Origin of the sequence: Clostridium sp. OF09-36 (genome assembly GCF_003481985.1) — a bacterium.
Taxonomy (GTDB): domain Bacteria; phylum Bacillota; class Clostridia; order Lachnospirales; family Lachnospiraceae; genus Brotaphodocola.
The window spans coordinates 57,672-101,994 of sequence record NZ_QUMD01000013.1 but is presented as its reverse complement, the minus strand read 5'-3'; the positions used below and the strand labels follow the sequence as shown (position 1 = coordinate 101,994).

Here is a 44,323-nt window from a genome sequence, read left to right as displayed (position 1 = left end):
TACGGCCCATTCTCACAGCCACTTGCCCCCACGGAAGGTCCTCAAATATCCGGTACCGGATGATTCTCTGCATTCGCATCGGGATTGTATTCATCCACGCTTCCACATCGTGCTTAATCTTCTCCGCATTCCGCAACCGCTCCCGAAGTACCTCTTCCAGTCGCTCCTCCTCGCCCGGATCCTGTACCAACGGATACGCAATTCCCTCGATGCGAAAGGTCTGGGCGGTATAAGGAAACTCATGTGAAGAACCTTTCACTGCATCCTGCTCCCGGCGCTTCTTTGCCTTTCGAAGCTTCAGCAGCTGCTCCTTGGTCTCCTTAACCTGGGCGCAGGCATCTATGTAATCTTTTAATATCTGCTTGTCCAATGGATTCACCTCCTCCAATACGCCTTATCTTTTTAAGAAAAACACCAATGTCCAGCAAAGACAAAACACCCACATCCAAACATATTCATGCAGTTCAACTTTTCCTCGTTTTATCACGCTGAACCCTAGATAAAATGTCATTAAAAATAATGCCAATCCCATCATCATTCCAGGAAAAAAAATTCATCTGCTCTCATTACGTTGCATCACCTCCATCCTGGCACCGGTTTCAGCACATACCGGCTCAGATCCACACCACTACTCAATAACTGTTGCCGCGTCCGTTCCCACTCCTTTGACCACTCATCACATTTGGACCATAGTTTGGCTGCCTTGCTGAGCGGCTCCGTTACAACCACCTCATACGTATACTCGCCATAAAGCTTAATGCCTCTGCTGGCGTAGCAGCGGACGGTCCCAGGCGTACATTTAAGCATATCTGCTGCATCTACCGCAGTGTACTCGCCGATTAATTTACCTCTGCGGTAAACTTTATATCTTTTGGTTACAGTCACCTACCACCGCCTGCCTCTCTCATCAATCACGGTCACTTTGCCCAGGATCCGCACATGGCAGATCACACTCATCAGTTTCAGCGCCCGCCGGAAGTTAATAACCTCCTCCGGCGGCTTGTCTGCCTTTCGGACTGCACGGCCTGCGGTCGGATCCGGATAGCCCTCATTATTTTTGTACATCGGCACTCCTCATCTCCCTTACGCGTTTCATAAATCGCTCCCGCTTTTCCTCGATCTGTTGCCAATCTACGGGCACATCCAGCTCCATCACACACTGATAAACATCCGTATATTCCTCAACCAGATGTTCCTCAGCCTCTTTCAACGTCACTGGTGTAGGGTTATCGCCCCGTAAGATTCTCGCCACCTTCAATGCTGCCTGCGCAAGCTCCGCAGATTCCTCGGCCAGCTGCTTCAGCATAGCTGCGCTACCAATTGCTTCTAACATCATTTTAACATCCTCCAAATTTCAACTCGTCTTGTTTAAAATCTTGTTTTAACTCAACTCGCAGTTGAATTAAAACGAGTTAAATTGAGTTAAATTTCAGTTTAATTTAATTTTTCCGCTCATTAAATCTGGCAGTAACGCATCTCGCAGCTCAAGCAAATATCTATTTTCTTCTTCGTTCAAATACATGATATGCTGCTTCCACATCTGCAATATCGACATGAGAATAGTCGATACATGGTCTTTGCTTCCATTTTCGAATTTCAATTCACCGGCTTTTTTAGACATTGCAATAAAATTTTCTGGAATAATTTTTTCTCCAACAATATCCAGTACCTCTTTCATTGCTCTGTTGTTTTCTTCCGACTCTTTAAACATTTTAAAAATCTCATATAACCCTATTGCCTTTGCAAGACTCTCGTTCATCGTCAGCTTTAAACCGTTTTTCTCTTTGATTACACGGTTTAGGTCTTCTGTAATTTCCTTGCATTCCCTGTGTGGAGCAGGTTCGAAATCAATCGCAAAATACGCAGATGGCAAGAGTTTATATGCCTGTTTACTTATATCAGCTGACGTGACGCAGACGGAAAAATCCTTTTCCGTTGTATGCTCTTCGATTGCTTTTATGGCACGTTCCATCTGCTCATCCGAAAACACCTTCACCGCTTTCTTATATACTCTGTTGGTATGGCTTTCGTTTCCGTACTGTCCTCTCTGCTCACGTTCCACTACTTCATATGTATTTCTCATGTCGATAAGTTCTATTTGTGTCGTGCTCTTATGTTTATCGAAAACGATAATGCAGACTGCAATTCCTGTGCTTTCAAACATGTTATCTGGACACGTTATAACTGCCTCTATCAGATTTTTTTCAACCAAATATTTTCTGATCTCCTTTTCCTGCTTCGCTCCACCTTGCAACACACTGCATGGTAATATAAAAACAGCTCTTGCATCCACCATATCCAGTGCAGTCAATATAAAAGCGAAATTCGCATTGTTTTCTGGCGGGAGTTCGCAGTTACAAAATCGCGGCTGGATCTGTGCAAAAATCGGAATTTTCCATTTCATGTTATACGGTGGGTTTGAAATTAATGCTGTGCTCATCTCCCCATCTCCTTCACTACCCCAAATTTGTCTCCATGTGAAATGATATATGTGTGATAAATCTCATCTTGCAGCACATCAGCATGACATACCTTGCATTCAATATTTCTCACCGCCATATTGAACAATAAAAGCGGAATGACATTTGCGTCAAACTCATACAAACAAAATTTCTGATTCGGTATTATACTCCATTTTTGAATAGTCAACGCTCCGCTTCCTGCACACATATCAATTACCACATCCTGTTCCCCAGCTAAGCGACTAACAAATCTTGCTAGGCTTTTGGGCGTATAGTCCTGCATTTTCTCCTTACGATCCGCCAGATAATATTGGTACACCTTTTGAAGCCAGTCTGTACTCATGTCCGGAAGTTTTTCAGAAAATTTTTCATATTTTGATGTATTATTTTCTTTGACGACTTTCATGAGTGCCTCCGGAATTTCTTTAACATCCTGGATTCCTAATAAATCAAGTAACCATTCTGTCAGTTCTTTTAACTCCATTTTCTCCTCCAATCTTAATTTACTGCCTTGTATGCCTCCGGCAGCGGCATCCATGCATTAACAAATAATCCAGCACTGCAGCATGTGTCTCCATCGTCGCAACCTTGCAGATACCATGCACCATCACCCTCATCATTTACCTCGTACCGGCCAATAGCCGGGAGAGAAAAGTTTTTGAATGATACAAGCACATAATCTGCTGTCTCCGGCAGCTTCTCAGCCACCGGAATCCACTCATTCTTTTTCATGCACTCCGGCTCCATCCCCGTATTCTCATACTCTGCCAGCCGCTGCACCAACTCATCTTTTTTATTCGGAGACCAGTACCCGCTTTTGATTTCATTTGCTCTTTTATGCGTTAATCTTTCCACTATTTCTTTTCCTCCTCCAACAGCTAAACGCTGCCAGCATCATCCTGCCGCAAACCGTTGCGCCTTTATATTTTCTCATGATCTCACCAAAGTCTTTCGTGGCGGCTTCCCAGAATCCAGGCTCTAAAGGCCGTCCATGATACTTCAAGTAAAAATTGTAGGAATCGCACCACACACCTTTTGCAAGCGCCGCCTGCTCCTCGATTCTTGTCATAAAATACAGCCTGCCTTTCTGTAATGAGTCTTGCGCCGCTTGAACTGGTTTTCACAGAACTGGATGGCATCCACATAGTCATAGCACACAGCATCTGTCTTTCCCTCAGCCTTTCTTGCTATCCGGCCGATTGACTGCGTAACCACTGCATAGTCTTTCTGCGGTGATACCAGAAACAACCGATCCAGGCATGGGATGTCCAGCCCTTCTTTCGCCAGACCGAACGAAGCAAATAGGATTTTCTTCTCCCCGGTCCGCATTTCCTCAATGGCTGCCTCGCGCTCTGCCTTGGCCCGCTTGCTTGTCATGCTTCCGTCGATCATGGCAGACACCGCTTTTAATTCTTCCGGCAGCAGGCTTCGGATGTTGCGCAGCTGCTCCAGTCTGCTTGCAGGATAAGGCAGGAATGCCCAGTCTGGTTTACCAGATCCTTCACGATCAACTCATTTCTCTTCTGGTTTTCCCCCAGGTATGCAAGCAGATCGTTATAGTTTAGTGTTCCGTCCGTATCCAGACATCCACGGCTGATCTCTGTCCCGGTATCTCGCCGGCATATCCGCACCTTCATGGTCTTGTCTGCCACAGCTGCGTCCGGCACTTTGTAAATGACCGGCCCCAGCACTGCAAATGTGCTTTTTATCATGCCGTCTGACCGATGCACGGTTGCTGACAGCCCATATTTGTGTCTTGCCGCCAGACTGTTCATGACCTTGTAAAACATAGTTACCTGCGTAGGTGATCCGGCCAGCCGATGGCATTCATCCACTATGATCACATCCCATGTCTTCTGGTACCGCTCCAGATCCAGCTTACAAAGAGTCTGGACCGTTGCAAAGGTCATGTGACTGCCGATCTGAACCTTTCCCGCCGTGATCGCGCCAAGGGTTTCCGGCGGAAAATACTGCTCCGCCCTGGCTCTTGATTGCACCAGGAGATCCTGCGTGTGAGTAACCCACAAAACCTTCCGGCTCAATATTGCCGCCAGTGCAATCCCCATTTGTGTTTTTCCAGACCCGCACGGGCTCTGCAGGATTCCGCAGCTAGCGTGCCGCATAGCCTCCACAGCCGTTTCTTGATAGTCGTACAAGGGAACGTTGCCCTGATAGCTTAAAAGCCCGTTATCGGCCAAATGCACGCTTATCCTGTCGTTTTCTGAAAGGAACTGCCGCACCTGTTTTCCCACTCCCGTAGGAAGAATCAGATCAGAGCCATCAATCCGGTACAACCATAAGTATTTCGGTGTGTTTCCAATCCAGAGCCCGCGGCGTTCCCGCTCCCGGTATTGTGGATTAGGAATGATCATGTTTTCCTGCGCCCAATCATTTAATTCTTTTGATGCATCCCGGATGTGGATTTCAGACCCAATCTCCACGACCATTGTTATCACCTGCCTCGTTACGTTCAATTCGTCCAGCCAGCTCTCCAGTGTTCTGCCGTATGTAGGCATTGCACTTTTGGGAATCCCTTTCCGACCTCGTTTTTCAAATGCGTCAACACCTGGAAGTCTACCAGATAAACCGGGGCTCCCTGGAAGCGTACCGCAAACATCCCGCGGCTGTTTCCTGTCATGTGGAAAAGCAGCATTGCATTGTACTGGTTCTCCTCCACTCTTCTCAGCTCGAACACATCTTTCTGGCAGTCCTTGCAATCAACCAGGTACGCTTCCCCGTTTCTTGCCGCAACCACATCGCACGGCTGACCGTTTTTATTATCCTGGAAGCGGTGCACCCAGAAGCCTTCTGCTGCCAGCCGTTCGGCAAATTCTCTCTCGAATTTCGTACCGGCTGATTTATTGCTCGTTTTCATCGTTTTCATCTCCTCATCGCTGCGGTCTTACCATTTTCCAGAAATGTCTTTCCAGAATCTTACCTAGAAAATGCCCGCAAGCCCTTATTTTACTTAGGGTCTTACTGTCTTACCTAAAAACCCGGATAATAAGTCTATATTTTTATAAGAGAAAAAATAATGACGTTTTCCCCCTCGCGTCACGAGACTATATAACAGGTAAGACTGGTAAGACAGGTAAGACCTTACTAAAAAAGCCAATATTTATGCGGCTTCTAGGGTCTTACCAAGTCTTACCTTTTAAGAAGTAGGTAAGACCTTTTAATCGAAAGGTAATGTTTCCTGCTCATATTTCTCAACCTGCATGAATCCGTCCTTATCCGTTGCATCATCATCCTCCGGCAGATTGAATTTGATATAGCTTGATTTGATTCCATATACCTTCGTCTGATGCACCATTTTCCCTTGCGAATTGCGCACCAGATACCCTTTTTCTGCCCACTTCCGACTCACGGCTGTATAATCGAATCCATTCTGATCTAAGAAGCTTAAAAGCACATCTCGGTTCACAATCAGTTTCCCGTCGTCAATCTTCCCCCAGACCTCGCCTTTATTCAGAGAATTCTCTGCTTTCGGATCTTCAAAACGGACCTGGTACTTTGCCGCCCAGTTTAACACCTGCTGATACGCGCGTTCTGCAATATCTACATCACGCGTACTCTGCAGATATTGCTTCACCTGGACAATCTGCAGCGGCTGCTCCGCCGTAAAAAAGAGCTTTACTGCAATTTCATCTGCCAGCAGCATGCAGGCCATAGCCATTGCCTGTTTATCTGTAGTATCCAGCTGGCAAAGCGTCTCAAAGATTTCCCGGTACCGGTCCATGATCTTGCAGGCTTCTGTCTCCTGTATGTACTCGATGAATTTTTTCCCTGCAAAGCCATAATTCTCCTGTACCATGCTGCTCACATAATGGCCATCCGCCACCAGCGGACCATCAATCGCAATTTCAATGACACGGTTCTTGGAACCGCCACCCGAATTCACCTTTGTGATCGGCTCCTCACCTGTGAAGATAAAACTGTTCTTCCAGGTCTTTGTATCTTCCACACCGCCGTATGCCTTCGCACGGCCACGGTCCACACCCTCTGTGATCTGGTAGATCAGCTGGTCGAAATTTCCCTGCCATTTATCTTTTATGGTCTGCAGCTCGTCACCTGCAAACGGAATGCTGCAGAGAAACGCTGCGTTTCGCATGATGGCATTCTTTGTCATGTTCATGGTCTTGACCAGACCGCCCATCCTTGGATTGCCCCAAATGGACATGGCCACCATCAACGCCACTGTTTTTCCTGTGCCGGTCGTGCCCCACAGATGCAGCACAAACGGAAGCACTTTAAGCGGCTCCAGAAGCACGGAAGCAAAGCTTGCAGCCATCATCATACGCAATGGCAGATTCTTCCGCAGGTCGCTGCAAAGAGCCTTCCAGGACTCGAAATCGCCCTTCTCGGACACATTTTTGAAGATTGCTTCGTAATCCATCCCGCCCTCGTAGCGGATATCCTTTTCATATGGAGTAAACGCTGCACCGACCCATCCAAGGCGGTTGATAGACTTCTTTGGCTCCAGTGCCGCCGGATTATACCCCACGCAGTCACTGATATAACGCACCAGACTCTTTGCGTTGTCCGATGTCACTTCGATGCCGTACTGTGACAGCACGTCCACAATCTTATTGGTATTGGCGCAAACAGACCGGTCAACTGTAATCCGCTGCCAGGACGCAGATTTAAAATAAGCCAGTGTGATACGTTCTTCTGATGTATCCACGTTCTTCAGGATCTCAACCGGCATGATCGGATGGCTGCAGGCAACAACCGGGACCTGCTGCATGTTTTTGTCATACCGGACTGTTTTCACGCCCATATCGTTTGCAGTCCACTCTGCGCAGTTAAGCTCCAGCGGCTGATCGGTAAAAGCCGTCTTCTTCCCGGTCTGGCGCATACGCTGGATATAATCAAGCTGGAACTGTTTTAACAGGTTGTTAAACTCCAAGGCACGTTTTATGGTCTTTGCTGCGTTCCGCAGCGCCTCAATGTATTTCTGGCGCTCCACGTTGTCATCAATCTCAAAAATCCGGTAGAATACTTCATCTGGAAATGGATCCATCTTCTCCAATTTTGATATACCAGTCGCTAACTCTTCGTTCGACTTTTCCAATTTCACTCACCGCCTTCCTGTCTGAGTATAGTTGTTCCGGGCACTGATCCAGACAGTCAATCAGATATTCCACATAGGTAATATTTCCAAGTGCCTCATAGAAATGCTCGCTGCGCTCTCTGATTGCCTCACAGAGCAGTCCGCGATACACAACCAGCCATTTCCTTGCATAATACATAAAATCGCGTAATTCGCGTTTTAAACGGTTTCGTTTATCTGCTTCGCGCTTCTCCCGGTACGTCACCGGTTCCTGGATTGGAATCTGGAACGCTGTTGCAAGCTGCTTAGCCGCCTCATAATTGCCAATGCCAAAATAACCGGCTACAAACTTAATCTGATCACCGCCAGCACCGCAGGAAAAGCAGTAATACCCTTTCCCATTCGGATATATCTTCATGGATGGCCGGGTATCGTGATGGAACGGACAGAGACATTTCCCGTTTAAAACATGCAGGCCGCAGTATTCTACGGCCTGCTGCATACTCACTGCATCTTTTACTTTGCTATAAAGCTCCGGATCACATGAACGGGATTCCTTCATCGCCTGCTCCCTCCGGAATATCTACAAAGCCATCCCCTACAGCAGATGGAGTGCCATGGTTAACCGGAGTTGTCTGGCCTACAGGCGGATCCTGTAAAACTTCATCCTCCGGCACCTCTGCCTCGGCCAGACCTGTCACGCTGCGAACCTGGAACAGTTCCGTTACAAATGGGCGGTTACCGTTGGCTGCCTCGTACTGACGGCGGCGGAAAATACCACCAAACTCCTTTCCGACCATCTGCTTCTCGTTGTCGTTCACGTCCCACTGGAAAGTAAAATTATTGGAACGCTCAATGGATGTGATAATACCCTTAAACCAGGAAAGGCCCTTGCCCTCCATGTTCTGTTTGAAGACTCCGCGCCACTTCGCTCCCATCGGGTTCTGCGCCTTATCACTCTCAAACATCTTTTTGTAGAAGTCCTTGTACTCGCCCTTTGCGATATCGTACAGCAAAACAAACTGCAGATTACCATTCTTGGATTCCTGGGTGGTCACCTGCTTAATCACACACACATATTTTCCCTTCGGCAGCTGCTGGAACTCTCCTGTATAAGCTGCTACCTCATCGTATCCTGCCGGTTTCTTAATCATGACTGCTTGTCCTCCTTGGATTTATATTTCTCCCATCCGTAAAAATCGCGGATGGTATCATCAACCAGTTTCAGGTTGTTTTCAATTTCTGGTGCCTCGAACATATCCTCCGGGGTCTTTGTAATATCGGAACCATCTGTAACCGCACGAAAGAAATGATTTCCATTTTCGCTCATGCACCGGATGCAGATTGTAACCATTCCCTCCAAGCAAACCTTACGATCAAGCTGCTTGCCGATCGTTCTAAGTCTGGAAATGCCAAAATCGTCCGTGTCTTCGTGGAACATGATGTATACAATTTTGTCCGGATCCGTCACATCCGTCTTGATCCGCTTCACAAGTCCATACATTGCATCCGCGATATCGTCATACATTTCAAACGACGCGTTGCCCTTTTTGTTGCGGTGCTGTGACATAAACAAATGCGTCATGATATAACCAGCATCATCAATCACATAAACCTTTTCCGGATTCTTATTGATAGTAGTAATGATCTGGTTGATATCATCACTCGCCCCGGTTTTACGGAAGCGCTTGCGGAAGGGCAATTCCTTCCGCTCTGTATTCAACAGCACAATTTCATTTTCATCGAAAAACTTTAAACTCCGGCTCTTTCCGCTGCCGGATTTTCCATAGATCAGTACCGGTAATCCCATAGTGTCCTCCTTAATATGGCAGTGTTTCTTCTTCGTCGGAATCGTCATCTTTCTTGTCTTTGCTCAGCCAGTCATCCTCGAAGAAATCCAGATCCTTCATGCGGTCAAAGACAGTTTCCCGTGTTTTTCCTTCAACCTGCACGCAACAAACCCAGTACAGCATGGTTTCGCTCTTAAAATAAAGGACACTTCCCAATGGAGAGACGCTTGGTCTGCCCGGCATACGTTCGCCAGCAACTTCCAGCTCTGCAGGAGACAGCATGCCATCGGTCCACTCTCTTACTGCTGTCAGATAATCCTTGTCACTGTTGCGCTGGTAAACAGACAGCTCATGATAATTGTTTGTCAGTACCAGCGGGACGCTGCAGGCGAAGTCCTTTGCCTCTCTCCATTTTTCATACGGATTCAGGCAATCCACACGGAGCTCTGCTTTTAACTGTTTGTCCTCGATATAATACTTATAGCAGCTGTCTTCTTCCGGCATGTCACCAATCAACTCCATGATGGCAGCCTTAAACTTATTGGTCGCATACAGCTTCTCAACGCACACGCCCCAGTAACCGGTATATACCAGATACTGATCATTTACATTTCCGACATACAATCCGCCCGCCGTCTTCAAAGCGGATTTCATCACTTTCTTAAACTCACTGATTTTCAGGAACATTTTCTCTTTCCTCCTCATATTTGCGCTTATATGCATCGATTCCGCACCGGATGTAATCCAGGATAATATCCATCTCGTCAAATGACAGGTGCCATGCACCCGTAGTCATGATCTTGACCGCTTTTGCAGCTACTTCCATGAGCAGCTGCATCCGGTACGGTCCAATTACCGTCCGGTCCATCAGCGAATCCGCAGGCTTTCGCCGCGCGGCTCCAGATGTGCCCAGTCAACCTGCTTTTCATCCAGCAGTTTGCGGATTGCCTCGTTGTTCGGCACTGGCGACTGCGGTACAAGGTACTTGCCTGGGATATCTTCCAGCAGACCATCAATCACCAACGGCTGCAAGCCACCATTTTTCTGGATATTGAAGCTAAACAGGGCCGTCTTGAACTTCGTCTTGCCTATCTCGCGCATATTGGCTTCCAGATTGCTCTTTAATGCCTGCTGACGGTTCTCCAGAGCCTTTCTTCTGGCTACCAGGCGGTTTTCCTCTGCTTTTAATGCCTCAATATCACCCTGCATACCTTTGATGATCTTGGCATAACCGTCTGCCTTCTCCTCAATTTCTCCCCACAGGCCGTCCATCGTGTCCTGCAGAACCTGATCATCTACCTCCGGATCATAAACCAGATCCTGTAACGCTAAAAACTGTTCAGTCAATTCATAAAGTTTCATCTTGTTTTTCCTCCGCGCCTCGCTTATAATGAGGCTGTAAATTCATTTTTTATTTACTTGATTCCTCGGAAGTTGCCGCTTCCGGGGTTTCTTTTAATTCTGCTACCCGGATCTCCGACAATCCGTGCATAATGGCTTCCAGCCATAAATCATCCAGATTCCAGTCAACGCAAGTCGGTGCGTGCTTGTCGATCGCGTCCAGAATAATCTGTGCTTTTTCCAATCTGGTCATGTCCTCACCTCCCTCACGCCAACGCCAGAATAATAAACAACCAGAACATAAAACCGGTCGCACCGCAGAACGCTGCAGCTACAACCATCACATCCACAGCCAGATCTCCCAGCCGGTCCGATAATGTCTTCTCCGGCGCCGGTTCTGCCGGGTCACTCTGCACGACCGCATAGCTGAGCGCCTGCTGGTGCTTTGCCTGGATAAAATTAAGCTTCGTCATCGCAACCTCCTTCCCCCGGTTCATATGCCGGATACTGTTCGATAAATTTCTCCAGGTCAGCACCGCGGATCTTGATTGATCCGAGGCGCAACCCGATAAGCTGCTTTTCATTCAGCAGTCTGTATACCGCAGATGTATTAACTCGCAGTATCTTTGCCGCTTCTTTTACCGTGTATAACGGTTCGTATGCTCTTACCACACTGCTCGCCTCCTCTTTTATTCCAGCAGATTCTTCTCCATTAACGGAAAAATATCATTCTGCTTTAACAAGTCGTAAAGAAACAGCCGTCCCTTCTGCGTCCAGTAAGAATGCTCCTTTGAATGCTGGACCCCTTCGGCATCTGGAAAATTGTGTGTCTTGGTTTTTAAATACCCATTTCCCTGGTACTTCGCATACAGGACCCACACATCTCCCTGTTTGAACTGAATACCAAGTTCGTGAAGAATCGCATTAAATTTCTTTGCTGACATTCCATAGTCCTTGGCAATCACAGTGGTTGCAATCAGGTCTTTGCACTGCAGAATCATGTCATAATAAGAAGCTTTCGGCTGCAGCTCCTCGATTACTTTCTGCTGATCCGCAACCTGTCCACCAAGAAACTGGCAGCGATCCTTTAAGCTATTGATCGTCTGGTCTGCCATGCGTAAGGCTCTGGCAAATACCTGCTCCGGCGTGTTCCATGCCTTTTCCAGATCAATGAGATACTGACGAACAGCTTTGCCTTCCGAAGTTCTCTGAATCATACAGATCTGCTTCGCCATGTCTACGCTGATTTCATAGTCTGTCTGTGGTCTACCGCCGATTTCGGAGGTTTCTCCCATTTTTGGGAAAAACTCATTTCCCTCTGAAAATCCATATTCTTTCATTCTTTCAAACCATGTTGTAAACTTGGTTCCGATTTTCAACTGCTCGTGCAGTTCTCTTGCCGACACTGTCTGAGTGTCGAAATTCACATTGATTAACTCATTCATTGGTATGTACCTCCATTAGCTCAATATTATTGAACATCTACAGTAAAAAAATATTGCTGAATTTCATTCTCTTTAATTTTAAGCAATTTGGATGCACGTGTTATCTCTGGCTGCTTCCAAAACACCCGATTGCTCAATTTTAAAGAACAAGTTCGTTCAGACCACCCCATTGCCACAGCAAAAAGCTGCTGTTTACCGTAAATTTCAACTATTCGCCCTTTTAATTTTCTGTAATCATACGCCAAGTCATATCACCGCCTTTCAGTTCAATTAGTTTGAACATCTTTATGATATCAATGTTTCTCGTCATTGTCAATAGTTTTGTTCAACTTTTTTGAATCTACCTATTGAACTTTTGTTCAAGACATGTTATCATCACTATATCAATATAGAAGGAGATACAGCATGAAAACTACAACATCTGCTCGATTAAAGGAAGTAATGCAACTTTATAATCTCAGACAAATTGACATATTAAAAAAGGCAGAACCTTACTGCAAAAATTTAGGGATAAAAATGGGACGAAATGATTTGTCTCAGTATGTATCTGGAAAAGTTTTACCTGGACAAGAAAAGTTAACTGCTCTTTCTCAGGCATTAAATGTATCTGAAACATGGTTAATGGGTTACGATGTACCGATGACTCAACCATCTCTTCAATTTGATTCAGCTCCAGATGATACTCCCTGGAATAGAGCGTTATCCAAACTGCAGTCTGGCACTACTCTGTCACAAGAGGAAGTTGCTGCATTGAATAAGGGATTGCCAAAAGCAATCAAAGATTGCGAAGAAGCCTTTTCCAATTTTTCAGATAATGTGATTTCGTTCCATTTAAAGAAAAGCTTTTCGCAGCTTTCTGATATCAATAAGAAAAAAGTGGTTGATTACTCCGATAATCTTCTAAAGATACAGCAGATGGAAGAAGAACAGCTGCACCTGATACCTGATGCCGCTCACGATCGCACCGATATTTCCGACTCCGACCGGACAGAAGCTTCCCGCAAAGAGGAAGACGATATAATGGATGATCCAAACTTTTAAGTGAGGTGATTGCGTGAGTTACGATGATTTACTCAAAGAAGCGGATGAAGCTGGTCTTATTGTAAAAGAAAAACCGCTGCCGTTAAGCGATGGTCGAATAAAAGGCCGCAGAATTGCCATCCGGCAGAATATCCCAACGCTCCGGAAGAAAGCCGATGTTCTGGCAGAAGAACTCGGTCACTACTACACCACTGTTGGACGGATTGTCGAACAGGCTTCCGTATCTGATCGGAAGCAGGAACGAATTGCCAGATGGTGGGCTTACGACAAGCGAATCGGACTGGCTGGACTCGTCAAAGGCTACCAGGCACACTGCCGGAATCGCCATGAGCTTGCCGAATGTCTGGAAGTATCGGAAGAATTTTTAAAAGAAGCACTGGAATGTTACCGCGAGAAATACGGATCACATGTGAATTTTGGTGGCTACACCATCATCTTTGATCCAGCCTTGGTTGTTATAGAAAAATTTTAATAAAATCAAAAGAAAAGGAGAATTGATATGCGAAAAATTAAATTATTATCCTTCGTTTTTCTTGTTACCGCATCTATGTCCATCACGGCTTTTGCAGGTGAATGGACCGACGATAATCGCTGTTATTTAAAAGATAATGGTGCTTATGCCAGCAACGAATGGGTCAACATTGATGAAAAATGGTACTGGTTTAATGAAGGTAGCAATAGAAAAGGTTATTTGCCTTCATGGGCTGGGCGCGCAAATGACGGCTCGCCGTATAATGCAAATGGTGAATATATTGATATGAATACAGATGGGATGAAATACGCTACTGAAGATTTGTATAATCAATTGCAAGACGGTATGAGCTACGAGCAAGTTATTTCTATTCTCGGAAAAGAGCACGAAGTAAGTAACGCTGAACGTCGGCAAATCGGCAATCAAACCTATGATTATTTGCAAGTGAAGTGGTATGCTGAGGATCTTGATTCCAATATTCGAATTACATTTAAGAACGGATTACTTCACGCAAGACATGCGACCTGGAAGCATTAACCATTATAAAATGCAAAACCGCCCGGTACGCCAATACCGAACGGCTTTACATAGATTGCTCTTACCAGATTGCTCCAGAAAGATATTTTCAATCCCAACACTTGAATTATATCATTCTCAGAGCACTCTGGCAAGGGGTGCTATTTTTGTACTCATTTTTAGGTGTTGCGACATCGCAACACCCACGCGAAAGGAGAATGATATATGGGACAATTAAGAACAAGGAAACGTGGATCTACATGGCAATACAGCTTTGAAGCTGCGCCGGTGAACGGGAAACGAAAATCTATCTCAAAAGGCGGATTCCGTACCAAGGCTGAGGCTCTGACGGCCGGCACTACAGCAATGAATGAATACAACTCTTCCGGCCAATCATTCACACCATCTGAACTCAGCGTGTCCGACTATCTGGATTACTGGTTTGATAATTATTGCAAAACGAATTTAAAATACAATACGCAGCTTGGTTATCTCTACATTATGGAGAACCGGTTAAAGCCGCACTTCGGACAGTACCGGCTGAAATCACTGACCACCGCTGTCATACAAGAATATGTGAACCAGTTAAAAATCGACGGCCTTGCAAAATCTTCTGTCCTGGGAATCTTGCGAGTATTATCAGCCGCTTACGAGTATGCTATAGAACCGCTGCAGTATGTCAGGGAGAACCCCTGTGCCAGGATAAAACTGCCAAAATTTGAAAAACAGCCAAAACAGCGCTATGTGATCCGCCCGGAAGAGTTCAAAAAGATTCTGGAGCGCTTTCCGGAAGACAGCAATTTCTATCTGCCGCTCATGATTGGCTATTATACCGGCCTGCGTCTTAGCGAAGCCTTTGCACTGTGCTGGGATGATATCAACGTGGAAAGCCGCACCTTATCCGTAAAAAAGACGGTCGTGAAACGGAATTATGGAGTGGATGTCCGAAAAGTGCTGGAACAGAAAGGGAAGAAAGAAGAAAAGTCTGCCTGGTACTTTGGAACACCGAAAACAGTCAATTCCATCCGTACCATCAAATTTGGAGATGCCCTCTATAAGGCATTGAAACATGCGCAGCTGACCCAGAAGAAGAACCGGCTGCTCTATGGTGAATATTATACCGATCATTATCTGAAGCCGGAGAAAGATGAAAAAGGAAATACCATATACCGGATTGTTCCGGTTGAGCGCGGTATCAGCTGCACGCTGCAGCGCGTGGATTTCCTGTGCGTCCGAGAGAACGGGGAATTCATCAGCCCGGACTCCTTTAAGTACTGTGCCAGAGTGATTCATCACGAGCTGAACATGGCCTCGATTATCATTCTCTCCGGCACACGCATGCCACCCTCTTAATAGAAAATGGCGCTGACATCAAGGATGTCCAGACACGCCTAGGACACGCTGATATCAACACCACTTTACAGATCTACACCCACGCCACGGAAAAGATGGCGGAGCGCAGTGTAGAAATCTTTGAAAAAGCAACAAGCCTTTGACAACATCTCAAAAAAGCGTTGTCAAATCGTAGTCAAATGGTCTTTCGTAGTCGTCCAGAAAGCCCACAAATTCTTATTTTACGCGGGTCAGAAGCCCGATTGTTTCACAGTTTGCCGTTGCCGGGAACATGTCCACAGCACAGGCCTTTTCCAGCTTGTAGCCACGCTCCTGCAGCACCACCAGGTCTCTGGTTAAGCTGGTCGGCTTACAGGAAATGTAGACCATGCGGTCCACGCCAAAGTCGATGATCTTGTCTAGTGCCTTCGGGTGGATGCCATCTCTCGGCGGATCCAAAATGATCAGATCCGGCTTATCCTTTAACTCTCCGATCACCTTCAGCACATCCCCGGCGATAAACTCGCAATTGTCCAGCCCGTTTCCGGCGGCGTTCTCTTTCGCTGCCTCTACGGCTTCCTCCACGATTTCTACGCCCACAACCTTCTCTGCCACCGGCGCAATGATCTGTGCGATGGTTCCGGTTCCGCTGTATAAGTCAAAGACAACCTTATCCTTCGTCTCACCCACGTAGCTGCGTGCCGTCTCATAAAGCACCTCTGCTCCCAGGGAATTGGTCTGGAAGAAGGAAAACGGGGTAATGCGGAATTTTAAGCCCAGAAGCTCTTCGTAGAAGAAGTCCTGACCGTAAAGAATGGTTGTCTCATCGCTCTGGACCACATCGGCAAGGCTGTCGTTGCGGATGTGAAGGATCCCGGCAAAGGTTCCCTCAAGCTGCAGCCCCTGCAGGCAGGAAAGCCAGCCCTCAAGAAGCTCCTTTTCGCTTACCGAAGTCGTATGCGCTTCGGTCACGCCAAGGTTTTCGGTCTGTCCGGAGGTAACCAGCGCAACCAGGATCTCACCGGTCTTCACTGCACGGCGCACCAGCAGATGACGCAGATAACCGGTATGCTGCATCTTTTTATGGTAGCTGATATGCTTTTTTGTAAAGTAATGCAAGGTTGCCGTCAGAATCTTGCAGAAATCCTCATGCACGATCTGGCACTCCGGTGTATTTACAATATCATAGAAGCTGCCGCGGCGGTGCATGCCGAGTGCCAGCGGTCCATCCTTATATTCATCTCCAAAGGAAAATTCCATCTTGTTGCGGTATCCGTCAGAAACCGGGCTTGCTTGATTCCCTCAAATTCGTAGGAATCGCAGACTTCATCCAAAAGCGCTTTGATCTGGCCTTCTTTGATTTTCAGCTGTTCTTCATAGGGAAGACTCTGGTACAGACAGCCACCGCAGATGCCAAAATGCGGACAGGTTCCCTCGCTCCGCTCCAGCGGAGATTTTTCCAGGACTTCCAGAAGGCGTGCCTCGCATTTTCCTTTCCGTTTTTTGTTTACGACAAACCGCACCTTCTGTCCCGGAATGGCATTCTTGACAATGACCCGTTCACCGTCTACATGTAAAATTCCCTTGTTCGGGAAATCTATGGTCTCTACGACCGCTTCGAACATATCTCCCTTTTTCACGTTTTTACTCCTGTTTTTCCTAAAAATTATGATGTTGGGGACAAAAGTTTGTTTTCCCCAATGGTTTCGGATTGCTTCCCGCCCTGTTCATGCCGATTTGCCTGACACATGCAAAACGTACATGAAACAGAGAAAAGGCGCATCCCGGTCTGCGAGACACGCCTGATTTTTCTTCTGCTAAATGATTGATCTTTATTATTTCTCTTTGGTGTCGTCCTCATCCTCAAAAAAGTCATCATCGAAGTCGTCGTCGAAATCATCTTCAAAGTCTTCCAGGTAATCCGGGGTGAAGAAACGGTATACGCCATATGCGATCGCTGCAACGGCTGCTACTACTCCGATGATTGCAAGAATCCAGAGAATGCAGGTTTTCTTTTTCTCCTCTTCCTCTTTTCTGTGTAAGAACTCATTTAATTTGGTGGAATTCATGATTTCTTCCACGCGTGCCATTGCGTCTTTGCTCATGTTATCAAAACGGTTCATACTGTCACGTCCTTTCTATCATATTCCAGCCAGCTTTTTTGTAAAACCGGCTGACCCATTACTAGGATTATAGCATTCTTTTTCTCTTTTTACTATCCCATTTTATTCAAATTTATAAATTCTATGCGCTCCCGCGAACCTCACTTCTCCCGCTTTCCTGCCAGGCAAAACGGCTTCCGCCTGTTCCGGTCTTTCTTGCCGGGAGCCCCTGCCTATTCACCCAAGCTTCTGAAGCTTTGCGAAGGAAGCAAACATCTTCTTGACTCCGGCTGTGTCAAAGTTTACGGAGACCTCAAAATCCTTCGCTCCGTCCTTGACACTCAGAACGGTTCCATCGCCGAATTTCACATGATGCACCCGGTCGCCCACTCCATAGTCCAGAAATGCCGGCTTCTGCACGGTAAATGCCTTTCCAAAGCCCGGTCCGCCGGACTTTCCTGCCTGTCCTGCAAACGCCCCGGCGGCTCCTGCCGCGCTTTTTCCAGCCGGTTTCCGGTCGAAGATTCCGCTTAAGTCGCGGCCTGCCATCTGGCCCATACCGCCCTGACGGCCAAAGCCAGCAGACACGCCACCTTGTCCTCTGCCATATGCATCACTGCCAAAGCTTCCCATTCCCGTATACCCACTTCCAGTCCCCGAAACATACGATGCGGTCGGCGATGCATAGGAATTCGATTTCATGCCGAACTTGCTGACTCCAAGACGGCTCTGGTTCTTATTCCACGGAAGATCATCATCGTCAAATTCATCCCGCGCTGCGCTGCGCCCCAGTCTCGGCTCCAGCTTTTCCATCTGGATGAGCTCCTCCGGGATTTCTTCCACAAAACGGCTGACCTTGGAATAATGGGTCTCCCCGTTGATCATGCGCATGCGGGATGCCGTGATCACCAGGCGTTCCTTTGCACGGGTAATGCCGACATAGCAGAGGCGTCGCTCCTCTTCCAGCTCCGTCCGGTCATCTGCTGTGACCGCCATGCGGCTTGGGAAAAGCCCATCCTCAAGACCACTCAAATATACCACCGGAAATTCCAGTCCTTTTGCACTGTGTAAGGTCATAAGCGTTACCCGGTTCTCGGAATCGTCCATCCGGTCGACATCGGCAACCAGCGCTACCTGCTCCAAAAATTCATCTAAAGACGGATGCTCTGCGTCCTCGCTGTAGCTGACTGCCTTATTCATGAGCTCTTCGATGTTCTCCAGACGCGTCTGGGACTCGACCTCTCCCTCTGCTTCCAGCTCTTCCCGGTAACCGGTATCGGAAAGGATCATTCCGATCAGCGCTTTGATGCTGGCCTCGTCCTCAGTCAGAGCCTCCCGGAAGTTCTCGATCTGGCCGGTAAACACAGCGACTTTTCCTGCAGTCTTGCCAAGCCCCGGCACGGCTGCCGCCCGGACGCACGCATCGTAAAAGCTGATGCCCTGCTCCGACGCCCATGCTGTGATCTTCGCGATCGATGCTGCACCAATGCCCCTCTTCGGCACATTGATGATACGCTGAACTGCCAGGTCATCCCGCCCGTTTGCAATCGTCTTTAAGTAAGATAATACATCCTTGATCTCTTTTCTCTGGTAGAAGTTTACGCCTCCCACCAGACGGTACGGCACGTTATGCTCGATACATTTTTCCTCCAGAAGGCGGGACTGCGCATTCGTCCGGTAAAGGACCGCATAGTCCTGAAAATCCCGGCCATCCTTTAAAATGTCGCGCACAATGCCATCGGCCTCTTCGTAGGCCTGCTCGTACTGGTGGAAGATCACCGGCTCGCCCTCACCGTTGGCCGTCCAGAGGGTCTTGTCCTTCCGGCCCTGGTTATTGCGGATCACCGCATTGGCTGCATCCAGGATATGCTGGTGGAACGGTAATTCTGCTCCAGCTTGATGACCTTCGCCCCCGGAAATGCACTCTCAAAGTCCAGGATATTGCTGATATTAGCACCACGGAACTTATAGATGGACTGGTCATCATCGCCCACCACGCAGAGGTTTTTATATTTTCCGGCCAGAAGCTCGATCAGTCGGAACTGCGCTGTGTTGGTGTCCTGGTACTCATCCACCATGATATAACGGAAGCGCTCCTGATAATATTCCAGCACATCGGCATTTGTCTGGAACAGATCCACGGTCTTGAAAATAAGGTCATCGAAATCCAGCGCATTGTTTTTCTTTAATTCGTCCTGATATGTCTGGTAGATTTCCGCGATCTTCTTTGCCCGCCAGTCACCTTCCGCATTCAGCCGGAACTCCTCCGGGCTCATCAGCTCATTTTTTGCGCCGGAAATGGCAGAAAGCATGGCTCTGTCCCGAAACTGCTTCGAGTCTAAGTCCATCTTTTTTAAAATCTGCTTCATCAGCGTTTTCTGGTCATCCGCATCGTAAATGGAAAAGCTTGTGCTGTAGCCCAGGTTCTCGATAAAGCGGCGCAGGATCCGCACACAGGAGGAATGAAACGTCGAAACCCAGATGCTCTCAGAGCCAAAGCCGACCAGCTTGTCCACACGCTCGCGCATCTCCCCCGCTGCTTTGTTGGTAAAGGTGATCGCCATGATATTCCACGGGTTCACATCCTTTTCTTCGATCAGGTACGCGATGCGGTGTGTCAGGACACGGGTTTTTCCGGAGCCTGCTCCTGCGAGGACCAAAAGCGGGCCTTCGGTGCTAAACACTGCCTCCTTCTGTCTGTCATTTAAGGTATCATAAACTGCCATTGCGCTGTTATCCTTTCAAAATCTATTTTGATCACCCCATTCTACCACAAAACAGCAGGTACCGCAAACCTTTGTTCGCAGTACCTGCTGTTTTATTCATCGGGTATTTTCGTTCATACACGCATATCCGTTGACAGACATGACGCTTTGCCTCGCATTCAGGCTCTGTTTTTCCGCCGGATTACTCAGCGTATGCGATTGCCTCGATCTCTACCAGTGCTCCCTTCGGGATCGCTGCAACCTCGAAAGCTGCTCTTGCCGGGCATGCACCCTCAAAGAAGGTAGCATAAACCTCGTTCATAGCGCCGAAGTCAGAAATATTTTTCAGAAGGACCGTGGTCTTTACAACGTTAGCCATGCTCAGTCCGTCGCTCTCGAGAATGTTTTTGATGTTGGTTAAGGACTGCTTGGTCTGTGCTGCGATGTCTGCGCCTGCAAACTCACCGGTAGCCGGGTCGATTGGAAGCTGGCCGGAAACGAATACAAATTTGTCTGCATGGATTGCCTGGGAATATGGTCCGATCGCAGCCGGAGCATTGTTGGTTGCTAATACTTTCTTCATAAGAAATCTCTCCTTTGTTCAATCTTTATAATTTTTATTATAGACATTCCCAGTGGAAAATTCAATCACTTTCAAAAATTTTATAAAACTTTTTGTTTTCATTTAATACTTTTTGTTTTTTCTTTTCCGCTTGCTATCTGGTTTTCAATACTATAATAGATAGGAACTTTTCAGCTCTTTTTTGCTGATATTTCCGTTGTTACAGGGTATTATTTGCCGATTTTTAATGCTGATTTTTGTGTTTCGTTCATTTTTTAGTATCATTTTAGTATCACAGAAAAAAGCACCGTTGCGATGTCGCAACACCTACAGTTCCAAGGCTACCTGCTCCGTTGAACTTGTCCAGGTCTGGTTGAAACGCTCCCAACCGTTCCCGACCAGGACGCTGCTGTAGATCTGTGCATAATCCGGAAGGAACGGACGCAGCAGCTTCCCGTTCTCGCCACTTCTGAGGTTCCTCAGCGCCTTGTCATGCTGTTTCCTTGCCTCTGCTGCAGTTATCCCGCACGCATCCCCGCAGCCCTTTATTGTGAGGTTCTGGCCGTATCGGCTCAGGATCACGTCCGGCTGGATCCCTGGCAGACTGTCCACGCAGCGCCACAGGGTAGCGCAGAGGCTTTCCCGTTCCATCTGGTCCACAACATTCTCCTCCAGGTTGTCACCTGCTGCCACCAGGATGCCCACGGTTGTATCTTCTGTGCCGTCATTCCCTACTACAGGTACGTCCAGGCTTCTCAGGATCACCATACAGGCATTTTCCTGTATCGCCCTGACTATCCCATAAACCAGGCTATTTCGACCGCTGAGGGCTCACGACCATACTTCTTTAAATAATCCGACTAGAATTTCTTCACCTTCCAGATCTATTCTGGAAACTGCACTTGGATATACTTACAAATGCCCTCATTCCGCGGATTGTCTAAATAACTACATAAGCACTTAAAAGACAAAACAATTTTTCATCACATGACTGCTGTAAAATGTAATATCATACAGGTGTCTGTTTATGCTAATATCTCAATCCGTAAAACTTCCAGTATTTATAGCACTAGACGATTTTTAAATATAATTCACATTAAAATAATCAATTAAATATCGTGCTGCAAAACGTATGTCTTTTTCAAATTGGATATCATCCTCTGACATTGTCCTACTTCTTTTTGGACTATTTTTCACCAACTTGCATTCTAACTCGTTAATTTTTTGCTTAAAATACAAATTTTCTGATCCTCCATACTTTTGAGCTGCTTCCATGCATGAAATTGCTTTTTCATATTCGTGTTCTGATTCGTAAACTTTAGCATAAGTTAAATGTATATTGAGTGGCTGAAAAGATGAAAATTTCATTAACGTTTCATCTGATACAAAAGGTTTTGATTTTTCAAAAAAATTTATCGCATATTTTCTAAAAAAGGCTCCTTTCGTTACATAAGCAATAGATTTTGAAAATTCGTCAAGCGGATTATCCGACAACTCTAAGAGTTGGATTATCATTTCAAACAAAACATATCTAGCCTTATACTTCACAATCCAGCTTTCGTTTGCAAGGCCGATCCCTCTTAAATCCATAGGATATTTATTTCGTGTTACCTTCAAAGCATGATAGATGGCTTCCACCTCATGCGTGGAATATCTTTGTGTGCAATACTTGCCATTTTCTACTACACTTTTCCTCGGATCTTGTATAAATGAAGAATCCGCTACATACATTGGTATATTTTTCATTTTTAGTAACTATTCTAAGCCGATTTGGGCTTTTTGATATAATTTTCCGTCCACAAAGTATAACTCTGCATTTGCTCCGCTGTATTCATCGGCGTACCACATATATGCTGTCATGTTTGTATCTATAATTTCGGACTCAGCAAGCGGAGTTCCCGCAGATCCAATTATTTTCTCACATTGCTCATATGTCATTCCAATTTCACACTGATTAAACGCTTCCAACGTAATTTTTTTGTCGTGCATAATGGAAGACATATTATTCATGTAGAAAAAGAATGAACCCAGCAGAATAATGAATGCAGATATCCAGCATAATGCTTTTTTTCTTCCTGGCATGTAATTATATGCTGATCGGCAATCAATTCTTTCATACTGTTCATTCAGTTTCACATCTGGATATCCTATTTGTATGGTATCCAAAAATTCTGATACCTGTTCATTTTTCTTTTTCCGAAACAAAAATGTCTCAACCGAACCGTTTTTTCCGTGGAACCTTAAATATCCAAAACTTCCATGATCCCCATAGCAATACGTTATTTCTTTTATTTTTCTAAAAGAATGTGCTTGTGATGGCATAAAAAACTCAGATAATAAAAAACTCTTATCAGAGTATAAAAGTTCCTGCCGGATTCCCTTTACCGTGGTATTCATTGAAAACCTCATTTTTCAAATATTCATACTTTTAATCACATATTATCACAAGTTTACGCAAAAGAAAAGCATCTGACCCACATGACAGATGCTTTCAAAAAATAAACAACTTTAGATAATGCCGTCATCTTGAATCTATAATACCTTATCCTACACCAGTGATGCTATTGTAGGAAATATCCGTATAAAGGTAACGGTGGTTTTCCATTCTGACCACGCCTGGAACTGCAACCAAAATTTCAAATAACATCACACTGTCACCATCCTTACACCTACACGCTGTTTTTCTTCATTGTTTGCCTTGTACACTGCCTGTCCAAAACGCCGACCGTCCACTTCCATGATAACCGTTATGTCCCGACTACCTCCGCTTTCTGCCAGAGCTTCTTTCAATGCCTGTTTCATCGTGCTTAATGGGGAAACAACCTCTGTCTCGCGCTTGTTATCTCCAAGGATTGCGGCAAACTCTCCGGCACGTGGCGGTACTACAGTTCCAGTAGCAAGGCGTGGCATATTGTACATTGAAGCCGCAGAAGCGTATTTTGCAGATCTTCCACCCCCAGCATTGCTGTAGATAGACTGTGTCTGCCGTTTGCCTGCATTAATCGCAATCGTTGCCGCTCCTATTCCTGCCGCAATAGATGCTCCCATAGCCAACGCACCTGCAGCACCAGAAATCGCACCAAGGCAACTGCAAGAATTCCGGCCGCAGAAGCTGCTGCCAACAGAAAGCTTATCATTCTTTCTGTCGGAGTCATTTTGTCCCAGCTATCGTATAAAATGGCTGCAAGTGTTATTATTGCCCATAATGCCAGTTTAACCGGTGTTATAGAATCCAGGACTTTGCCCATTACACTAATAAAGCCTTTTAATGCGACAAACAGCTTTCCAATATCAGATACCAACTTTATTATTGTCCAAGCCGCAAAAAAGCCAAGTATTGCATATGTTATAGTTCTTACAAGTTCTTTATTTTCACTAATCCAGTCAGAGAACTTTTTCAAAACATCTGTAAGCAATTTCAGGGCGTTAATTATAATTTCCCCTGTCCATTCCCCAATAGGCTGCAAAAAGCTATTCCATAACCATTCTCCAACCGGTTCCAAAGCTTCTATTACTGCGCAAAGGGTATCAAGTGCCGCTGCTATAAGTTCAAACACACCGGTCAGAGCCTGTTCTAAACCCCATTTTGTGATAGGCAGCAAAACATTATTTAAAAGCCATAGCAGCAAATTTCCAATAGCCCTTACAACTGGATTTACGGATGTAAGCACCTTATCAAAGGATTTCAGCAGCGGAGAAAAGTCCAAGTTTGCAGCCCAATTCTTGATACTTTCTGATGCTGAGCGAAAAAATCCTGATAACGTAACCAAAATATCCCCCAGATGGCATAATATCTTTGTCCCGGTATCGCCTGAGACCCAAGCTTTATCAAACTGCGTTATAAGATTCGCAACAGTTTGCGCCAGATTGGCAAATGTTATAAGCAGATTGTCCGTTATGGTCTTTCCGTACCCTTCAACATTCCAAACCTGCATGAATGATGCGCCTACGTCCTGTGCAAGCTGTTTTGCGGATGTAAACAGGTTTGTGAGAGACTGCATCACTTCCGGGCCATTATCAAGCCAGGATTCTTTCAGCGGAGCAAACAGGCCGGAGAATATCTTTTTCACTGCATCAGCACGGGCCTTTATGTCGTTTGATACCTCTTCCGTGGTAAACATCTGATCTGGTGTAGGTCCTACATACCCGGTCTTGTCCTGATCTGATTTGTTCCCGGCCTGGATAAGCTCATCAAACGAATACGTCAGCTTTTTATTCGCCTTTTCCTGTGCCTTTATCTGCTTGTTACTCTCTTTTAAGGCAGCGCCGTAGTCTTCCTCTACCTTCGTTGCTTTGGTATATGTATCTTTTCCGGTAAGAGCCGCAAAAAACTGAGAAGTCCACGTAACTGCTTCTGAAAGCAATGAGATGAACTCTACCAATGCAGGAGAAGCATATTCTGCAATAGGAGAAAATGAAGTAGCAAATGAATTTTTCAGCTGCGTAAGAGACGAAAGGACATTTGATATAACCTTATTCGTCTCAGGCGAATACTGAGCAATATTCTCCATTCCCTCGCGTACCGAACGAAAAGCTGCGAATATAGCAGTACGAAGAATCCGAAAAAGAATAAGCCTTTTCAAGAGTCCGGTCATATTGGATCCAAATTTCTTAGCGGATTTTCCGCCCTGATCCATGCTTGTCTTCATCTGCTTTGTGGATTTGCTTGCCTTTTTCGTATCTGACGCATAGGCATTAATCTGAGCACGCAAATTGCGGATTTTCGCCGCATTGCGGTCATATTCTTTGTATCCTACACCAACTCCAGCCTTTTGCAGATCCTTTTGTCGGTTTTCAAGAGCTTCCAGTTCCTGCCGGAGCTTGACGATATGAGCATTTGACACCTTGGCATTTTCGCCAATCTCCCTAAGCCTTTCGGATTCAGCGGCAGCGGCGGCTTCTTTTTCTTTTGCTTCTTGCAGCTTTTGGTTAAGCTTTTCCTGGGCTTCCTGCTGCTTCCTGACTGATTTCGCTTCTTTTTGACGCTGTTCATCAGTCTTGAAAAGCTCTGATTTGTATGCTGCAAGGGCTTCCTGGGCACGCTTAAGAGCTACCGCGGTTGCATCATATTCAGAATCTCCAAAGCCTTTTCCTTTATCCTCCAGATGCAAAAGCTCTTTTGAGAGCTGACCTATCTTTCCAGACATTGTGGATACATCAACAACCTTTGGAGTTGCCGCAGGACTGACAAGTTCTTTTTTATAATCTTTTAATGCCTGAGTAACCTTCTGAAGCTTAATGTATGTATTGTCATAATCTTCATCACCAAAATACATACCATCTTGCTCCATATCCTTTAAGGCCTTTGACAGGCTTTCAATTTCCCGCTTATAATCATTTGTCTGATCCTGTAATGACGAATCTAGTTTATTCAATACTTGTCCGGCTTGTTTTCCATACAGTTCTATCGCATCTACATAATTTTTAATATTTTGGGCAGCAGTCTTTCCAAACACCTTCTCCATAGCTTGAGGATCATAAGTGAAAGCACCAGCTTTAGCAAAAGCCTTTTTTACCTTATCCGCTGCTTTCTCCGCATTATCTATTACCCGGCCCAGTTCCTTTTGTAGTTTTCTCCCACCTACACCAGCGCCATCCGTATTGATCTGGGTATCAATAATAATTGATCCATCACTCTGCTGCATCATAAATCACCGCCTTATATAATACAAAAAGCCGATGATTCTCATTTCTGAAAGTCACCGGCACCATTTTGCCATTAACAGATACCATTCTATCTGCCTGAGCTGTATGCAATTTTTCTTATTACTTCAAGTACTACTATATCCTCCTTCCTCTTTTTAACCTCTGCTGTATTGCCTCGCCCCTGAATTTCTTCAATAACACGTAATATTTCTGTATCGATAGTTCGTCTCCAGTCTACTTTTTATATTTATCTGTGTATTTTCCAATACGGCTTTGAGTCGCTGCGCCAACCTCTTCATTCACCATCTCAAAAGCTGCCTCAAGAAATGCCTCAAACAACAGCTTATGATCTTTTCCCACAATGGAAAATGGAGATTGTCCGGCAAATACTACATCGTATACATCTGAATTGAAAATATAATTCAGTTTCTGCTTAATGAGATCATTAAATTTCTCTAGTGTTGCGCTTGCTTCTTCCAATGAGCTCATATCATTAATGGCCGCAGTTCCATCTGGATTCAGTTGTATGTCCGCCATAGTTTCTTTTTCGGACTGCAGCTCTTTTATTGCCTTTGCAAAACGCTGAACAATGTCTGCGTCCGTTGGGTTAAAGCTGATTGTCCTGTCCGGATCATCATTAATGGAAAAAGTCTTATAACCGGTCTCAAATCTAATGCTTTTCATTCTCTGTTTCCTCCGCCAAAACCTGCTGCCTCAGAAAAATTTCCTGCTTGACTCCCTGTTCACACCCTTCTCCCAAATTCTTAATCAACGCGCCCGCTCTGCGAAGTGCCTGTAAAGCATTTTCCGTCTCGTTTTTATTTTTCATCTGCATGATCTCCTTTTTTTGTTGTCATATCATCATAAATAGCCGCAAGTTCACAGACTATCAAAAATAAGAATCCGCTGATTATTATCACACCAAACATTCAGTTCACCTTCTTTATACCATTATTCAATTTTCACTACGCTTTCTTCACTTCTTTTGATATCATGTATAACTTTTAAAATCTGCGCGGCAGCAGGTTTATCCAGTTCATACCGCATACGCCGTACCAGAGTATTTTCCGATATACCTAATGCATCTGCCAGGCGCCATTGTGGTATCTTACATTCTTTCAAGGTTTTCCGTATTGTTACATTATTCATGCATCCACATCACCACCACCATCATCATAATCATACTATATCATCCGCATTCAATGCGGCTATCCTCGTTTATTAAAAAAAATGGGCGTAATATAAATTTCTATGGTTTTCTCTCACATAAGCAACAATACACAGTTCATAAATCAAAACCCATATTTACTGCAAAATCCAGTAAAAGTTTTTATGCAAGCGGTACGATAATCTCTCTGCATCTTTTTTAATTCCGACACCAGCTTTTCATACTTTTCATATCGCATATACGCGGGCTTGGGTGGAATAGAAAGGTCCGCAATGTAATCGCAGATATAATGCCATCCATAATAGCCCATTTTTTTCTCCACAATATTCTCCATCTTCATGCGAAGTTGTTCTTGACCGCTGACCTGTTGGGACCTGTAATTTAATCCCGAGCATAACCTACACTGATATGTACCTTTCCGGCTGTCACGATACAGATACCGGACACGCCGCTCACAGCATGGACAATAAAAATACAGGCGCTGTGATACTCCATCAATATTCTTTACCCTTGAAACCTCCAGCGGATAAAATGCACGGTTCTCCAGAATCTCCATTTCTCTGCTTTGTGGATAATATCGAATAACCGTACCGCCGCTGCGAATATCCACTTTCTCTTTGTAATGAATATACTTGTCATACTGCAGAAAATTATATACCGCGAAACTATCTACACGGACACTTGTTTTTTCTTCAACCTGCTCATGCTTTTTATTGTGGCCGCCGCTCCCAAAACCGCCCATACTATTCTCACTCCTTTATCAAACACGGAAATATACCCGGCTCGCCGGGATCTGGAATCAAAACTTCCATTTCCCATTTAACCGGATACAGCCTTATATGATCCAGTAGCATTCTCTCCATTGTTTCTACATTACGAGAAAAAAGCTTCATACCCGCGGTCTTTGTGTTATCATGCTCATAATGAGCCAATGATAATAAAGTCTCCAAAACTTTATTTTTTTCGTCCCATCTTACAGAAATAAAACTTACTTTCAAGCTTGTCCGCGTATAATATGCTTTGGGCTTAAGCGTGATTTTTCTCATTGCAAGTTGCTCCTCCTCTATGATTTTCACCATAAATCATACAATTTCAACCTGTGGTAAAACTCTGCTTTGACCTTCCGGCGGTAGCCGTAAAAATCATCGGTCTTAGCCGGAATATCACGCCCGCGGCGAAGCAAGCTATAGTACCCGGCTTCTTTCGGATCCTTGGCCGTCAGACTTTCATAAATAACTAATTCCATGCCTGGCGCTTTTGATATTGCACAACTAAAAAGAATGAACCGAATATCTGAATCCAGCTTTTTGCAATATTCATCAAGCCTCGACATCATAATCAGATAGTTTTGCATCGCGTGTGCGCATGATTTTCCTCCCTATGTCCGTTTTCCAACTGTCCACAATTCTAACTACTATTTTCTACCAAATGCTATTACTCCAAAATATTTATTGAAAAACAAAAAAGGGCGAAGAAATGACAACGAATATCTTCGCTCTCTGTCATTCCCACGCCCTTAAAGGACTTCCGAACATGTTCATATGCCCAGGGTACTACATATTCTTTTTGCTTGCTTTCACTATGTCAATTTCTAAATAAAATCCCATCTTTATTTTTCTATTAGGCGAAATTTGCCTAAATTAATCATAAATCCGCGGTTTTCTGCAAATTCATATGTACCGCCGCAGATGCTGTGATTCACTCCGTTTTTATATCCACGTAGGCCCGTCTGTATTGCCCGTCCTTGCCCTTTCCTGCCTTATACGCCTTAACTATCGGTCGGAGCAATTTGAGCACTGTATCAAGCTCCTGTGGCTTCTCATAGGATATTCTAATCTTTACAGACATATTATAATCCAATCGCCTCACTTTTGCAAATTATCTATTTCACATGCTGCCGATCGTTTCCCAATCGGCAGCACCTTATCATTTTACGCACACTTAGACCGGTTCAGCTTGCGGCGGACTCTCGCCACGCGCGCCAGTGCATGAAAAATTCCCAGTAAGATATCACTCGTCACAACCTCATACAGTTCTTTCCGGACTTCATCGTCCTCCTGCTCCAGATACGTAACCATCAGCCTTACAATTTCCTCCTGACAAGCATAGTGCTGTTAACGATAATAATATCGGCAGAGCTGTAGCAAATCTGAAAATTATTTGCTTCTCCCGGCATCTCAGTGGTAGCGATACGATGTTTTTCATTTAAAATTTTTCCCATTATTCTTGCCCTTTCTGCCGGTTCTGTGCTACTATGTAAATGGTTTTGAGTAGCTCCGGCTATGCCCGCCCTATAAGATGCGCCAACATCCTATAGGGCTTTTTTATACATTTCCAGATTTTCCCTTGTTAATCTCGGCCAACTGGTAAATTTTCAGCATCTCCAATGCTTCCTCCTGTGTGTAACCTTCCTGAATGGCCGTTACGATCATTTCAGACTGCGCACGCAGCCAGGAACGGAAGTTTCCGTCCACATCCGTTTTCTTTGACCGGTCAATCAATCTCAGATTCATCTCCCGCAGCGCTCTATCTTCGCCCGCTGTAAGTTTCGCATCATCTGAGGCCAGTACAACGCCCTGACGGGTCAGAATGACATATGCGTCTACCAGTTCGCAACTGCTGCCCTTATACTTTTTATCCACCTGTTTCTCCTTTCCGCCGTTAGGCTCCTAAAATCTCCTCTAAGAATTTGCTATTTTCTTCCTTGGCTTGCTTCCTTCGTATGCTGATTTCTGGCATAGCAGCTTCTATACAACTTTCGTAAGCCGTTCTGAAATACGACCGTCACATTTTAACGAGTCTATTGGCATGTTCGAAGTAATAATAAGGAGTTTTCCTTCACACATTCTACGATCAATCAATCGAAAAAGCTCTTGATCTGCCCATTCGCTCTGTTTTTCGCTTCCCAAATCATCCAGAATAAGTAAATCACAATTCATAAAGCCCCAAATACGGCTTGGAACTTCTGGTCCCTGTTTAAATGTTTCTTTTACTGCCTGTAAATACTCAACCATCGAAACAAACTTAACTGTCTTTCTATGCTTTAACTGGATAGATCCCGCCATACAGCAGGCAAGGAAACTTTTTCCGCTCCCTTTTGTCTTGCTCCATATGTATAAACCTTTATTCCTTGCCTCCCACTTCGGGAAATTCTGCCAAAAGCTCAAAGCAATCTGCTCTACAAGCCCTGCTGCACCCCCATAGGCGTTAAAATCAAACTTAGTCATGTCTGCCTCGCTGAATATGCGTGGAAAGCCAGGCTCCCCTAAATCGGCACGTCCTTTGCATATAGGACACGGACTTCCCATCGCTACAGGCGTTACAGGATCATATTCTGGTATAACAATATCCTCCACTGCATAACCAGTGCCACGACAAATCTTACAAACGGCCTTCCCGTCTGAGTCGTTCCCAAACTTCATTTGCGCTTGGGACGTGTTCCGGGTCATCTTCCGGATTGTATTCTGCTTCCGGTTCTGCTGCATTATTCTTCACCTCTTCCTTCTTACTGTTCTGCTGGCCGTCCTTTTGACTACGATTCAGCCAGCCATTTATGAATTTCTCGACACCTCTTCGACTCTTCCGTTTTGATAGATTCGCATCACACCAGGATGCCATCTGATAAAGTTCACGCTTTACATCAAGATCTGGATACGCCTGCTGCCACATTGTCAGCTTGTCCAGAGGTACATCATAGAAAGTTCCATCTTCCAAAATTATGAAAATTCCGGTTCCATTCTTCTCTTTCTCTACCTCTTTATCTTTCTCTATATCTATCTCTTTCTCTACGTCACCAGATTGAACACTGGTGTTACACTCTGTCACGCTACCGTCACTGGTTGTCACACTGTTGTCACATTGTGACGCTCTCCGTCTTCTCATATTACGCATACGCTCCGCCGATGTTCCCTCTGATCCGACCCGCTCCAACGCTTCCGGAAGAAAAATACCATTTTCTGTCCGCTCAAGTTTTTGGTTCGCTTCCAGAAAATTTATGGTTTCTTTCACCATTTCTGATTCTTCCCCGAGCTCTTCTGCAAGTTCTTCCTCAATAGAATCATACACACCCTGGAATGGTATCACGGCATCCTTATCTATGCTATACAGCAACATTTTCAAATAGATCACCTGCATTTCAATACCGCTGCTCTGCTTTCTCATTTTCCGCTGAAACAACTGTCGAAAATAGTCATTCGGCAATTTCATCCAGTAGAAACGTCTGTTTTCTGCCATCCTACTGTTCACCGCTTCCCGGCTGATAACCGTAATATTTCTTTCTGAAAAAACCTTCTGGAACTTTCCCTGCTATCGTTATGTATCCTGATGCTTTCAATTCGGCGTTCATTTCACGGATTAGCCGTAAGCCTTTGTAACTGACACACCGACCGTTTCCGCGACTTCTGCAGCAGTCAAATACTGTTTCATGATCTCAACACCTTCCTTTCTACTGGCCGCGATCTGATCCAGAAGCTCACAGCGGCGCTTTGCGATTGGCTCATATGTTTCTGGGCTTTCCGCATTGCGCGGAAGCTCTGACAATTCTCTGCAAAGTCTTGTATACTCTGCAATCAGATTGATGATTCCCATGTGTTGCTCCTTTCTGATGCTCCTCTGTGCATCCCAGACGCCCCAGCCCGGCTTGTCTGTTAATCTTCGATAATTTCGGTTACATCAACACCCAGGGCGCGGGCAATGCGGCCAGCGCATACCGGTGTAACCTCGTGCTGATTCAGAATAGTATTCATGCGTGCGCGGCTTACGCCGTAGGCTTCCGCGAGACCGGAAATCGTCATACAACGGCTTGCTCTTGCAAGGTCAATCTTATCTCTTGATACTCTCATGTGTTTTTACCTCCTGATTTACGAAAATTCGTATTTTCATATTTATCATATACGAATTTTCATATTATGTCAATAGTATTGTAACTTTTTAATACGAAAATTCGTATATTTTGTTGATAATGTGAAAAGCCTATGATATACTCATAATAGAAAGGGGTATTTATGGGAAAAATTGAAGATAACCTAAAAAAACATATCATAGAACACTATGGAAGCCTAAAGAGTTTCGCAGCGCAAATATACATGCCATACACAACCCTTGATAGCATCTTTAAACGAGGTATAAAAAATAGCTCTGTCAATAACTTAGTGAAAATAGGCTCTGAATTAGGAATTAGCATAAATTCTTTAATTCTTGAAGAAAAAATAGTGCCCTATTATCCACAAGATGAAATAGTAAAAACTCCTCAGTATCAAAAAATGTTAATTAATAATGCTTTAGTTACATCCTCGCAGAGAGATATTCTTAATCAATTACTTGATTTTCTCAAACGAGAAATTACACTTAATGACACTAATGATATTTTTACCGGCATTCCAGAAGAGGATTTATTGTACTACTTTTGGAAACTAAACAGTTATGGACAAGAAACTGCTATACACAGAGTTTCAGAATTAACAGAAATAAATAAATACACAGATCCAGACGATGCACCCGCACAAGATCCAGATCACAAAGAAGAATAACCACAGCACCTTGACAACATAATACACTTAACCGGGGAACCGGGGGACGCGCTGCACCCGTTCCGAGCCTGTCGGAGGTGGTGCCAATGAGTACATATGAGAAATTACAGCTTGTAATATCTGTTGTATCACTGATTGTGGCAATTCTTACATATACGCATAAAAAATAGCCGTCCTAACCCTGAGAAAGTTTGACGGCTATTTTTTAGTCTAACATTTTTCGCCGGGGCGGGGAGGTAGTGGCTCCCTTCCGGCTCTCCTGTTAAGTGTATTATAAGTCATTCCGTTTTATTTGTCAAATACATACACCAGATACGGAGCGCCCAAAGCGCCCTTGTTGCACATTGAAAATTATAATACACTTACCCAGGGAGTCGAAGGGGCGATTATGTCAGCCGCCGGACGTTATACGGAAGGAGGCCGGTGCCAATGGTTACATACTCTGATTTATTTCAATTTGTAATTATGCTTTGTGCTGTAATCACTCTTGTCGCTTATTTTACACACAAAAAATAGCGCCCTCGCTCTGGTAAAGTAAGGCGCCATTTTTTGAAGTTATGCTTTGCCGGCGGCTAGGTGTATTCTAGCTTTCGACTCTCTTGTTAAGTGTATTATAAGTCATTCATTTTTATTTGTCAATTATCCTCTGTTTGTCCCAGACGCCCCAGCCCGGCCAGGAACAAAGGAGGGGCAACACATGCCTGTATATCAAGACAAAACAACGAAAACCTGGTTCGTGAAGCTGTATTATACCGACTACACCGGAACCAGAAAGCAGAAGCTGAAACGCGGCTTCAAGCTGCAGCGTGAGGCAAAGGAGTGGGAACGGCAGTTTCTGGAGCGGCAGCAGGGCCAGCCAGATATGACCTTTCAGACGTTATACGACCTCTATGCCGCCGATCTGAAAGCCCACGCGAAGGAATCCACCTGCAGGAGCCGCCTGTCTATGATCCGCAACCATATTCTCCCGTTCTGGAAGGACCGGAAGCTGTGCGAGATCACCCCGGCAGACGTCCGGAGCTGGCAGGGCGAACTAAAGGCATCCGCCTTAGGCAAATACAGCCAGTATATGGTGAACTGCCACTTGTCCGCTATGTTCAACTTTGCCATGCGCTACTACAATTTGAATTCCAACCCCTGCCGGTTGGTTAAAGCGGTTGGAAAGGTTCACAGAGGTTTAAACTTCTGGACCCTGGAAGAGTTCACGACGTTCCTTCCCACCGTGGAAGACGCAATTCTGCGCGCTGCGTTCCTTACGCTCTTCTATTCCGTGATCCGGTGCGGTGAGCTGCTGGCCTTGACCGTGAAAGACTTCGATGCAGCAGGCAAAACAATCACCATTTGCGGCACTTTCCACCGATTCAATAAGGTGGACACGATCACAGACCCAAAAACAGACAGAAGCAAGCGTTCTATTCCGATTCCTGGCTTTCTGGTTACAGAGATCCAGAGCGTTATTGCAAAGATCTATGAACGGATCCGGACGAACGGATATTTCAGACTGTGACACCGTCCAGGCTCTACACCGCCATTGAAAAAGGTTCTGCTGCTGCCAGCGTGAAGCGCATCCGGGTGCATGATCTGCGGCACAGTCATGTGTCTTTGCTGATCAACATGGGATTCCCGCCGATCCTGATTGCAGAACGCATCGGTGACACCGTGGAAATGGTCAATAAAATCTACGGCCATTTGTACCCCAGCAAGCACCGGGAAGTGGCTGACCAACTGGAAAAATTAAATTTTTAGTATCATTTTAGTATCAGAAAGGCTTGACTGTGTGGAGTATTTCCACAGTTAAGCCTTTTCCACTTGCCATCTGGTTTTCAATACTATATAATAGAGTAAGAGGTGACATTATGAAAAATAATTCCGAAAGACTATCCGATATTCTAAGCTGGCTCGACTCCATCTCGTATATCAAAACAGAAAAAATCCCGGAAGTGGACTTATATATGGACCAGGTCACTTCCTTCATGGAAGAACATTTAAAAAAGACCAAACGAAACCCGGAAGACAAGGCGCTCACCAAGACCATGATCAACAATTACGCAAAGAACCGCCTGCTGCCTGCCCCGCTCCGCAAAAAATACAGCAAGGAGCATATCCTGCTGCTTTTGTTTATCTACTATTATAAAAGCCTGCTCTCCATCAGCGACATTGAGCAGCTGTTCCGTCCGGTCACGGAGCAGCACTTCAATACAGCCGATAGCCTGACCCTCAGCGATATTTATGAAGAGGTGTTCTCCCGGGAAGCTCTCCAGATGGAACATTTAAAAGACGATATCCGTGCAAAGTTTGAGGACAGCCGCCAGACCTTCACTGATGTCGAAGGGGAAGATCAGGAATACCTGCAGTTGTTTTCCTTTATCAGCGAGCTTTCCTTCGATGTCTACCTGAAAAAGCATATGATCGAAATGCTGATCGACCAGCTCCGTGAGGAAATGCCGCTAGACCCGAAAGCAAAGAAAGCAAAAAAGTGATGCCGCCAAAGCATCACTTTTTCATTCTTCCTATTCGTTTTCTTTTGTCTCCTGGTTCTGGGCAATCCGTTCAAACACCATGTCGTAGCCGTCGTTTCCATAATTTAAGGAGCGGTTTACACGGCTGATGGTTGCAGTAGATGCTCCGGTCTTATCTGCGATCTCCAGATATGTTTTCTTTTCCCGCAGCATTTTTGCTACCTCGTAGCGCTGGGACAAGGATAACAGTTCGTTGACCGTACATACATCTTCAAAGAATATATAGCACTCTTCCGGAGTCTTTAATGTTAAAATCGCTTCAAACAGATGGTCTACTGCCTCCGTCTTAATCTTCTTATTCATTGAATACAATCCCTTCCTGAAAATACTTCGTTCTGCAGTTCTAACTTTTACCAGTTTACCACACTAAATTTTTAAAGTCCATAGTTCTGCAGAAAAAACTTTTCAACGACATGGGCCACACCATCGTCGTTGTTCGACAATGTCACATAGTCTGCTGCATTCCGTACTGGACGGACTGCATTTTCCATGGCCACGCCAAGGCCTGCGTACTCGATCATGGACAGATCGTTAAAGCCATCTCCGCAGGCGATCATTTCTTCCCGGTCAATGGATAATAGCTTTAAGAGCTGGGCCAGACACTGTGCTTTATCGATCCCCTTCGGAAGGATTTCAAGGAAATAGGGCTCCGAGCGGTATACGCTGAAATTTTTTCCGAGTACAGCCTTGACTCTGGCCTCAACGAGTGCAAGATAATCCCCGTCGTCCAGCATAAGGAATTTCGGAACCGGGAAGTCCAGATAGCTGTCCAGGTCTTCTACCTTTTTTAATTTCAGATGGTTAATCCCAGACTCAATCTTTGCATAGGGATTGTCCGGATTATTGGTAAGAATGTGGGCGCCCTCATAAGTCAGGACATCGACCTGCTCCTTTCGTGCCAGCTCCAGAATACGCCGGTTTGCCTCCACCGGAAGCTCTTTTTTCAGAAGGATCTCCTTCGTACGGCAGTTCATGATGATGCCGCCATTAAAAGATAAGATATACCCCTCGTAGGTTTCCAGCTCCAGCTCCTCTGCCAGCGGCATGACCCCGTACGTTGGACGTCCAGATGCCAGGACCACCTTCAGTCCGCGCTTCTGTGCCTCCATGAGACTTTGTTTGGTTCTCGGAGTGATGATCTTGTCCCTGTTGGTCAGGGTCCCGTCCAGATCCAGAACGATCATTTTATAATTCATGTATCATGTCCTCCCAAAATGTGCCTTGGCACATTCCTGCATCTGCGTTACGTTTCGGGCGTTGCGCAAACGTTACTGTTCCCGCATTGCACAAACAGCAGCTGCTTTCTTTGGATATCATACCACGAAGATGTCCGTTTGTCACGGACATCTTCCGGATTCCTATCTTTGCATATTCTAGTGCCGTTTTCTATTTTTCTGCTTTTCTACTCTACGGCCCTTTTGGCAAATTCCGTGGTCACAAGCTTTTCATACGGCACCTGCTTTTCCAGTTCTCCCGCTTCCTTTAAAATATTTTCCAAAAGTTCAAAGCTGGACTGTTCAAAAACCAGATCCTTCTTCCAGGTGTCCTGGTCCTGGTAGCGCTTTACGATCTTTGTGATGTTCTCAAGCGGTGTCTCCGCAAACTGCGGCTGGATCACCTTGGCGATTTCTTCTGCTGAATGGGAATTTACATAATCCATTCCCTTCTGGATCGCATTGGTAAAGCTCTGGATGCGTTCCGGATGCATGGCCAGATAGCTTTTTTTCGCACAGTACGCCGTGTAGGGCACGTACCCGGAATCTGTGCCGAGGGATGCCACTACATACCCGTTTCCTTCCAGCTCCAGTCCCGTTGCAAAGGGTTCAAACTCTACGGTATAGTCCGACTGGTCACTGGTGAAGGCCGCTGCCGTCAGTCCAAACTGAATGCTCTGGTCGATCGTCAGGTCTGTTTTGGGATCGATCCCGTTTTTCTTTAAGATATACTCAAATACCATCTGTGGCATGCCACCGGCACGGCCTCCCAAAACCCTGCTGCCTTTTAGTTTCTGCCAGTTAAAGTCCGGATCTGGCTGCCTTCCTACCAGAAAGTTTCCGGCCCGCTGGGTCAGCTGTGCAAAATTTACCGCATAATCCTCCGCGCCCTGGGCGTAAGTATAAATGCTTGCCTCAGACCCCATAAAGCCGATATCAGCGTCACCGGCCAGCATGGCTGTCATGACCTTATCGGCCCCGGCCCCGTTTACCAGTGTCAGATCCAGCCCTTCCTCCTCAAAGTATCCCAGCTCAATAGCCGCATACTGCGGCGCATAAAAAATAGAATGCGCAACCTCATACAAGGTTAGCGGAGTCAGTCCGGATGCTTCCTTCGCACAGCCGCATAAGACAGCGCAGGCCAGACCCGCCACACACAGACACTTGATCTTCTTTTTCATGAACCTAACAGTCCTCCCAGTCAGTTTCCTATACTTCCAGGGCATCCTTTCGGAGCATTTTGCTGCCGCTCCTTTTACAGGAAGATGCGCTAAAAGTACATTTCTTAATACCTACAGTGTATGAGCTGCTTTCCTGTCCGGTTCAGCTTTTGCAGGATCATTTTCAAAAAGACTGTGCCTTGATTCTGGTGTCGGAGCGCAATTGCCTTGACCACTTCCCACAATCTTCTGCTATGAAATAAAAAAGCAGGAAGCCACCTTTCCCAGATAATCCAGAAAACCAGCCTTTTCTACACTTCCATCCGTTAAAATATCCACCTCTCCGAGCACCTTTCCATTTAACTCGTAGCGCAAAACCCCGGCCTTCTCATCTGCATTTACCGGTGCAGTCAGGGCTTCCGGAAGCATCAGCTTCTTTTCGACCGCTGAAAAATCATCCCCGCTCAGGCTCAGATAAGAAAATCCCCCAGCATATTTCAGTGGAACAGAGGATGTCACGCCATCTGTCACCTCCAGCGCGGGAAGCTCCGGCATTTCCTTGTCTTCATACAGGCGGCAATTTGCATACCCGTAATCCAGAAGCGCCTTTGCATCCGCAAAGCGTGCCTTGTAGTCGGGAGCTGCCATGATCACTGCGATCAGACGGACCCCGTCCTTCTCCGCCGTTGCTGACAGACAGTATTTCGCCAGGGAGGTGGAACCTGTCTTAAGGCCTGTCACCTTGAAATTGGTTGCCATCTTTAACAGCTTGTTGGTGTTGGAAAGGCCAAACTCCTTGGTCCCCTGCTTTGTGACATGTGTGATATTTTCCATCCAGATCGTAGAATAGGTATGGATCTGCGGGTATTTCGTGATCAGCTCCCGCGACATGAGCGCAATATCCCGGGCCGTGGTCAGGTGCTGTGGTGACTCGGTCAGGCCGCAGCAATCCACAAAGTGCGTCCCTGTCATGCCAAGCCCTGGCACGCTCGTTCATGCTCTGGACAAAGGCCTCCTCGGAACCAGCTATGTACTCCGCCATCGCCACGGATGCATCATTGCCAGACGCAATAACGATGCACTTGATCAGGGTTTCTACCGTCTGCACCTCGCCCTCCTCTAAAAACACCTGGGAGCCTCCCATAGATTTTGCGTGGGCACTGGTGACCACCTCATCACTCAGGCGGATCTTTCCTTCGTCAATGGCATCAAAGATCAGGATCAGTGTCATGATCTTCGTGATACTGGCCGGACTTCTCTGTTCGTCTACGTTTTTCTCATAGATGGTTTCTCCGGTCGATGCCTCCATCAAAACCGCACAGGGCGCCTGCACAGCCACTGCCGGCTCTGCCTGCCCTTCCTCTGCAAAGCACAAAAGCGGCAGCCCGGCCATCTGGGAAAGTGCGGGCAGCATCACCAGGTAAAGCAGCAGACTGGTGCACAATACCAGCACTGCCCGTTTCATAAATCCTGCTGCCTGGCACACTCGCGTGAACCGTAACATAACTCCCCCTTCTTTCACCTTTTCTACACTGTAATCTATGGCTATTTCCTGGGTTCTATGCTATGATGGAGCCATAAGATAAGAGGTAACTTTAAGGAGTTTTGTATATGAATGAATATTATTCCGGCAGGTCCTACAGCCACAGGCGGCGCCGCTCACGCCTTCCCCGTTTCCTGGCCGTGGCAGCCTGCATTGCACTGGCCGGAGCGCTTGGCGCCGGCGTTTTTTTTCTAAGAAAGCATCACTCTGGCAATGCCCCGGACACCACCGGCTCCATTGTCATTTCCACAGAAGCACCTGACACTGCAGAGTCTCCCACCGAGGGAGATGGCTTTGTCATGCCCGATACCCCGGCTGCAGACCTGCTGCATCAGGCTTATCTGCTGGCCTCCGGCTACGACTACGATGCTGCGATCGAGCTGTTAAAGGCTTCGGAGGAATTCGCTTCCGACCCGGAGGTGGTTTCCGCTATTGCTGGATATGAATCCACCAAGGCCACCCTGGTGCGTACTCCCATCAGCAAGATCACCCATGTATTCTTCCACACCCTGGTAGCGGACCCGTCCAAGGCCTTCGACGGCGATGCCGACCAGGATGGCTACAACCAGGTCATGACCACCATCGATGAATTTAATAAGATCCTGGACAACCTGTACAGCAAAGGTTACGTTCTGGTGCGACTTCACGATATGGCTTACGAGACAACCGATGAAAACGGAAACACCGTCATGAAGGCTGGCGATATCATGCTGCCACCGGGCAAGATCCCGTTTGTCATGTCCCAGGATGACCTCTGCTACTACCCTTATATGGATGGAGACGGCTTTGCAAACCGGATCGTCATCGGGGAGGATGGCAAACCAACCTGCGAAATGACCATGGATGACGGCTCTGTCTCCACCGGAGACTATGATCTGGTCCCGATCCTGGAAAAATTCTGTGAGCGTCATCCTGACTTTTCCTATAAAGGAGCGCGTGCTGTCTTAGCCTTTACCGGATACGAGGGCATACTCGGTTATCGCACTGCCTCCTCCTATGCCGGCTCTGAAACCTACGAGCAGGACCGCCAGGCTGCTGCCGAAGTGGCACAGTGCCTGCGGGACAACGGCTGGGAGCTTGCCTCCCACAGCTGGGGCCATTTAGACCTTGGCACAGTAGAGTGGGACCGTTTCCAGTCTGACACGGATAAATGGGAATCCGAAGTAGAATCCCTCATCGGCCCTACCGATATCATCCTGTTCCCATTCGGGGCCGATGTCGGTGACTGGCATCCGTACAGCATGGACAACGAGCGCTTCCGCTATCTTTACAATGCAGGCTTCCGCTATTTCTGCAATGTCGACTCCAGCCAGTACTGGGTACAGCTTGGCGACGATTACCTGCGCCAGGGACGCCGGAACCTGGACGGCTACCGGATGTGGAAGGACATCACCGCAGAAGCAGAGGGACGCCCGCGAAAGCTTGATGACCTGTTCCGGGCTGAGGATGTCTTCGACAGATCAAGGCCAACCCCCGTGCCGGAGATGTGACCCAGGCACTACTTATCATAGTTTCAGCCAGACATAAAAAGCTGCAGATGAATCCGTCATCTGCAGCTTTTTTCAGCTTTCATTTTGGAAACTTCAATTTTTTGCTTCTTTAGCCTTTGACAGCTTCAGCTTTCCGAAAAACAGATAGTAAATGATAAACAGAATGGTCGTGGTGATCCAGGTCAGCGGATAACTGAACATGATCGTGTACATATCGCGCTTGAGCGGAACAGCGATCAGAATCCAGCTTACACGGAGCACACAGACTCCTAACAGACAGATGACCATCGGACACCAGCAGTCTCCCACCCCGCGCAATGCGCCGGAAAGGATCTCGATCGCCACATATTCCACATACATCGGTGCCAGATAACGCATCATGCAATACCGATGGTGATCACATCCTGGTCTGTGGTAAACAGCTCATAGCCATACACCCCAAACCGGTAGATCAGCACGGACATACCCAGGGATGCCACAACCGTCATGGCCATACAGGTCCGCACGCCCCGGTGTACCCGTTCCATTTTCCCGGCGCCATAATTCTGCCCCACAAAGGTTGTCACGGAAATACCAAAGGCATTGATCATCATCCAGAAGACAGAGTCCAGCTTGCTGTAAGCCGCCCAGGCCGCCACGCTATTCGTTCCCAGCGAATTGATCCCGGCCTGGATAATGACATTAGACAGACCATACATCACCGACTGCATCCCGGCCGGAAGTCCTATGCGGATGATGCGCCTCAGCATCCGCCCGTCCAGCCGCAATTCTTTCAAGACCAGACGGTGCATGTCCCTGGTCCGAATGAGACATACGGCCACCAGGACTGCACTCAGAAGCTGGGACAAAATGGTTGCCAGTGCTGCTCCCACAACCCCGAGCCTGCATACGACAACCAGAAGAATGTCTAAGGCAATGTTCGTCAGGCAGCTGGCCGCCAGAAAATAAAGCGGCCGCTTTGAATCCCCGACCGCACGCAAGATCGCCGCGCCCATGTTGTAGACCAGATTGGCAATGATCCCCAGAAAATAGATTCTTAAATAGATTACGGAAAGCCCCTGCACATCCTCCGGCGTTCCCATAGCGGCAAGCATAGCCGGGGCCAGAATGATCCCGGCTGCCATGATCACAATACCGGAAAGAATGCTGAACATCAGGGCGGTATGAACGGCATAGCCGACCATCTCCGGGCGTTTTGCCCCATAATACTGGGAGACGATCACCGAAGCGCCGGAGGAAAGTCCCACAAAGAAACCCACGATCAGCTGGGTCAGCATACTGGTGGAGCCACCCACGGCCGATAATGCTTCTTTTCCCACGAAACGTCCCACGATCATGGCATCTGCAGCATTGTAAAGCTGCTGGAAAAACGTACCAAAGAGAATTGGAAAGAAAAACAGCAGAAGCTGCTGCCAGATGATCCCTTCCGTAATCCGGTTTTCGTTTGTCTTTTCTTTTGTCATCCCCCAAAACCTCCCAACCATTCTTTTCCATTTCATAAACTGTTCTTCATCATTTTACAGACCATTCTTTATCTTTTCATGATAGCATAGTTTTCCCAAGAAGTAATCTAAAATTAAAAATATCTTAAAGCTTTTTCTCCCGGTCCTTGCTATAATGACAACACTATGTTTTTGGGAGATTGATCATGCAAACTTATCGCAAGCTTCTGGTTCTTTTGCTTTTCTCTGCTGCCGCTGCTTCCATGACCGGGTGCGGCGCCCCAAAAAGCAGCACAGGGCAGGATTTTTCCACCCAGCAGGCTGCAGACAGCAAAGCTGCCGAAGAACCATCCAATATGATTCTGTTAAACAATGTCCTCTACCACGATGCCGGGCGCACGGTATACACCATGCCGGACCACACCGATGGCACCATCCAGTCGGTCACTGCGAACGGTACTGCCCCATCCTGCAATGAAGAGGCCAATTTTGACTGTAAGGGTGCCTCCTACTGTATTCTCGCAGACGGGGCTGCCGGTGTCATAACCGATGAGGCCGCCGGGACCTGTGAATTATTTCTGGCAGACGATACGGTAGAATTCCAGGGTGTCTACAAAAAAAGGAAAGAGCTTTCCGCAGACACCTTAAAATGGCTTAGCTTCTACTACAGCCTTTCTGAGTCTGACCGGAATGCTCTTTCCATGATCCCATCCGAATTTGCAGGGCAGGTTGCCGGAACCGGAACCTATGCGAGCGAGACAGATGCCACCGAAACCTCTTATCTGGAGGCGCTCACACAAGAGGAGTTAAACGCCACCGAAGCGCTGGCCCAGTATTATTTCACCGAAGAAGTAACCTCCTTTGAGGGAGTTGACCAGATCTACCCGGCAGATTCCTCTGACCCGCAGTATCACAACAGCGGAATTGAAGATGACTATGGTCCGGGAAACATCATCATCTACCGCGTGCTGACCAACCTTGACCGCAGGGACGGAAACCCGTTCCGCTACATCAGCATTGCGCGCAAATCCAAATCCGATGACTGGAAAATCATAAACAGCGGCTTTTAGAAAGCCGCTGTTTGCTATTCCTTCATCCGGTAACCCACTCCGATCTCCGTGAAAATGTAGTGCGGCTCTGCCGGATTTGATTCAAGCTTCCGCCGGATGTTCGCCATATTCACGCGAAGAATCTGGTTATCGGTATCTGCATAGGGTCCCCATATTTCTTTCAGGATAAAGTCATAAGTAAGCACCTTTCCTGCATTTTTGGCCAGCAGGGAAACCAGCTTGTACTCAATCTGTGTCAGATGGATATCTTCCCCGTTCAGATTCACGACACGCTTGTCAAAATCGATTGTCAGACCGTCGCGGGAATATACGGTTTCCCTCGGGCCTGCACTGACAATCTGTGCACTGTGGCGCAGCGCCGTGCGGATGCGTGCCAGAAGCTCTTCCGAGCCAAACGGCTTTGTTATGTAATCGTCGGCTCCCTTATCAAGCGCCTGCACCTTTTCTGCCTCCTGGGTTCTTGCGGAGATCACAATGACCGGCACTGCCGAAAAGCCGCGGACCCGCTCCAACACTTCGATCCCGTCCACATCCGGCAGGCCGAGATCTAACAGGATCAGGTCCGGATGATGGGAGGTACATAAGGAAAGACCCGACATTCCGTTCATGGCACGCAGCGCTTTATAGCCGTTCGATATCACGATCGTCTCAATGTAGTTTCCAATATTTTTTTCATCTTCAATGATCAGAATTACCTGTTTATTCGTCATGTTCTTCTTCCT

Annotated in this window: 62 protein-coding genes and 2 pseudogenes (1 of these 64 running past the window's edge); 11 read left to right on the top strand and 53 right to left on the bottom strand. The window is 46.4% G+C overall.

Going from position 1 to position 44,323, the window contains the following annotated elements:
* From DXA97_RS11870 to DXA97_RS11765, 23 genes are all read right to left on the bottom strand, one after another.
* Nucleotides 1-379, bottom strand: a 379-nt coding sequence (locus DXA97_RS11870) for an RNA polymerase subunit sigma-70 (RefSeq protein WP_347561582.1), incomplete at its 3' end; no start/stop codon positions are given.
* Nucleotides 380-576: 197 nt separating this feature from the next.
* On the bottom strand, nucleotides 577-885 hold the full coding sequence (locus DXA97_RS11865) for a hypothetical protein (RefSeq protein WP_118720286.1): 309 nt from the start codon (nucleotides 883-885) through the stop codon (nucleotides 577-579).
* Nucleotides 886-1,065, bottom strand: coding sequence for a hypothetical protein (locus DXA97_RS11860; protein ID WP_118720284.1), 180 nt, complete (start codon nucleotides 1,063-1,065; stop codon nucleotides 886-888).
* Nucleotides 1,052-1,336: a hypothetical protein gene (locus DXA97_RS11855; protein ID WP_118720282.1), complete on the bottom strand. Its 285-nt coding sequence runs from the start codon at nucleotides 1,334-1,336 to the stop codon at nucleotides 1,052-1,054. The genes DXA97_RS11860 and DXA97_RS11855 overlap by 14 nt, the downstream gene beginning before the upstream one ends.
* Nucleotides 1,337-1,429: 93 nt before the next feature.
* Complete coding sequence (locus DXA97_RS11850; RefSeq protein WP_118720280.1) at nucleotides 1,430-2,440, bottom strand: N-6 DNA methylase; 1,011 nt, start codon at nucleotides 2,438-2,440, stop codon at nucleotides 1,430-1,432.
* A complete protein-coding gene (locus DXA97_RS21595; protein WP_118720278.1) occupies nucleotides 2,437-2,946 on the bottom strand; it encodes an N-6 DNA methylase in 510 nt (169 codons plus the stop codon). Before DXA97_RS21595 ends, DXA97_RS11850 begins: the two co-directional genes overlap by 4 nt.
* A 14-nt stretch (nucleotides 2,947-2,960) precedes the next feature.
* Nucleotides 2,961-3,317 (bottom strand): DUF551 domain-containing protein, encoded by a 357-nt coding sequence (locus DXA97_RS11840; protein WP_118720276.1) that lies wholly within the window; start codon nucleotides 3,315-3,317, stop codon nucleotides 2,961-2,963.
* On the bottom strand, nucleotides 3,298-3,531 hold the full coding sequence (locus tag DXA97_RS11835; protein WP_118720274.1) for a hypothetical protein: 234 nt from the start codon (nucleotides 3,529-3,531) through the stop codon (nucleotides 3,298-3,300). The genes DXA97_RS11840 and DXA97_RS11835 overlap by 20 nt, the downstream gene beginning before the upstream one ends.
* Nucleotides 3,528-3,854 carry a helicase-related protein gene (locus DXA97_RS22225; RefSeq protein ID WP_347561581.1) on the bottom strand — a complete coding sequence of 109 codons (327 nt, stop codon included), beginning with the start codon at nucleotides 3,852-3,854 and terminating at the stop codon, nucleotides 3,528-3,530. Before DXA97_RS22225 ends, DXA97_RS11835 begins: the two co-directional genes overlap by 4 nt.
* Before the next feature lie 14 nt (nucleotides 3,855-3,868).
* Nucleotides 3,869-4,978 carry a DEAD/DEAH box helicase family protein gene (locus DXA97_RS11830; RefSeq protein WP_347561580.1) on the bottom strand — a complete coding sequence of 370 codons (1,110 nt, stop codon included), beginning with the start codon at nucleotides 4,976-4,978 and terminating at the stop codon, nucleotides 3,869-3,871.
* Complete coding sequence (locus tag DXA97_RS11825; protein WP_118720272.1) at nucleotides 4,933-5,337, bottom strand: hypothetical protein; 405 nt, start codon at nucleotides 5,335-5,337, stop codon at nucleotides 4,933-4,935. The genes DXA97_RS11830 and DXA97_RS11825 overlap by 46 nt, the downstream gene beginning before the upstream one ends.
* Before the next feature lie 300 nt (nucleotides 5,338-5,637).
* On the bottom strand, nucleotides 5,638-7,485 hold the full coding sequence (locus DXA97_RS11820; RefSeq protein ID WP_243107641.1) for a DUF927 domain-containing protein: 1,848 nt from the start codon (nucleotides 7,483-7,485) through the stop codon (nucleotides 5,638-5,640).
* Entirely contained in the window at nucleotides 7,466-8,077 is a 612-nt protein-coding gene (locus DXA97_RS11815) for a CHC2 zinc finger domain-containing protein (protein ID WP_243107640.1), read from the bottom strand. The genes DXA97_RS11820 and DXA97_RS11815 overlap by 20 nt, the downstream gene beginning before the upstream one ends.
* The gene (locus DXA97_RS11810; protein WP_118720270.1) at nucleotides 8,055-8,669 is read right to left on the bottom strand and encodes a hypothetical protein; all 615 of its coding nucleotides are present in this window, start codon (nucleotides 8,667-8,669) and stop codon (nucleotides 8,055-8,057) included. The genes DXA97_RS11815 and DXA97_RS11810 overlap by 23 nt, the downstream gene beginning before the upstream one ends.
* Complete coding sequence (locus DXA97_RS11805; RefSeq protein ID WP_182436877.1) at nucleotides 8,666-9,325, bottom strand: AAA family ATPase; 660 nt, start codon at nucleotides 9,323-9,325, stop codon at nucleotides 8,666-8,668. Before DXA97_RS11805 ends, DXA97_RS11810 begins: the two co-directional genes overlap by 4 nt.
* Nucleotides 9,326-9,335: 10 nt before the next feature.
* Nucleotides 9,336-9,992 (bottom strand): hypothetical protein, encoded by a 657-nt coding sequence (locus DXA97_RS11800; protein ID WP_118720266.1) that lies wholly within the window; start codon nucleotides 9,990-9,992, stop codon nucleotides 9,336-9,338.
* A complete protein-coding gene (locus tag DXA97_RS11795; protein WP_118720264.1) occupies nucleotides 9,973-10,173 on the bottom strand; it encodes a hypothetical protein in 201 nt (66 codons plus the stop codon). Before DXA97_RS11795 ends, DXA97_RS11800 begins: the two co-directional genes overlap by 20 nt.
* Nucleotides 10,173-10,667 (bottom strand): siphovirus Gp157 family protein, encoded by a 495-nt coding sequence (locus tag DXA97_RS11790; protein ID WP_118720262.1) that lies wholly within the window; start codon nucleotides 10,665-10,667, stop codon nucleotides 10,173-10,175. Before DXA97_RS11790 ends, DXA97_RS11795 begins: the two co-directional genes overlap by 1 nt.
* Nucleotides 10,668-10,716: 49 nt before the next feature.
* A complete protein-coding gene (locus DXA97_RS11785) occupies nucleotides 10,717-10,899 on the bottom strand; it encodes a hypothetical protein (RefSeq protein WP_118720260.1) in 183 nt (60 codons plus the stop codon).
* A gap of 13 nt (nucleotides 10,900-10,912) precedes the next feature.
* Nucleotides 10,913-11,119, bottom strand: coding sequence for a hypothetical protein (locus tag DXA97_RS11780; protein ID WP_118720258.1), 207 nt, complete (start codon nucleotides 11,117-11,119; stop codon nucleotides 10,913-10,915).
* Nucleotides 11,106-11,318, bottom strand: a complete 213-nt coding sequence (locus tag DXA97_RS11775; RefSeq protein WP_118720256.1) for a helix-turn-helix domain-containing protein — start codon at nucleotides 11,316-11,318, stop codon at nucleotides 11,106-11,108. The genes DXA97_RS11780 and DXA97_RS11775 overlap by 14 nt, the downstream gene beginning before the upstream one ends.
* 17 nt (nucleotides 11,319-11,335) lie before the next feature.
* Nucleotides 11,336-12,091 (bottom strand): phage antirepressor KilAC domain-containing protein, encoded by a 756-nt coding sequence (locus DXA97_RS20200; protein WP_182436876.1) that lies wholly within the window; start codon nucleotides 12,089-12,091, stop codon nucleotides 11,336-11,338.
* A gap of 26 nt (nucleotides 12,092-12,117) precedes the next feature.
* Nucleotides 12,118-12,336: a DUF739 family protein gene (locus DXA97_RS11765; protein ID WP_118720254.1), complete on the bottom strand. Its 219-nt coding sequence runs from the start codon at nucleotides 12,334-12,336 to the stop codon at nucleotides 12,118-12,120.
* 160 nt (nucleotides 12,337-12,496) lie between these two features.
* Between DXA97_RS11765 and DXA97_RS11760 the strand changes: the two genes are divergently transcribed.
* From DXA97_RS11760 to DXA97_RS22220, 5 genes are all read left to right on the top strand, one after another.
* Nucleotides 12,497-13,132, top strand: coding sequence for a hypothetical protein (locus tag DXA97_RS11760; protein WP_118720252.1), 636 nt, complete (start codon nucleotides 12,497-12,499; stop codon nucleotides 13,130-13,132).
* 13 nt (nucleotides 13,133-13,145) lie between these two features.
* Nucleotides 13,146-13,604: a hypothetical protein gene (locus tag DXA97_RS11755; RefSeq protein WP_118720250.1), complete on the top strand. Its 459-nt coding sequence runs from the start codon at nucleotides 13,146-13,148 to the stop codon at nucleotides 13,602-13,604.
* A gap of 27 nt (nucleotides 13,605-13,631) precedes the next feature.
* Nucleotides 13,632-14,141, top strand: coding sequence for a hypothetical protein (locus tag DXA97_RS11750; protein ID WP_118705483.1), 510 nt, complete (start codon nucleotides 13,632-13,634; stop codon nucleotides 14,139-14,141).
* 204 nt (nucleotides 14,142-14,345) lie between these two features.
* On the top strand, nucleotides 14,346-15,473 hold the full coding sequence (locus tag DXA97_RS11745) for a site-specific integrase (RefSeq protein WP_118720248.1): 1,128 nt from the start codon (nucleotides 14,346-14,348) through the stop codon (nucleotides 15,471-15,473).
* The gene (locus tag DXA97_RS22220; RefSeq protein ID WP_118720299.1) at nucleotides 15,395-15,616 is read left to right on the top strand and encodes a tyrosine-type recombinase/integrase; all 222 of its coding nucleotides are present in this window, start codon (nucleotides 15,395-15,397) and stop codon (nucleotides 15,614-15,616) included. Before DXA97_RS11745 ends, DXA97_RS22220 begins: the two co-directional genes overlap by 79 nt.
* A gap of 73 nt (nucleotides 15,617-15,689) precedes the next feature.
* Here the strand turns inward: DXA97_RS22220 and rlmD are convergent, their stop codons facing one another.
* From rlmD to DXA97_RS11645, 22 genes and pseudogenes are all read right to left on the bottom strand, one after another.
* The gene (rlmD, locus tag DXA97_RS11735) at nucleotides 15,690-16,712 is read right to left on the bottom strand and encodes a 23S rRNA (uracil(1939)-C(5))-methyltransferase RlmD (protein ID WP_347561579.1); all 1,023 of its coding nucleotides are present in this window, start codon (nucleotides 16,710-16,712) and stop codon (nucleotides 15,690-15,692) included.
* Nucleotides 16,628-17,092, bottom strand: coding sequence for a hypothetical protein (locus DXA97_RS22215; protein ID WP_347561578.1), 465 nt, complete (start codon nucleotides 17,090-17,092; stop codon nucleotides 16,628-16,630). The genes rlmD and DXA97_RS22215 overlap by 85 nt, the downstream gene beginning before the upstream one ends.
* A 195-nt stretch (nucleotides 17,093-17,287) precedes the next feature.
* Complete coding sequence (locus DXA97_RS11730) at nucleotides 17,288-17,575, bottom strand: DUF4366 domain-containing protein (RefSeq protein ID WP_118543963.1); 288 nt, start codon at nucleotides 17,573-17,575, stop codon at nucleotides 17,288-17,290.
* Nucleotides 17,576-17,791: 216 nt separating this feature from the next.
* Nucleotides 17,792-20,280: pseudogene (locus DXA97_RS11725) on the bottom strand (UvrD-helicase domain-containing protein).
* Between the two features lie 181 nt (nucleotides 20,281-20,461).
* Nucleotides 20,462-20,842: a RidA family protein gene (locus tag DXA97_RS11720; RefSeq protein WP_118720246.1), complete on the bottom strand. Its 381-nt coding sequence runs from the start codon at nucleotides 20,840-20,842 to the stop codon at nucleotides 20,462-20,464.
* A 306-nt stretch (nucleotides 20,843-21,148) separates the two neighbouring features.
* On the bottom strand, nucleotides 21,149-21,589 hold the full coding sequence (locus DXA97_RS11715) for a hypothetical protein (protein WP_118720244.1): 441 nt from the start codon (nucleotides 21,587-21,589) through the stop codon (nucleotides 21,149-21,151).
* Between the two features lie 312 nt (nucleotides 21,590-21,901).
* Complete coding sequence (locus DXA97_RS11710; protein ID WP_147355565.1) at nucleotides 21,902-22,567, bottom strand: hypothetical protein; 666 nt, start codon at nucleotides 22,565-22,567, stop codon at nucleotides 21,902-21,904.
* Nucleotides 22,568-22,576: 9 nt separating this feature from the next.
* Complete coding sequence (locus DXA97_RS11705; protein ID WP_118720240.1) at nucleotides 22,577-23,218, bottom strand: hypothetical protein; 642 nt, start codon at nucleotides 23,216-23,218, stop codon at nucleotides 22,577-22,579.
* Between the two features lie 249 nt (nucleotides 23,219-23,467).
* Nucleotides 23,468-23,869: a hypothetical protein gene (locus tag DXA97_RS11700; protein WP_118720238.1), complete on the bottom strand. Its 402-nt coding sequence runs from the start codon at nucleotides 23,867-23,869 to the stop codon at nucleotides 23,468-23,470.
* On the bottom strand, nucleotides 23,842-26,469 hold the full coding sequence (locus tag DXA97_RS11695; protein WP_147355564.1) for a hypothetical protein: 2,628 nt from the start codon (nucleotides 26,467-26,469) through the stop codon (nucleotides 23,842-23,844). Before DXA97_RS11695 ends, DXA97_RS11700 begins: the two co-directional genes overlap by 28 nt.
* Nucleotides 26,470-26,701: 232 nt before the next feature.
* On the bottom strand, nucleotides 26,702-27,151 hold the full coding sequence (locus DXA97_RS11690) for a hypothetical protein (RefSeq protein ID WP_118530949.1): 450 nt from the start codon (nucleotides 27,149-27,151) through the stop codon (nucleotides 26,702-26,704).
* On the bottom strand, nucleotides 27,138-27,296 hold the full coding sequence (locus DXA97_RS20195; RefSeq protein ID WP_178716331.1) for a hypothetical protein: 159 nt from the start codon (nucleotides 27,294-27,296) through the stop codon (nucleotides 27,138-27,140). Before DXA97_RS20195 ends, DXA97_RS11690 begins: the two co-directional genes overlap by 14 nt.
* A gap of 122 nt (nucleotides 27,297-27,418) precedes the next feature.
* The gene (locus tag DXA97_RS11685; RefSeq protein WP_118530947.1) at nucleotides 27,419-27,616 is read right to left on the bottom strand and encodes a hypothetical protein; all 198 of its coding nucleotides are present in this window, start codon (nucleotides 27,614-27,616) and stop codon (nucleotides 27,419-27,421) included.
* A gap of 143 nt (nucleotides 27,617-27,759) precedes the next feature.
* A complete protein-coding gene (locus DXA97_RS11680) occupies nucleotides 27,760-28,377 on the bottom strand; it encodes a hypothetical protein (protein ID WP_118530945.1) in 618 nt (205 codons plus the stop codon).
* 7 nt (nucleotides 28,378-28,384) lie between these two features.
* The gene (locus DXA97_RS11675) at nucleotides 28,385-28,681 is read right to left on the bottom strand and encodes a hypothetical protein (protein WP_147355563.1); all 297 of its coding nucleotides are present in this window, start codon (nucleotides 28,679-28,681) and stop codon (nucleotides 28,385-28,387) included.
* A gap of 26 nt (nucleotides 28,682-28,707) precedes the next feature.
* Nucleotides 28,708-28,881 carry a hypothetical protein gene (locus DXA97_RS20950; protein ID WP_243107639.1) on the bottom strand — a complete coding sequence of 58 codons (174 nt, stop codon included), beginning with the start codon at nucleotides 28,879-28,881 and terminating at the stop codon, nucleotides 28,708-28,710.
* Nucleotides 28,882-29,566: 685 nt separating this feature from the next.
* Nucleotides 29,567-29,713 carry a hypothetical protein gene (locus DXA97_RS20190; protein WP_182436875.1) on the bottom strand — a complete coding sequence of 49 codons (147 nt, stop codon included), beginning with the start codon at nucleotides 29,711-29,713 and terminating at the stop codon, nucleotides 29,567-29,569.
* Nucleotides 29,714-29,959: 246 nt separating this feature from the next.
* The gene (locus DXA97_RS11665; protein ID WP_118705459.1) at nucleotides 29,960-30,277 is read right to left on the bottom strand and encodes a hypothetical protein; all 318 of its coding nucleotides are present in this window, start codon (nucleotides 30,275-30,277) and stop codon (nucleotides 29,960-29,962) included.
* Between the two features lie 105 nt (nucleotides 30,278-30,382).
* Nucleotides 30,383-30,862: an ATP-binding protein gene (locus tag DXA97_RS11660; RefSeq protein WP_182436874.1), complete on the bottom strand. Its 480-nt coding sequence runs from the start codon at nucleotides 30,860-30,862 to the stop codon at nucleotides 30,383-30,385.
* Between the two features lie 154 nt (nucleotides 30,863-31,016).
* Nucleotides 31,017-31,868 carry a phage replisome organizer N-terminal domain-containing protein gene (locus tag DXA97_RS11655; protein ID WP_118720230.1) on the bottom strand — a complete coding sequence of 284 codons (852 nt, stop codon included), beginning with the start codon at nucleotides 31,866-31,868 and terminating at the stop codon, nucleotides 31,017-31,019.
* 120 nt (nucleotides 31,869-31,988) lie between these two features.
* Entirely contained in the window at nucleotides 31,989-32,222 is a 234-nt protein-coding gene (locus tag DXA97_RS22210) for a hypothetical protein (RefSeq protein WP_347561577.1), read from the bottom strand.
* 59 nt (nucleotides 32,223-32,281) lie between these two features.
* Nucleotides 32,282-32,476, bottom strand: a complete 195-nt coding sequence (locus DXA97_RS11645; protein ID WP_118720228.1) for a helix-turn-helix domain-containing protein — start codon at nucleotides 32,474-32,476, stop codon at nucleotides 32,282-32,284.
* A 162-nt stretch (nucleotides 32,477-32,638) separates the two neighbouring features.
* On the opposite strand from DXA97_RS11645, the gene DXA97_RS11640 reads away from it, so the two are divergent.
* The 4 genes from DXA97_RS11640 to DXA97_RS11630 all read left to right on the top strand — a co-directional run bounded on the left by DXA97_RS11640 (nucleotide 32,639) and on the right by DXA97_RS11630 (nucleotide 35,643).
* Complete coding sequence (locus tag DXA97_RS11640; protein WP_118720226.1) at nucleotides 32,639-33,163, top strand: hypothetical protein; 525 nt, start codon at nucleotides 32,639-32,641, stop codon at nucleotides 33,161-33,163.
* A 697-nt stretch (nucleotides 33,164-33,860) separates the two neighbouring features.
* Nucleotides 33,861-34,670, top strand: a complete 810-nt coding sequence (locus tag DXA97_RS11635; RefSeq protein WP_243107638.1) for a site-specific integrase — start codon at nucleotides 33,861-33,863, stop codon at nucleotides 34,668-34,670.
* A complete protein-coding gene (locus DXA97_RS20945) occupies nucleotides 34,667-34,909 on the top strand; it encodes a hypothetical protein (protein WP_243107637.1) in 243 nt (80 codons plus the stop codon). The genes DXA97_RS11635 and DXA97_RS20945 overlap by 4 nt, the downstream gene beginning before the upstream one ends.
* Before the next feature lie 110 nt (nucleotides 34,910-35,019).
* A complete protein-coding gene (locus DXA97_RS11630; protein ID WP_118720224.1) occupies nucleotides 35,020-35,643 on the top strand; it encodes a DUF1836 domain-containing protein in 624 nt (207 codons plus the stop codon).
* A gap of 30 nt (nucleotides 35,644-35,673) precedes the next feature.
* On the opposite strand, the gene DXA97_RS11625 is transcribed toward DXA97_RS11630, so the two are convergent.
* The 4 genes and pseudogenes from DXA97_RS11625 to DXA97_RS11610 all read right to left on the bottom strand — a co-directional run bounded on the left by DXA97_RS11625 (nucleotide 35,674) and on the right by DXA97_RS11610 (nucleotide 39,521).
* Complete coding sequence (locus DXA97_RS11625; protein ID WP_118720222.1) at nucleotides 35,674-35,985, bottom strand: YerC/YecD family TrpR-related protein; 312 nt, start codon at nucleotides 35,983-35,985, stop codon at nucleotides 35,674-35,676.
* Nucleotides 35,986-36,056: 71 nt separating this feature from the next.
* Nucleotides 36,057-36,878, bottom strand: coding sequence for a Cof-type HAD-IIB family hydrolase (locus tag DXA97_RS11620; protein WP_118720220.1), 822 nt, complete (start codon nucleotides 36,876-36,878; stop codon nucleotides 36,057-36,059).
* Between the two features lie 206 nt (nucleotides 36,879-37,084).
* Nucleotides 37,085-38,077, bottom strand: coding sequence for an ABC transporter substrate-binding protein (locus tag DXA97_RS11615; protein WP_118720218.1), 993 nt, complete (start codon nucleotides 38,075-38,077; stop codon nucleotides 37,085-37,087).
* 231 nt (nucleotides 38,078-38,308) lie between these two features.
* A pseudogene (locus DXA97_RS11610) lies at nucleotides 38,309-39,521 on the bottom strand (D-alanyl-D-alanine carboxypeptidase family protein).
* Between the two features lie 146 nt (nucleotides 39,522-39,667).
* On the opposite strand from DXA97_RS11610, the gene DXA97_RS11605 reads away from it, so the two are divergent.
* Nucleotides 39,668-41,089 (top strand): polysaccharide deacetylase, encoded by a 1,422-nt coding sequence (locus DXA97_RS11605; RefSeq protein WP_118720216.1) that lies wholly within the window; start codon nucleotides 39,668-39,670, stop codon nucleotides 41,087-41,089.
* Nucleotides 41,090-41,182: 93 nt separating this feature from the next.
* Here DXA97_RS11605 and DXA97_RS22205 read toward each other — a convergent pair whose 3' ends face one another.
* Nucleotides 41,183-41,470 (bottom strand): hypothetical protein, encoded by a 288-nt coding sequence (locus DXA97_RS22205; protein WP_347561575.1) that lies wholly within the window; start codon nucleotides 41,468-41,470, stop codon nucleotides 41,183-41,185.
* Nucleotides 41,467-42,552, bottom strand: a complete 1,086-nt coding sequence (locus DXA97_RS11600) for an MATE family efflux transporter (protein ID WP_347561574.1) — start codon at nucleotides 42,550-42,552, stop codon at nucleotides 41,467-41,469. Before DXA97_RS11600 ends, DXA97_RS22205 begins: the two co-directional genes overlap by 4 nt.
* Before the next feature lie 185 nt (nucleotides 42,553-42,737).
* Here DXA97_RS11600 and DXA97_RS11595 point away from each other — a divergent pair, with 185 nt between their 5' ends.
* The gene (locus tag DXA97_RS11595) at nucleotides 42,738-43,601 is read left to right on the top strand and encodes a hypothetical protein (protein ID WP_118720214.1); all 864 of its coding nucleotides are present in this window, start codon (nucleotides 42,738-42,740) and stop codon (nucleotides 43,599-43,601) included.
* A 14-nt stretch (nucleotides 43,602-43,615) separates the two neighbouring features.
* Here DXA97_RS11595 and DXA97_RS11590 read toward each other — a convergent pair whose 3' ends face one another.
* Complete coding sequence (locus tag DXA97_RS11590; RefSeq protein ID WP_118720212.1) at nucleotides 43,616-44,311, bottom strand: response regulator transcription factor; 696 nt, start codon at nucleotides 44,309-44,311, stop codon at nucleotides 43,616-43,618.
* Nucleotides 44,301-44,323, bottom strand: partial view of a DUF4118 domain-containing protein gene (locus DXA97_RS11585; RefSeq protein WP_347561573.1) — the final stretch only. It continues 1,117 nt past the right edge of the window; the window shows 23 of its 1,140 coding nt (coding positions 1,118-1,140); the start codon falls outside the window, past its right edge — the gene reads right to left on this strand; its stop codon occupies nucleotides 44,301-44,303. The genes DXA97_RS11590 and DXA97_RS11585 overlap by 11 nt, the downstream gene beginning before the upstream one ends.

What these genes read in the sequence shown, in the direction of transcription:
- DXA97_RS11860 (WP_118720284.1), bottom strand. Translation starts at nt 1,065, where the DNA reads ATGTACAAAAATAATGAGGGCTATCCGGATCCGACCGCAGGCCGTGCA.
- DXA97_RS11855 (WP_118720282.1), bottom strand. Translation starts at nt 1,336, where the DNA reads ATGATGTTAGAAGCAATTGGTAGCGCAGCTATGCTGAAGCAGCTGGCC.
- DXA97_RS11850 (WP_118720280.1), bottom strand. Translation starts at nt 2,440, where the DNA reads ATGAGCACAGCATTAATTTCAAACCCACCGTATAACATGAAATGGAAA.
- DXA97_RS21595 (WP_118720278.1), bottom strand. Translation starts at nt 2,946, where the DNA reads ATGGAGTTAAAAGAACTGACAGAATGGTTACTTGATTTATTAGGAATC.
- DXA97_RS11835 (WP_118720274.1), bottom strand. Translation starts at nt 3,531, where the DNA reads ATGACAAGAATCGAGGAGCAGGCGGCGCTTGCAAAAGGTGTGTGGTGC.
- DXA97_RS22225 (WP_347561581.1), bottom strand. Translation starts at nt 3,854, where the DNA reads ATGATCGACGGAAGCATGACAAGCAAGCGGGCCAAGGCAGAGCGCGAG.
- DXA97_RS11830 (WP_347561580.1), bottom strand. Translation starts at nt 4,978, where the DNA reads ATGCCTACATACGGCAGAACACTGGAGAGCTGGCTGGACGAATTGAAC.
- DXA97_RS11825 (WP_118720272.1), bottom strand. Translation starts at nt 5,337, where the DNA reads ATGAAAACGAGCAATAAATCAGCCGGTACGAAATTCGAGAGAGAATTT.
- DXA97_RS11820 (WP_243107641.1), bottom strand. Translation starts at nt 7,485, where the DNA reads ATGGATCCATTTCCAGATGAAGTATTCTACCGGATTTTTGAGATTGAT.
- DXA97_RS11815 (WP_243107640.1), bottom strand. Translation starts at nt 8,077, where the DNA reads ATGAAGGAATCCCGTTCATGTGATCCGGAGCTTTATAGCAAAGTAAAA.
- DXA97_RS11810 (WP_118720270.1), bottom strand. Translation starts at nt 8,669, where the DNA reads ATGATTAAGAAACCGGCAGGATACGATGAGGTAGCAGCTTATACAGGA.
- DXA97_RS11805 (WP_182436877.1), bottom strand. Translation starts at nt 9,325, where the DNA reads ATGGGATTACCGGTACTGATCTATGGAAAATCCGGCAGCGGAAAGAGC.
- DXA97_RS11800 (WP_118720266.1), bottom strand. Translation starts at nt 9,992, where the DNA reads ATGTTCCTGAAAATCAGTGAGTTTAAGAAAGTGATGAAATCCGCTTTG.
- DXA97_RS11795 (WP_118720264.1), bottom strand. Translation starts at nt 10,173, where the DNA reads ATGGACCGGACGGTAATTGGACCGTACCGGATGCAGCTGCTCATGGAA.
- DXA97_RS11790 (WP_118720262.1), bottom strand. Translation starts at nt 10,667, where the DNA reads ATGAAACTTTATGAATTGACTGAACAGTTTTTAGCGTTACAGGATCTG.
- DXA97_RS11785 (WP_118720260.1), bottom strand. Translation starts at nt 10,899, where the DNA reads ATGACCAGATTGGAAAAAGCACAGATTATTCTGGACGCGATCGACAAG.
- DXA97_RS11780 (WP_118720258.1), bottom strand. Translation starts at nt 11,119, where the DNA reads ATGACGAAGCTTAATTTTATCCAGGCAAAGCACCAGCAGGCGCTCAGC.
- DXA97_RS20200 (WP_182436876.1), bottom strand. Translation starts at nt 12,091, where the DNA reads ATGAATGAGTTAATCAATGTGAATTTCGACACTCAGACAGTGTCGGCA.
- DXA97_RS11760 (WP_118720252.1), top strand. Translation starts at nt 12,497, where the DNA reads ATGAAAACTACAACATCTGCTCGATTAAAGGAAGTAATGCAACTTTAT.
- DXA97_RS11750 (WP_118705483.1), top strand. Translation starts at nt 13,632, where the DNA reads ATGCGAAAAATTAAATTATTATCCTTCGTTTTTCTTGTTACCGCATCT.
- DXA97_RS11745 (WP_118720248.1), top strand. Translation starts at nt 14,346, where the DNA reads ATGGGACAATTAAGAACAAGGAAACGTGGATCTACATGGCAATACAGC.
- rlmD (WP_347561579.1), bottom strand. Translation starts at nt 16,712, where the DNA reads ATGGAATTTTCCTTTGGAGATGAATATAAGGATGGACCGCTGGCACTC.
- DXA97_RS11730 (WP_118543963.1), bottom strand. Translation starts at nt 17,575, where the DNA reads ATGAACCGTTTTGATAACATGAGCAAAGACGCAATGGCACGCGTGGAA.
- DXA97_RS11720 (WP_118720246.1), bottom strand. Translation starts at nt 20,842, where the DNA reads ATGAAGAAAGTATTAGCAACCAACAATGCTCCGGCTGCGATCGGACCA.
- DXA97_RS11715 (WP_118720244.1), bottom strand. Translation starts at nt 21,589, where the DNA reads ATGGTGATCCTGAGAAGCCTGGACGTACCTGTAGTAGGGAATGACGGC.
- DXA97_RS11710 (WP_147355565.1), bottom strand. Translation starts at nt 22,567, where the DNA reads ATGAAAAATATACCAATGTATGTAGCGGATTCTTCATTTATACAAGAT.
- DXA97_RS11705 (WP_118720240.1), bottom strand. Translation starts at nt 23,218, where the DNA reads ATGAATACCACGGTAAAGGGAATCCGGCAGGAACTTTTATACTCTGAT.
- DXA97_RS11700 (WP_118720238.1), bottom strand. Translation starts at nt 23,869, where the DNA reads ATGGGAGCATCTATTGCGGCAGGAATAGGAGCGGCAACGATTGCGATT.
- DXA97_RS11695 (WP_147355564.1), bottom strand. Translation starts at nt 26,469, where the DNA reads ATGATGCAGCAGAGTGATGGATCAATTATTATTGATACCCAGATCAAT.
- DXA97_RS11690 (WP_118530949.1), bottom strand. Translation starts at nt 27,151, where the DNA reads ATGAAAAGCATTAGATTTGAGACCGGTTATAAGACTTTTTCCATTAAT.
- DXA97_RS20195 (WP_178716331.1), bottom strand. Translation starts at nt 27,296, where the DNA reads ATGAAAAATAAAAACGAGACGGAAAATGCTTTACAGGCACTTCGCAGA.
- DXA97_RS11685 (WP_118530947.1), bottom strand. Translation starts at nt 27,616, where the DNA reads ATGAATAATGTAACAATACGGAAAACCTTGAAAGAATGTAAGATACCA.
- DXA97_RS11680 (WP_118530945.1), bottom strand. Translation starts at nt 28,377, where the DNA reads ATGGGCGGTTTTGGGAGCGGCGGCCACAATAAAAAGCATGAGCAGGTT.
- DXA97_RS11675 (WP_147355563.1), bottom strand. Translation starts at nt 28,681, where the DNA reads ATGAGAAAAATCACGCTTAAGCCCAAAGCATATTATACGCGGACAAGC.
- DXA97_RS20950 (WP_243107639.1), bottom strand. Translation starts at nt 28,881, where the DNA reads ATGGAATTAGTTATTTATGAAAGTCTGACGGCCAAGGATCCGAAAGAA.
- DXA97_RS20190 (WP_182436875.1), bottom strand. Translation starts at nt 29,713, where the DNA reads ATGGTTACGTATCTGGAGCAGGAGGACGATGAAGTCCGGAAAGAACTG.
- DXA97_RS11660 (WP_182436874.1), bottom strand. Translation starts at nt 30,862, where the DNA reads ATGACTAAGTTTGATTTTAACGCCTATGGGGGTGCAGCAGGGCTTGTA.
- DXA97_RS11655 (WP_118720230.1), bottom strand. Translation starts at nt 31,868, where the DNA reads ATGGCAGAAAACAGACGTTTCTACTGGATGAAATTGCCGAATGACTAT.
- DXA97_RS22210 (WP_347561577.1), bottom strand. Translation starts at nt 32,222, where the DNA reads ATGGGAATCATCAATCTGATTGCAGAGTATACAAGACTTTGCAGAGAA.
- DXA97_RS11645 (WP_118720228.1), bottom strand. Translation starts at nt 32,476, where the DNA reads ATGAGAGTATCAAGAGATAAGATTGACCTTGCAAGAGCAAGCCGTTGT.
- DXA97_RS11640 (WP_118720226.1), top strand. Translation starts at nt 32,639, where the DNA reads ATGGGAAAAATTGAAGATAACCTAAAAAAACATATCATAGAACACTAT.
- DXA97_RS11635 (WP_243107638.1), top strand. Translation starts at nt 33,861, where the DNA reads ATGCCTGTATATCAAGACAAAACAACGAAAACCTGGTTCGTGAAGCTG.
- DXA97_RS11630 (WP_118720224.1), top strand. Translation starts at nt 35,020, where the DNA reads ATGAAAAATAATTCCGAAAGACTATCCGATATTCTAAGCTGGCTCGAC.
- DXA97_RS11625 (WP_118720222.1), bottom strand. Translation starts at nt 35,985, where the DNA reads ATGAATAAGAAGATTAAGACGGAGGCAGTAGACCATCTGTTTGAAGCG.
- DXA97_RS11620 (WP_118720220.1), bottom strand. Translation starts at nt 36,878, where the DNA reads ATGAATTATAAAATGATCGTTCTGGATCTGGACGGGACCCTGACCAAC.
- DXA97_RS11615 (WP_118720218.1), bottom strand. Translation starts at nt 38,077, where the DNA reads ATGAAAAAGAAGATCAAGTGTCTGTGTGTGGCGGGTCTGGCCTGCGCT.
- DXA97_RS11605 (WP_118720216.1), top strand. Translation starts at nt 39,668, where the DNA reads ATGAATGAATATTATTCCGGCAGGTCCTACAGCCACAGGCGGCGCCGC.
- DXA97_RS22205 (WP_347561575.1), bottom strand. Translation starts at nt 41,470, where the DNA reads ATGATGCGTTATCTGGCACCGATGTATGTGGAATATGTGGCGATCGAG.
- DXA97_RS11600 (WP_347561574.1), bottom strand. Translation starts at nt 42,552, where the DNA reads ATGACAAAAGAAAAGACAAACGAAAACCGGATTACGGAAGGGATCATC.
- DXA97_RS11595 (WP_118720214.1), top strand. Translation starts at nt 42,738, where the DNA reads ATGCAAACTTATCGCAAGCTTCTGGTTCTTTTGCTTTTCTCTGCTGCC.
- DXA97_RS11590 (WP_118720212.1), bottom strand. Translation starts at nt 44,311, where the DNA reads ATGACGAATAAACAGGTAATTCTGATCATTGAAGATGAAAAAAATATT.